This is a genomic window from Pauljensenia sp. C0170B5 (assembly GCF_056590195.1).
On the sequence record NZ_JBWPVR010000005.1, the window covers coordinates 1 to 57,671 of the forward strand.

The window sequence follows — 57,671 nt, forward strand, 5'->3', positions numbered from 1 at the left end:
ACTTGAAATCCGTCATCGTTCCGTCCGTCCAATCTCCGCCAAGCATGCTCAAGCTTCACGATTTTTGCAACAGAGCCGTTTCGTGCTGTAGTGCGGTTTCCATGACGGCCTGTGAGGTTCCGATCCCGCTGTCGCACATGAGTGTGACCTCGTGACCTGCTAGCTGGCGTGTCAATGTGCAAGCCATCTGTGCGGCGCTTCGAGTGCACGCACGGTTTCCCACCAGGGCGACGATCGGGCGTGAAATGAGGTCATCCCACTGTGTCTCATCGTTCATGCGCACGCGTGCACTGATGCGGTCGTGTTCACTGCTTGTCGTGCGGAGGGCCTTGAGTGAGACGCGAAATGTTTGGCTGTTCGTGGTAGTTGTGCGTGTCATGGTTGTGAGCATCGGACTTGTCCCTTTCTGTGTGTGACTTTTGTTTTTGCCTCGCTGGCAGATGAGATGTTGAGGCGAGTACAAGGCGGTTTGGCAACCTTGTGTGGGCGCAGTGGAACGTGGAATAAATAGCGATAGCGGTTTATGCCGCGAAAGTCCGGTGCGTCCAGCCCCTGTGGGGCTTGCCAGGGCGCCGACGAGCGATAATCGAAAGCCAGCGAGGATAAAACACCCATAAAGAACGCATCCCGAAGGGATGACGATTATGAAAGCGGCGAAGCCACACCGACGGTGCACGGGCTGATTGATGTAATCAGCCCTGACAACAGGAACGCCACGCGCGTGTGCACGGCCCGCGTTCTAGGAAGTTCACCAACTTCGTACATGGCGCTGCTACTGGTTACCTTGGCGCGTGAAATTTGCGTGCTTTATAGCTCGTTTTGCTTGAATTCATGCGGAAAAGTCGAGTATAATAGAGGTGTTGTGAGGAGGGATGAAATGGAAAGCTTTGATGTTGAGCTACGCTGGCCAGAGCTTTTTGAGCACCTCAGTGAGCGTGAGCATCACGCTGTGCGCCAATCGCTTGCTGCAGCATGGCATGAAGGATTTGAGCCTACTCGCGATCATGTCAAGAACTTGACTGAGTATGCGCGCGGCGTGATTACGCGCGATGAATACCGTCAGCGCGGTATTGATATTGCGCGCCGTATAGCTGGAGTTTCTTCAGCAGCGCGTTAGTCAAATGGCACGTTTTGACAGCTGGGGATCATATTTCTATCCCGAAACGATTGATCCCGGAACCGGCAACGGTACGCTCCGTAATCTGTATGGGGAGCGCGACGCAGGCGTACTGGCGCAATTGGAGTATGCGGACACGTCCTCACGCGCTGTTGATCTTATCCGCGGCAATGTCTCTATTTCGAAGACGTTTGATGCTGATCATGTGCGCGCTATTCACGCATATCTGTTTCAAGATGTGTATGAGTGGGCCGGCGAGTACCGCTGCGTGAACATGACGAAGGGAAGGAGTAGTTTTGCTGATTGCTATTCAGGTCAAATCGACTGGTACCTTCGCCATGTGCATTCAGGCGTAGCTTCTACCCCGTGGAAGAATATTGATCGTGAGAGCTTTTGTGAGCGTCTTGCCAGCGTATTCGCTGATTTGAATCAGGCCCACCCGTTTCGTGAAGGCAATGGACGTACCGCGAAAGTATTCTTGGAACATGTCGCGCAGCAGTCAAACTACTCTTTAGATTTTGCCTTGGTCTCACCGCATGACTGGAATTACGCCAGCATGCTCAGCGGCCCCGATTTAGGCTCCTTGCAACCAGTTCCTGATTATCTCATACCAGTGTTTGATGCGATCACCGTCAAACGTACAGATATCGATCCTGTACAGGATCGTGGTCAAGAGGTGCAGTCTTTACTGAAAATGAATGGCGGTACGCTCGGGCGCACGAGCCGTTCACGAGTTGCTTCTAATCGGCGTGTGCATGCACGTCGGGCGTCGCGGCCAAAGCATGGTCGAGGCATGTAGACAAGCAATGCAGGTTAAGCGATATGTAGAATAAAGCGCCGCCCTTGAGAGATTTGAGATCCCCTGTGGGCGGCGTCCTTTTGTGTTCCCCGCTGACGCAGGGCATAAAGCCCGTCAGTTTTCGTGACTGTCCACGTTACCTGCTGCGCGCACGGCTTGTTTCGTGCGACGAGATGCCTCGTGGGATTGGGTGGTGTGTGGGGTGGTTGAGTTTGGTGAGTTGTGGTGTTTGTCCGATGCCTGGCAGCGGTCGCTTGGTTGGCTTGTCGATGGCTTCCTGCTTGGCTTCTTGGTGTTCTTGTTGTTGCTTGACGTGTTCGAGGGTTTGTACAGCGTGGTCACTGGGCGTTTGCGGATCGAGGTGTTCGATGATCCAGTTGGAGTTTTCGACGACACGCTCGCCGGTGGCGAGAATGGTATCTTCATCCGCTTTCGACCAGGCTGCTATGTAGCCGGTGGAGTACTCGGCCGTGTCGAGGCCAAAGTACCTACTGACGAGGTAGGCGCACGATTCAGCCTCCACTTCTTTGATTCCCCTGTGCATGTCTGTATTGACCTGATCCATGTGGAGGCGTGCGTGGCTGATTTCGTGAATGAGCGTCTTGAACTGGTGCCCTTTTGGCGCGTCTGTTGCCACTTGGATAGTTTTGTCCCCCATTGCGTCGATGAGAGGGCGTGAGGTGACTCCGTAGGCGCCATGAAGGGCAGCTCTGGTTGTTTCTTCGTATTTGTAGCCGAGGTCTTTGACGATTTGTTGTGCGCGTTGCCAGAGTTCTTCTGAGCGTTCGCCAGTTACTTGCGGGAGGTCTTTGCCTTTAATTGGTTCACCGTCGGTTTGCTGGTAGCCGAACGTTGTGCGCACGGTAAATCCTGTGATCGCTTTCTTCCAGATGATGTCTTTCTTGTCGTATTTGTCTACTTCGGCTTTATTGAGTGGCTTGTCGCTGTTTTTGAGGAAGGGCAGTTTGTATATGACGGGTGCCAGTACCTTGTAACCCTTTTCGCCTTTTTGGACCTGCCTGCCAAGTTTCTTCCAGGCGCTGTAAGAGGCGAAGGATGATTCCATAGTCCCACGCTGTACGGCTTGCGTGTGTAGCCAGATGAGGTTGCGGAATGAGTACCGTGGCATTCGTGCCATGTAGTCAAGCATGTCTTTCCAGGCTTGAGTGTCTTTGAACGTGCTGGCGGCTTCGGCTATTTCTGCGTGGGCCAGGGCGAGTTGAGCTTCGCGTTGGGCTCGTGCCGCGTCGGTCTTGCTAGGGCGCGCCATGATCTACATGCCCGCCTGCTGCTTGCCTGTTTCGAGAGCTTCCACTCTGCTGGTGAGCGCGTTGATTTGGTCTTGCTGTGCTTCGACTTGCTCAATGAGGCTTTCGACGAGCTCGAGGGTGGTGTATTGGGGTTTCATCAATTTTCTCCTCATGAAAGGGCGTGGACTGGATTATTTGTCGTGTTGTGTGGCGGGCTGGGTGATGATGTGGAGCTCTTGCCTGGTGAGGTCTGCTCCGATGTGATCGACCCACACATCGTTTGCCGTTCGCTGACTTCCTTCTTCGTCTGTGTAGGTACGCTGGCGATAGCTGCCGGCGAAGATGACGGCCGCGTTGCCGTTAAGGTCATGGAAGTCGTGTAGCTTGACGGCCGCGTTGCCGTTGAGGCGGAGGTAGTACGCAGTGGTGGCCACGTCTTCCCACGTGCCGGTTTCAGTGTTTTTGGCGCGGTCGTTGACAATGACTGTTACTCGCCCGCTGTAGGTACCGTCGTCGTTCATGATGAGTTTGACGGGGCCGGCTAGGTTTCCGGCTCGGATTATGTAGCTCATTTTTCTCCTTCGTGGTTTCTTTAGATTCGGATGGTTGTCCAGGTCATGCCCAGCCAGTACGCGGTGTCCAGAGACACCTGTTCGACATGCCCTCCCACGTCTGGTGCGTGGATCATGAGCCGTTGTCCTTGAGGATCTTTTCCGGCGTAGATCCCGATGTGGTGGTAGTGGGTGCTTCCGTGGTAGGCGAAGCCGATGAGGTCGCCTGGCTGCATGGCGTCTTGCGCAATGGTGGTGCCCGCTGTGGTGATGATGTCGTGTGCGGTTCGAACGTTCAGTGGCTTGCCGAGGTCGGCGTAGACGCGCACGATCAGTCCTGAGCAGTCCAGGCCGCTGGGGCTGGTGCCTCCCCACACGTAGGGCACGCCGAAGTACTTCTGGGCTGTGGCCACAACAGACGACGAAGAAGGGGACGCCTGAGTGTACTTGCCTGCGAGGCGCTTGATGCGTGCGACGTAATCCTGTGTTTCAGTGAAGGGCGGTACACCCCTGTGCTGCTGCACGGCTCCAGGCCCCGCGTTGTAGGCGGCCAGTGCCAGGTCAATCGTGTTGCCATCTGCTTGCCCGCTGCGCGTGTAGCCTGTGACGGTTTTGACCAGCGCGCACATGAAGGCGCCTTGACTGGCGATGGCATCATCGGGATTGAAGGGGTCTGCTTTACCGTCGTTGTTCGCATCAATGCCGTTGGTTTTCCACGTGCCAGGCATGAATTGTGCGATGCCCTGCGCGCCTGTAGGGCTGACCGCTTTTGGGTCCCATCCTGATTCGGCTTCGATCTGTGCGGCAATTAAGCTGGGAGTGATTTCCTTACAGATGCTTCCCGCCTTCATCACGGCCGCTAGGTACTCAGCTGGCACGCCGCTTAATGCTGCGGCTTGGTCGTCCCCTTCTCCTCCGGCCATCATCAGGGGAACGATCATGAGTGGGATGGTGGCGAGTGTGCCGACAAGCTTTTTCACGCGCGTCGTCCGTGTCGTGGGTCTGGCCGGTGTGCCTTGGGCTGGGCGCTGTTGGTTGTGCCAGTCTTGTTGGCGCTTGGGGCTTTGCGGGGTGTGGTGTGGGGATCTGCGAGGGCGATGATTTGGCGGATGCGGTCGGGCCTGAAGCCGGCGGAGCGGCCCTGGCTGGTTTCAATGATTGGGGCTGATAGGAGGCCTTCGGCTTTGAAGCGCTCTATGAGGTCTGGCCGCTGGCTTAAGTCAATGTGGTCGTAGGAGATTCCTGCCTTGTCGAGGGTGCGGCGAGTGAGCGCGCATCCTGGGCAGTGCGGCGTGGTGTAGATCGTGATGGCGTCCATACTGGTGACGTATGGTGTGTGCGCACAAGGCCACTCGCAGTCGAGGGGGACTAGGAACGTGGCCCGCAGGGTTTCCTGCGGGCCACGTCCGTCATATTAGGAGGTGAGAGTTAGGCTGATTTGCGTCTCTTGGCGAGGGTGAGTGCGCCGCCTCCTGCTAGTAGGAGCGCTGCTGCGCCGCTCAGAGCGGTGGTGGCACCTGTTCTTGCCAGGTCACGCCCCGCGCCGCCGTCGGAGTGATCAGAGGCTTTGAGCTTGATCGTCTGGTCGGTGTCGTTCGCATCTTCGTGGGTGCCTACGAGCTGGCCGGCAGCGTCGTAGACGTATTCGAAGGCAACCAGCTCGGTGTTTGCCATGCCTGTAGTGTCGAGCGTGGCTATTACCTTGCCGCAATCTTGCGGGCTCTGGGGCGAGAACTTCGCCGTTACCTCATAGTCCTTGCCGCCTACCGTGACCATCTTGCCGGTGGTCTTGTTGTGAATCTTGAGCCTCAGGGTGTATTCGGTGCCGGGAACGAGTTTTTCGTTCGCGTCACATACCGTGTCGATCAGTTTGGTGTCCTTGGCGGGCGTGAGCGTCTTTTCACCGTTTTCGCCGGTGAAAGTGGTCTTCAGCTTCGGGCCAGGCTCAAACGTGATGGTTTGGTTCTCATCGGTAATGTCAGCATGGATGGTGATGGACTTGCCATCGTGGAATAGTTCCTCGAAGGCGACGGTGGTCTTGCCAGCAAACAGGGCTGCATCTACCTCGAAGGCGACTTCGACACTGCCGTTAGCGGTTTCAGGTGTGAACTTCGTGGTTGAAGTGATTTCCTTACCCGCACCGTCAAGCATGGGCTTGCCGGTTTCCTTATCCATGAGCGTGCCAACTACTTCGTATTCCTTACCGAGTTCAAGGTTGGTGTAGGTAACCACGTCGGTAAGGGTGCGCGTGCCGTATCCAGGGACCGGGCCGCGCTTGTTTTCGTACATGAGCGTGGTGTGAATACCAGGCTCGGGTGCGATGGCGAACTGTTCGGTCACATCCTCTACAGAAGTGGCTAGCGGGGCTACGCGGTCGTCTCCAGCGAAGGTGGAGATGAATACATAGGTGCCAGCGACCAGCTTGCCGTCCGCACCAGACTTAGCGATCCAGGAAGTATCACCAATGCTGGGGTAGAAGCCGTTCTTGGCTGGAATGGTGACGGTTTCACCGATCTTTTCAGCCTTGTCACGGTTCGCCTCGGTTACCTCAAGGCCAGCGGGGAAGAACAGCACTTCGTGAGAGATTTCTTTCTCGTCTGCCTCAAAGCCTGCGGCGCCTTCAAAGTTGGGGTGATCCTTGGGCATACCAGTTACAAACACGTCATCTACCAAGTAGGTGCCCGCCTTGGTGTCGCGCACACTCAGCTGCGAATCAATCTGAGCTGGGTGCCTTACCGACGTGGTTTCGTCTGCCAGGCCGTAACCGTCAGCAAAGTCGGCCTTAATGTACTTAGACCAATCAGCGTCTTGGTCATCGGCCTTTACTTCCCATACCCACGTGTAGAAGCCGTCCTTCGGTGCTATGCCCGCGTTAGCGGTCATCGTTTCAGGCCCGTCTGCCTTGACGGTGACGGACTTGATTAGCTCTGCGCCTTCTGGCACAGTCTCGCTCTGTTCAGCCGGAGCTAGTGCCGAGACGTAGTAAACGCTTGCACGATAGTTCACGGGCACGTCAGTGCCATCGATGTTGAGCCACTTGCCGTCCCCGTAGTTCGGGTCAGCGTTTGGGGTGAACGTGTCAGTCAGCTCGCTGCCACTGTCAATAACCTTAGCGGTATCCACATTCGATACACCTTGCGGGCGGAAATCAAAAATCACATCCCACGACGGAGAAGTCACAGTCTTTGAGGTTACTTTCGCAACGTCATAGATGACGCTCTGATTCGCGCCACCAGGAGCCGCAAAGCCCAACACGGGAGCAGTTAAATTATCGTATTTGATCGTGTAATTGACCTTGCCGTTACCGGTGGAGTGCCACTTGATGCCATTAATGGGTGTAGAGGCGGTCGTGCCCGTGTAGGTCTTGGTGCCGGTCGCGTCGAACACAGCCGGACCATTGAGCGTGGCAGTGAACGGATGCCCAGCAACGTATTCTCCATTTCCGTTCTTGATACCGAACTTACCAATGGTGCCATACATGAGATCGCTGGTTTCCGGTTCGCCTGCTTCCCAGCCCACGATGCTCTTGGCTTTAGCTTCGGCTACCATTTGGCGGGCGCGTGCCTGCACGCTTTCGGGCGCGAGGCCCAGGAGGGCGTCAACGTTTTGCTGGGACTTTCCCGCTCCCTGCGCGCTGCTCTCAAAATTCACGTGAGCGAGGAATCCTGTCGCGGCCGCGTCCACGTCCGTGTTAGAGAACTCCAGGGATTTTGGAGTCCACTTCTTCATGATGTACGCCATTTGGGCGACATTCACGCTCAAGTCAGCTGGGCGCCGAAGATTAGGCTGACTGGTCAGTTCTCCCGGTGTGACCGCGATCGAGGCCGACGGGTTCACCGCATCTGCTTGAATGCACAGACCCGGAACAGGTTGGCCACTATAGGGAATCCATGTCCCCAGCCAGCCTACGCTTCCTCCGATAGGAACGCCGCGCACCCACGAACCAGCAGCATGAGTAGGTAGTTGTGCGGATACCACTCCGACGAGAGCGAGAACAACGGCGGCAATTGTTGCTCCCACTTTCAATGCTCGATCTCGCCAGTGGTATCCGATGGTCGATGTAGACATGAACTCGCTCCATCTGTTGATTGTCAGTGATCACTGAGTCCCACTTATTGGGATCTCAGCCACTTCGTAGATAGTGCGCGCACAGTATTTGCCCGCCCAGCAAGGTGCTGAGCGGGCAAATTATTAATGTTCACCTAAAAGAGGACTAATCGCATCCCAAGATGCAACCGGAGTCGGTAACGCTCCCGTTTTCGTCTGGCTCTACTTGGTGGTGTGCCCACCCGTCATCGTCATAGCTGTATTCGGGGAAGTTGGGGTTGTAGCAGTATTGGCCTCCGCCGCACACGTCTTCACTGCTTGATCCGCCGTCGCTGTAGCCGCCGTTGCCGCCTGCGTTGCCTCCGTTCCAGTCGTTGGAGCCTTCGTTACTGGTGTATCCGGTGTTGTCGTCGTATGGGCTGGTGTTTCCTGCGTCTTGCCTGGTGTCGGCTTGTGCTCTTGCTTTGGCTTGAGTGTCGGCCCATTTCTTGTGTGCTTCATTGACGCTCGTCGTGGCTTCTTTTAGCACGGTGACTTGAGTGAGGGTCGTGTCGATAGTTGCGAACCTGTCTTGGAGAGTTTGCACTGAGTCGGATACTGTCAGCGTGCTACCAGACTGTGTGGATCCGGGCTGAGATGCGGACTGCACGTCTGATTGAGCTGTGTCCCCTGATTGTGGGGCGTCGGTTTGCGCGGTTTCAAGCGCGTCGTCAAGCTCATTCAGGATGGTGGAGTCCACGCCTTCACGCGGAGCGGTTTTAGCTGCCTGGATCGCGTCGGCCAGCTGCTTGTCTGCTGCGGCCTGGTCAGCGTCTGCCCGTTCGCCCAACTGGTTTTCAATGGTCGTGTTGGCGTCTTCGAGCGTGCCAGTGACAGCCTCGAGGGTATTTGTGTGGGCAGTGAGCTCCCTGGTTGCATTTTCCAGCTGGGCGCGGGTGAGCTCATCGGCGTCATCGACTTGGGGTGCGTCAGGAGCGGCCTGTGTGGCCTGGCGGGTCGCGTTGAATTCGTCGGCTTGGAGGTCGCTGGCGTAAGTGGCGAGCATGGCGCTAAGCGCGTCAGCGTCCGCCTGCGCGTGTTGGAGGTCTGTTTGTGCCTGCGTGTTCTCGTCTTGTGCTTCTTCAAAGGCTGAGCGTGCCTGGGCGGTGGCCGCGTGAGCATGCCAGATGAGGCCCACGGCTGCGAGGACAGCAACTAGGGCGAGACTGAGGACTATCAGGACAGGCTTTCGCTTGTACCATGCGGGTTTGATTTCCGACGTACTCGGGGTGGCGTCACCGCGGTCTTCAACGGCTGGAGTGTTAGTAGTGTTCATTTGGATTCCACGGGTTGTTTCTTTTACAGAGGATAACGGGAAAGTTATATTTGGTCGAGTGTGTGAACGCTTCATCGTGGCCCTACTGGCAGGGTTCCCGGTGGCTGTGGGAGTGCCACATGATTCAGGCGATGATTCACGCTGGTGGTTTCTTTCTTGAGTGCTCGCTCGACCCATTGGCTCCATGTGCGTGGCCCGTCGTAGGGGAGTTCGCTCAGGTATGCACCGCGTGCTGCGTTAGCGATGTGCGCGTCTAACGTGATCGTGATTTTTTGTTTGCTGGCCGGCGCTTGTTCGGGTGTGCGTGGATTGTCGCGCGGTGCAATCACCGTTTGTCCGGTCAGTGCGGATCTGCGCGGTTGTGGTTTACTCATGTGCATGTCATTTCTCCTTGGTTTCGTGATGATGGCAGATGGCGTGGAGGTAGTCGGTGTAGATGGTGGCGAGAGCGGCCGCATCACGGGTGGGCCACTGTTCTAGTGGCTGTGAGGCTTCTACGCTGTCTGCAATGGCTACCCTCTTGGGTATGGGCGGGTCGAAGATGGTGAGTCTGCGTTTTTCGGCTTCATCGCTGAGTTCGTTGAGCCAGTGGCCACCGCTGGTGGTGCGTGCCTCGTGTTGGTTGATGATGATGCCGCCGATGGTGAGGTGTGGATTGTAGTAGCGGCGGATTTCTTCAATCGAGGTGAGCAGGCGTGCCAATCCATTGGCTGACCACAGTTTCGAGTGGGTAACGATCAGGGCGGTATCTGTTGCGGTGAGGCCGTTGATGGTGAGCTGATCGAGGGATGGAGGGCAGTCAATGAGGCATAGGTCGTAGCTGCTTGCGACGGTTTGGAGCGCGGTGGCTAGTCTGCTTTCGCGTCCTGCCCCTGCTACCACCAGTTCGTCTCGCACTACAGGTAAGGCGTCGCCGCTGGTTGGTACGAGGTCTACTCCTGACCATAGGCCAGGCACAGTGACGTCGGCGATGGAGAGCTGGGAGCGTTGGGAGAGGACGTCAGCTACGCCTGCCTGGTCTTCCCCTGTGGGGTGTAGTGCCAGTGAGGACGTGATGTTGCCCTGGGGGTCAAGATCGACGACAAGGACCTTCAGTCCGTCAAGCACTGCGGCACGGGAGAGGTGGTAGGTTGTCGTCGATTTGCCTACGCCGCCTTTTTGGTTGCAAAGAGCGATGGTCAGCATGGTTCACTCCTTTATGAATCTGGGGTAACAGTGGTTACGGAGTTGCCAGCGATACCGGCAATGCTGGTAATGCCAGTAATTCCAGTAATGGTCGGTTTAGAAAAGGTATTCGTTGAATACTGTTGGTAGCAGGTCGAGAGCTTCGCGTTGGAGGCGCACGCTCACGTTCATGTAAAGAGCGGTTGTCGATAGGTTTTCGTGACGCATAAGGGTTTGGACTACGCGCGCGTCGGCACCGGCTTCGAGCAGTGCTGTTGCGAAATAGTGGCGCAATTGATGTGACGTCATCTTTACTCCCACGCGGGCGAAGGCATTCGAAATACTTGAGCCGACGGCCCGTCGTTCCACATGAGTCTTAGGGTCTTTTGGTGAGGGGAACCAGTAGCCGCGTAACGGATAGTTTCTCGCTTCCTGCATGATGATCGGATGTACCGGCACAACAGAGGTCTTATGGTTCTTGCCGACGACTTCCAATAAGCCAGTGGCATGATCGAGGTCTTGACCACGGATCTTTGCTATCTCGTGTACTCGCAGACCGGCGAAGGCTCCGAGCATGATGCGTGTACGCGTGCCGCCTCGAAGCGGCGAGGATAGTGCGGCTTGTAATTGAACGTCGGTGATCGGCCGTGGTTTGTATTTAGGGCGTTTTGGTGGAGCTACCCGGATCATTGGGTTGTCCGCGCGCTGATCAGTGATGACTAGCCAGCGGTAGAACGCGCGTAGGTGGACGTAGTAGGTGTGGCGCGTGATGGCTGAGGGCAGGGTCACCAGCCAGAGCGTGATGTCCTGGTAGGTGGCCGTGAGCGCGTCCAGGTTTGCCTGTTTGGAGAATTGCTCCACGACGCGGATGCGTTCATCGATGGTGCGTGTGGATAATGAGCGGGCGGCCATTTCGACCATCCAGGCTTCAAGTAGCTGATTAGAAAGTATTGGTCTCGTAATCATGCCTAAAGTTTGCGCCAATACCTGCGCCAATCGAGCGCGTACCAGCGCTGTCTTTGACGTACGCCCGCCATTTCCGGAGTGGCCAGTAAGGTCATAATGACTGGTGATTATGGAGTTGCCAGCGATTCTGGTAAATGAAAACTCGAGTATCGTGAGCAGCGCGATATATGCTGATTTGAGGAAAAAGTCTTGTAATGAATAGGTCGTGGGTTCGATTCCCACAGGCGGCTCCGGAAAGCCCGGAATATCAACGAAAACTCGTTGGCGTTCCGGGCTTCTTCGTTGAAACTGGACACGTGACTGGACACGTGGCCACCTGGCGGCGGCCCGAGCGAGGCGCTGGAGGTCAGGCTGTTCGTGAGCGTTCTTTCCCGAGTGAACTGCCGCAGCCCGGCCTCCGCCTTGCTCGGGAGGTTGTCATGTTTCCATCGTTGTTCACCCCGCACACCGCTGTCCGTCCGTCTGTGTGGGTCGGATGTCTCGCATGTTTCACCGCTGGTGTTCTCCGTGGAGTGTGGACTCCAGCCGAGAACGCCGCAGCTATCACCCCGGCTGACCTGCACGAATGGGAAAGTGCTCACGACGAACTGCGGGTGTTCGATCACGAGGGTCTCCCTTCGGGGATCGGGGAAATACCACCCTCGACGGCCCAGCTCTGGGGCGAGGTCTTCAACGAGGTTGGCGAGGAGAAATAGCCCGCGTTCCTGGCTTGGGCTGATAACGGAGGATATATCGCAGATGCGACCGGAATCCCCGACGTCGCTTCATTCGAAGACAGCTATCGCGGCTGTTGGCCGTCCTTCTCTGACTATCTCGCCGATGAGATTGAAGCGATGCAGATCGGTTGGCCTGAGGAGCCTGTCAGATACTTCGACGCGGACGCTTATGAGCGCGACCGGAGGTACGACTTCACTGTCCTCGATGACGGGAACGGTGACGTGTACGTGTTCGCTGAGTGGTGAAACTCAAAAGACCCCTGCCGTCGTGCGATGGTGGGGTCTGTCCGTTCAGGCGAAGGGCTCCAGCCGAGGTTAAATCCCCGCTCGTGTCAACAGCTCGGCGACGCTCACATCGAGCACGCGCGCGAGCCCGTAGATCGTTGCCATCTGGGGGTTTGATGGCCCAGTCTCACCTTTTCGTCCGGACGCGCGTCCAGCTTCCAGCAGCTGCAACTGGTTCTTTGTGATCCCCGCAGAAAACGCGAGTTTCTCCTGAGAGAATCCCCGCTCTAATCGCAATTCCCTGAGGGCGACACCTAATCGTTGCGCCCCGTCAATACTCCAGTACATGCATTTATGGTCTGGAGAAGGCCTGTCTCAGAACACCCTATAGGGCAGGCCTGATATATCATGCCATCAAGAGGTTTGCCTCTTACACGAGCACAATCAAGGAGTCTCTATGAACCGAACACGTCTCTCAATCCTCGCCCTAGTCGCCTCCGGCGCCCTCCTCGCAGGTTGCTCCGGTGGCGCGTCCTCTGATGGAGGCGGCACTGGTGCCGCAGGGGCCAACAACCAGACCTTCACCTTCAGCGGGTCGGCAGGGCCCGCAAAGAGCATCCACGTCGAGTTTCCCCAGGAGCTCCTGGATGCCATGGGCTCGGAGGCTGGCAACATCCTCATCACCGCCGCCGACCTCAAGGCTTACGAGCTGGACTCGACCAAATACTGTGCCGTCGAAGTGACCAACACGCTCGCCGATGGCGCTCTGGAGGCCCTCTCAGCCACGGACAAGGTGGATTACGAGTCGATGACTGCATACGACCTTTTCGTCGGTGGCTACGGCGCCAAGAGCCTTTACGAGCTGTTCTTCAAGTACGCCGAGAACCCGGACGAGATCTTTCTATCCGGTGCCGCTGACGAGCTCCTGACACTTCCCGCCGGACCTGAGCGTGACCAGGTTCTCCAGGACTGGAGGCTCGACGGATTCGACGTTGATGGCTTCAAGGCCGAGGTCCAGCGGATCAAGGATGACCTTGCATCCGAGGCGAGTAACGCTGATCCTGTTGCGACGTTGATGGACCGCTTGCAGGCCGATCCGCTCAGCGACCTGGATGAGGCGGCTCCTGCGCCCGGAAGGTACCTCAGCGACGACGGCACAAAGATCATCGATGTTACCGAGTGTGCCCTCGAACCGTTCACTGACGATGGATACGCGGTGAGCGGCACCAACTTCCCAATCAAGAGCGCCGACGGTGGTTCGGTCGATAACCTTGGGAGCGTCAAGTACGCCGTGATGAAAGACGGAAACGTCACCATCACCAGCTCATCCATCAGCGGCTACCAACAGGACTCCTCAGGCAACTGGCTCTCGAAGTAGTCTGCTCTACAAATTCACTCAAGGCCCCGGTCACCGCTTGGTGATCGGGGCCTTGTTTTTCTAGCCGGCGAAAGTTGAGCACTTCACAGGCTCATCCCGTCCTCATGCTCTGCGGTCATGCTCGGGCTCTCATTCAATTCGACGACACGTCGCGCCAAACGCCGTTGGTCGGCTTGTTGACGGTTGATCTGACGCTCGCGAACCGGAGCAGCGAGAGTTGCCGACTCGTTCATGTACTCGACGAACTTCGGCGTATCGGCGTAGTTCGTGTACGCAGCGCTTCGCTTCTCGATGAGATCGATCAGCGCGCGGTCGTTCGTTCGCTTCTTCAGGTCATTGGCAAGCAGTTGCACGCCGTCGCGGAAGAATCGACGGCCCTGTCCCACGGCGAGCGGGGGAGTCTCCTCGACCGAGCGGAGGTGAAGCGCTGCATCGTTCATCAATGCGCGGGCGCGGGCGAGTTCTTCGCGTGCGGCTTCACGCTCGCGCTTGGCCTCGGAGAGACCCTGCTCGTAGCCCTCGCGTCGTCCTCCCTCCCGTGCTGTTTCCCGTTCCGTCTCGACCTGCTTGCGGGCGAAGCTGACCCGGAACTCTTCGCGTTCAAGGTCCTCACCGTCACGAATCAGTTCGTCACGCTCGGCCTTGAGTTGCTCGCGCTGCCCGTCGAGCTCGCGACGCTCGTCGCGTAGCGCCCCGTAGACCGCCTTAGTCTCGCTCTTGTCATGGCGCAGGGGGTCGACCTCGCGCTCCACGGGCCAGCCGCGCGCGACCATGAACGCCTTCATCTCGTCTTGATAGTGGGCGAGCTTCACCTTGCCCGTGATCATCTTGCCGTTCCCATCGCGCAAGTCACGATGTACGGCATAAGCTCGCGACCACTCTGGACGGAGTTGGTCAGGGTGCTTCGGATCAGGGGCGAAGGTGTCCGCAAGAATCTGGATGTGCGGAGTCGTCTCGGAGAACTGCATGTCGAAACCGAGGATGGCATCCGTGCCACCGGGGATCACATTCGTCCTGAGGAACTTCACGACATCGGCAAAGTACTTGATGGCCTCGTCGCGATCACGCGCGATCCATCGCGACCTGCCCTTGCCGTAGAAGTCTTTCACTTCTGTGCACATCGACTTCGGGAGGTGTGCGACGAACATCGAACTCGTCACCGTGCCGCCGCGAGGCTTGCCCTTCTTGTCCGGCTTGTCCACCTTCAATGGGGACGAAAGTTTGTCGAGCCTCGACTGCCCGTAGTCGATCACCTCATCCATCGACTTCGCACGCCTGAACTTGCCGTCGCCGTTGTTCACATAGGCGAGGTCGAGCACCTCGTCTTCGACGACAATGTTCGTGTTCTGCGCGGCCCAGTACTCGACCGCCTTCGGATCAAGCTCCCTCATCATTTCGTGCACGATTGCACGCCGTTCACCAACGGCCTTCGTGTGCGTCACACGGAAACCAGTGCGTCCAGTTGCGTCGCTCATCATCTGCTCCTCATTCGTTCGCTTCGTTCACTTCTTCGTCGGCGCAGTGGCCGATGCTCTGGGGCCCCTCGCTTCGCTCCCCCAGACCATCTGCCGCTGCATCGGCGGGCCAACGTTCGGGGCCCCTGGTCGCGCTGCTCCCTGCCCCAACCGTTGGCCCGCCGATCACAGCTCTGTATGCGCGGGGCCCTTGCTTCGCACCCCCACATACAGAGCTGTATTAACCCCCTAATACAGTTCCGCTTCGCTCCACTGTCGGGGGCTGCTCCGCAGGGGCGGGGACCCTTCGTTGAACCTGCGCTCGCTCGGTCCAACTCCGGGTCCCCAGGGCCGTCACCAGGTGGCCGCTGGCACACTGGTTTCGGCTTGGTCGTCGCCTCCTTCAGAGCCCCACTGGGGCTCCTCCTCCGGCTCCTCGGGAGTGCTGTTCTCGGTGCTGTTCGCACCGAGAACACGACGCACTTCGTCGGCTGTAGCGGGGTCATCCAGCGTGCGGATGACCGCCTGCATCGCCTCTGGCGTGTCCGCAAAAACGAGGCTGGCGACGGCCTCTCCGAGGGCCGTTTTTGCGGACAACAATTCGCGCTTCCGCGCCTCCTTCAGCGCACGTCTGAGGGCACGGGCTTCGGAGTTTTTATGGTCGAGTTCCTTCTCAATTTCGGCTACTGTCTTGGTCATGGTTTTGTTCCTTTCGTTGGGTTTTTGAGGGCTGGTTTTAGAGCGTCCAAGGGGAACTCGCCGGTGATCCATCCGGCGGCACAACAGCGCGCGGTTCGCCGTCGCGGTATTCGATCCTGACCGAGCCGATCTGGTCGAGTTTTCCAAGGGCTGCGAGCTTTGCCTTCTTCTCCGCGAGCACCTCCGCCTCACGCTCCTTGCGGGCGCGCTCATTCACCTTGCGCTGCTCTTCCGCGGCCTTGTACTCGGCGGCTCTCTTGTTCGTTTCGATGATCTTGAATGCCTGCTGGGCCATTTCCCACGCCTGCGCTCTCTGCTCCTCCTTCTCGCGCGCCTCGATCTCCTCGGGTATGGGATCAGGATCGACGATCGTTTGACCTGCGGTCGCGAACTCAACAAGGACGTCTGCGGCACTGACCTGCTCATCTGATGAGCCGCTTAGCCGGGCGCGCTGCTCCAAGATCGGCGCAACGGTGCGAGCCTCAATCTGGCGAACCACGGACTCCCGTTCGGCGGCGTCAGTGATCGCCTGACAACGGCGGTTCAGGAGTTCGAGGTTGTGGCGTAGCCGCTCATGGCGTTCGTACTGGTCGTACTCGCGGGTGCCGTTAAGAAAGCCGAGGTTCACGTAGATTGAGAACTCTCCCTCCTGAACCGGAATGATGAGCGGGAAGCGGCGGTATGCCTGGTCCTTGTTCTCCGAGGTCTGGACGATCTTGACGCCCATCCTGTTTGTGTATGCGTACTCGCCAGCAAGGCCGTCGAGAAAGGTCCGGTAGTCGTCGGGGCCGGTGACGATGTTGACCCGATTAACCAGCTGCGTGTGTGAGCCTTTGACGTTGACGATGACCTTCTCCGAGGCGTCGCGGTACGGGCCGAGGATGCGGAAGAGCAGACCGCGGTCTCGACGACAAGCGTCGAGCATGGTCGAGGCGCGGAAGTCCGACCAGATGATGACCTCCTCGCCGTCGTAGTCTTCGAACGAAACATTTGATCCGCCCACGGTGAAGTAGGGCTTTTCCGCCGTCGGGTTGAGGGAGCGGGCGAGGGCGTGAGCGAGGAGGTCTTTGCCTACCCCGCCAGGCCCGAACACGTAGAAGTTCACGACCTCCAAGGGCGGGGCCAGGCTGGCCAGATAGTCGGCCCGCAGGCCCTTGAGGTGGCTCATCACTCCCGGCGCTGACCAGAGTTCAAGGTCGTGCTGGCGCACGTGGTCGAGACTCCATTCACCAGCGGCGACCTTGAGAGCAGCCTCCTTGCGGCGACGCTGAAGCGCCTTTCCCAGACCCTTCTCCAGCCGCGCCGCCTTGTGCTCCTCCAGATCAAAGCGCCAGTCCCATCCCTTCGAGGCGTGAACCTCCGAGTCGTCGTACAAATGTTTGCCCGCCTGCCGCTGCTTGGGGTTTTCATGGGTCAGGTACTCAACGAGGTCGAGGAACGCCGACGGCGGCTTGCTCTCCACGCACTGCGGTGGCATCCCGAACGCGCGAGCGACCTGGGCAATCGACGCGAAAGAACTGCGCTGAATCACCACGTGAACATGCGGAGCCTTAGGTGATCCCTGGACGAGAACCGGGTTCTTTGCGACCTCGGCAGCCGTGTACACGTCTTTGTCGTGAAGGATCCAAGCGAAACGCTTCACGCCCTTCTTTGCTAGGGCCTTCTCCACCTGCTCCGTCGTGATGAGCGTTTGGCCCGTGGACGGGTGCTCAAGGTTCTGCGTGACCATAAAGACGCGACCACCGGGCTCATTGGCATAGGCCCACGGACCCCCGTCCTGATACGGGTCGTCGTCGGTGTCGACGAGACCGAGGAGCCGCAGTGCATCAGGTGTGGAGTCGCCGGTGGACGCAGGGGTGGTCACGGGTGTGGTTTGAAAACAGTCGTTCTGGTCGTTTTTGGTCGTTTCACTCCCAAAAACGACTGGAACGACTGCGCGGGACACAAGCCCAGTGTCCCGCGCATTAATGGCGGAATCACTGGTAAAAGTCGGGGTCGAAGAACCCGGAACAACTAAAACGACTGGGTTTTTTGCCTGCTCTGAAATGGCCTCAGACCCCTGTTTTTCGTTCCCCTGCGCCGTCGGGAGACAGTCGTTTTCGAACGTGGGCGTGAGCCCTGCGGGCTCACGCGTCGGGCCCTGCGGGCCCTCCCTCAGAGGGGAAGAAGGCAGAAACGGGTTGAGCGCAGTCATCGCTGACCCCCACGACCGAGTGAGGCTGAGGTCTCGACCTCATGGGCATCGAGCCACTGCTCAATATCACGAACGCGGTACAGGACGCGCGAACCGGCGTCGCCGGTTCGGACGAAACGGGGACCAAGACCCCTCGAACGCCAGTTGGCCAGGGTCTTTGTATTCACACCGAGAGCCTGAGCGGCCTCATCGGCGGAGAGTGCGAGCTTGAGAGTTGCAGCGGACATGAAGGCTCCTCTTGCGAGGAGCGCTTGATCGCCTCTGACGTGCGATCAAAGCCTGTCCCACAGCCTCATTGGGAGGGCTGCTGTAGCCGGGGCGTCTCTCCCGACCGACCTCGCCCAGCTCAACGACCGGGCAACGCTCTGATAGTTCAAGAGTACCCGTGTGATCGTATAAGGTCAATAGAACCAAGAACGTAACTGGACACGTGAGGAGGCGGCATGACGGCAAAGCTCGAACCGGGCCAGCACACCATCGACACCACAAACCCCACCAAGCGGAGCAAGGAGGACGGCGGCGGAGTCATCGGTAAGTTCTCCCTGCGACTGTGGAGCGGCAAGCGAGTCCGGGTCACCGTCGTCGCCCCCACGGCAGGAGAATGGCGCACAAGAGCGCGCGAGAAGGCCGAGGAGAGACTCAGGGCTGAGGGGCGAGTGGGTGCCTGGAAACCCGACTCTCTCATCACTGAGTACATGAACGAAGTCTCCCGTCCGGCCATCAAGGCCGCTAACCTGCGAGAACGCTCCGTCGAGAAGTACGTCTACCTACTCGACATCCTCGAAGACGAGTTCGCCGGGCTCGCGATCCGCGACGCCGTGCGCTTCCGTCGCCTGGAGGCGATCCTCCAAAAGGTCGCACGCGAACGCGGGGCCGAGTCCGCACGCCAGGCCCGCAACGTCATCTCAAAATGGGTGATCCAGCAACTCATCCGAGATGAACTCGTCGAAGCAAACCCTCTCGCGGGCATGGCGATCCAGCTCGGCAACGTCAAGAAGTCCTCGAAGACCAAAGGCGTTGCCCTCACCGAGGCCGAGTACGAGAAGACCGTGGACTATCTGCTCAATGTGGACGTGGAGGACGTGAAAGCCCCCAAGCAGGGCAGGTACACCAAGGCAGACCGGGCAGCAGTCAGGCGCAACACCGTCGAGCTGACCCTCCTCCAAGCCGCAACCGGCCTGAGGATCGGAGAAGCCCTCTCCCTCACCTACGACGAGATCAACGATGACGGACAACAGATCACCGTCACCGTGACCCCCGAACGCTCGAAAACGCACCGGGGCCGCACTGTCCCCGTGCTCGATGATCGAATAGCGGCCAGGCTCAGGGAGCGCGTCGAGCGCTCAGGCGGGCGAGGACTCGTCTTCCCGGCCCCTGCCAACCCCGAAGGCCGCTGGGATCACGCGAACGCGCAGAAGGCCGTGAGACGCCTCTTCGATGAGGTCGCCGACGCCTGCGAGATCGACACCCTGCGAGGCGTCTCCTCGCACATGTGGAGGGCGACTCTCAATACTCGCGCGATGAATGCCGGGGTGCCCGTCGAGGTGCGAGCCGCCTATTTTGGCCACACGGCAATCGTCAACCGCAACAACTACACCGACACCGCCGACACCACCGCGCTCACCGCTGCGCTCCATCGTGGACTGGACACATGACTGGACACGTGAGCGAGGAAACGTGGGGATTCGGTGAGTCTCCGGGAGGGCCTATGAGGATCAGAAGTACCGAAATATAAGAGGAAAACCTGCCTCAATGCTCATGTTCGGGAGGGTGGGGAGAATACTGAATAGGTCGTGGGTTCGATTCCCACAGGTGGCTCTGGTGATGCCCCCGCGAGAGCGGGGGCTTTCGCATATCCGGGGGTGAACGGCGCGGGTATCCATCCTCCAAGTCTGTCCATTGTTGGGAGCAGGTCTACTGAAGTGTCCCGGGTTTTCTTCCGTTTGGGTGGATGGGAATAATCTGGTTTATGCCGAAGAATTTTGGGGTGAGTGCCCGAAATGTGTGTATGGGGTGGGCGTGTCGCGGGGTGTTGAGTGTCCGGCCCAGCCTTTTTTGATGTGTAGTGATCCGTCTTGGTAGTTGGTGTTGTAGTCGATGGTGGTGTCGTAGCGGGCTGGTGTGCCGGGGCTGTCGGCACGCGTGGTGAGGGGTTTGTGGGATGGTGGCTGGTAGTGGCTGGTGAGGTAGCGTACCGGTTGGTGGGGGTGGATTGATTTGTTGTTGAGGAACTATTGGACCGCGGTTCGCATGTGGTCTTGTGACAGGCTTTTGTGAGCGGCGAGCAGTTTTCTGATGCCGGCGTTGATCCCGCCTTCGAGACTGCTTGTGGTTCTTGCTATCCCAAGGGTGGCAACGCTGGGGTCAAGATGAGTGAACAGGGACTTGTTGGCCAGTAGCTTCGCTAGGCGCAGGTAGGCGCGTCGAAGCCGGTAGTGGGTGTACCACCAGTGTTGTCGTCCTGGTTGCCAGCTGGTGTTGTAGGTTCGTTCGCGGGTGAGATACCCGTAAGCGTTCCATCAATTGTTGAGTTGGGTGGCTCATGTGGCGGCTTCGTCGAGAGTGTTGATGGCGGCGAGGTTGCCTCCGAGGCGCAGTAATGCCTTGCCGGCAGGGGTTTTCGGGTGCCCTGTCAGGTCGGTTTTCGTGTTGAGCCGCACGTGGAACAGGCAGCGCTGAACCCCGGTGGCGGGCCAGCATTGCCGGATCGCTTTGAGTGCTCCTGGCCCGCCATCGGTGATGACCACGGTAGGGGCTGGGAACTTGGAAAGAAGCGCCTGCCATGCGGCTACGGATTCACGGTCGCACCATTGCCAGCCAATGACGTGTGACCCGTTTGTTGCGATCAGTAAACACCAGTGGTGGGATAGATAGATCCCGTCGATGATGATCTGATCATAAATCTCACCAGTGATCAACTGGTTGCGGAGGATCGACCTGCTAGCACCAGGAGTCCTTTCTGGCAAACGAGGTTGTCGGCATTGCCAGCTGTTTGACGCACACTCCTGTCAGAAGCCATGACACGAAAAGTGATGCCTGGGCTCGCCTGGTGGTATCTGGGCGGTTGATAACCCTCGACGCTCCGCACGTTCGGCACCGCCACCTGGTTCTTCCAGCACTGGTTTTGCCGTTCTTGACAAGCTTGTGGCCGCATACACCACAACGCGGCCGATTTCTAGCAGCATGGACCATACATGCTTTCAAAGCATGTACACAGCGCTCAAATCCCTGACACACCGAACAAAAACCAACACCACGTACACACAATCCGGGCATTAACCCCATGACGTGCAGCCGTGCGCAATCCCCTAAAAAAGGCGTGCGGATGTGCACATACCCCTAAAAACTCTCGCCAAAATGCACATACCCCTAGATCTAACGGCGCTACATTCCACCCGAATTTCAAACATGCAGGTCACGGCGTAGTGCAGGTACCGGACGAGGCAGCACGCCCTCTTTATCTAGGGGTATGTGCACGAAAAGGCGAAGATTTAGGGGTATGTGCATCGGGAGGCCTTAAATCTAGGGGTATGTGCATCGGGAGGCGCAAATTCGGCACGCCACGCTCGCGGGGAAGTGCCGATTCACAGACCACCGTGTGCAGCGTGACGAGGTTCGAGAAGCTAGCGTTGAACGCCCATGCGTTGGCCGAGAACGTCAATGGCTCGTATGAGAACGAGTTGGTCCATACCCGCGCATGGCGTGATGTGCTCGAGGTTGAGGTCGCGACTTTCGAATGGGTGAACTGGTGGAGCCGCACCCGTCTCCACCAAGGCCTCGACTACCGCAACCCGGTCGAGATCGAGAACGACTACTGGAACATCGCGAGCACATCAAAGAAAATGGAAACCAGGGCAAACGCCTAGGAAGCAAACCCAGGACACGTCAGTTTCGCGCACCCCAAAGCCTTTTATTAAAATGAGGGTCTTTTCCTGATGGCTCTAACCGGCTTTTTAGCAATTAGGGGACATGGATGAGGCAGCAGTGACTCCGCTCATTATCCAGGCAGCACTGTGAATCAAGCCATTGGCGATGATCCAGGCTCCGTTAATGAGCGCTCTATCACGACCTTTCATCACTACACCGAAGCGACCGGAATCAATGCGGAGTGGGTCTTTTCCCTGCAGGTCTGTAGTTAACTCGCAGTCGAGGAAATCCAGGAAGCGACCGGTCGCTGGAGCATAGGCCTTGTAGGCGGCTTCTTTCGCACTGAAAATGATCCTGTCCCACGCTGAATTTTCCAGGGCTGGTGTTCTGCGAAAAATCTGGCACTCCCCGGGGGTGAGAATTCGGTCTCGTAGCCCTTCGGGTAGTGGCAACGCGCTCTCGGCATCAATTCCGATTCCTGTCACGTCCTGTGACGATGCCACGACTGCAGCACGATATTGTCCGGTGTGTGTGAGTGAACCAGTTGTCCCTTCCGGCCACTGCAATCCTCGAATAGCGTGCGCGATCAATGGCGGTCGGGACAGGCCCAGACATCTCAGGGCATCTCGTGCGCACGCTCGCACGCTGATGAATTCCTCGCGCCGTTGACGCGTCGCCCCTCGTAGATACGTGCGCTCTGACGCAAATAGCACTTCCTCGTGCATGCCCCACGCCACTCGCGCGTAGACCTGTACTGGAAAGAGGCCCTCATAGATCTGTCGGCACATTTTTAAAAAATCCTTGTTGCATAATTTTTAGGAATTAGGTTACCCTAACCTAACTATGTAAATAGTGCTTGGTTATACCGAGAGGGGTCGCTCTGTGAACGCGGAAGTAAAGAATGAAAAGAATCTATCGATAACGCAGGCACTCCTCGTCTCTGTCGCAGTTGGAGTCGCTGGGTCGATAGTTATTGTTCCGCTGACGTATCTGCAGATCTTCGCGACCCTTGCCCACACTTACCTTGTTGCCCTGACTCTGGGACTGTGGGTGATTCCTTGCCTTCTGCCCCTCGTACTTGTCAGGCGTCCCGGCTCAGCTCTGCTCGCCTGCGGCGCTATCGGCGTAATCTCAGCGGTTACAACCCCCTTTGGTCTGGCGGCAATTCCAGCTCTGCTTTTTGAAGGTTTAATTGTCGAGATTCCATTCCTGGTGACTCTGTACCGGTCCTGGCGAACCGTTCAGTACTACGTGGCCGGAGGTATCCTCGGTGCCTTCATGGGTTTCATGGTGCCCGCAAGTATCGGAATCAAAACGCCCGGCATCACGCTTCCGATCATCTGCATGCTGATCGCACTGGTTTCTGCGCTGGCAGGAACCTGGCTGTGCTTCCTCATCGGATCCAAGGTGCGTCTGACCGGCGTACTCGGCGAGCACTAGTGACGGTCCGCTGCCGATGCTTTCAGTGGAAAGTCTTGCCGTTATCTCTGATGGCGGGCAAACAATTGTTGGTCCCATCTCTTTCCAGGTCGCGCGCGGCCAGCTCTGCGTGCTCAGTGGGGAACACGGAAGTGGAAAAACTCTGTACGCCAGAGCCATGAGCGGGCTACTGCCGTCGTCATTACACGTAAGCGGTCACGTTCAGTGCGACGAAGTCGTCTACGTTGGAGAAGATGCCGACAGTCAGGTAGCGACACTGTCAGTACTGGACGAAACGGCCAGTTCGCTTGAATATCTCCTGTTACCACCGGTCGAGGTGAAAAAGCGATGCCAATGGGCACTCCGCGCGATGGAGCTGGAAGGACTTGAAGCGAGAAATCCGTGGACGCTTTCCGGCGGAGAGCGTCAGCGCTTGGCGTTAGCCTCGGCGATCGCCCGGAGACCCGACGTGCTGGTTCTTGATAACCCGTGCAGCAACATCGACAAAGCAGGTCGGGACACTGTCTACCACGTCCTGCGACAATTGGCAGATGATGGAATCGCAGTTGTCCTGTGTGAGAACCGGACCCTAAAGCCGCAGTGGGCAGACTCCCTCGTCGCTCTTCCTCGACCGCGACAGCCTCACCGCGCCCCAGAACCTGTTTCATTCGAACACGCACACGGTGCCCTGAAAGGCCCCGCCATCAGTTTGCGCAACATCACATGCGGTCACGATCCTGTCAGACTGGATGCTGTCAGCCTTGACCTTCAACCTGGACACATCTACATGCTGACTGGGCCAAATGGGTGCGGCAAGACAACGCTCATGGCCGTTATCGCCGGAGCTGTCAAACCTGACGGTGGGCAAATAACGGTCAATGGTCGACGTGTTCGCCGGCTTCCAGATGGAATGCTCGATTGGGCGCAGCAAAATCCTGAACGACAGTTTGTCCTGAACACTGTTGAAGAAGAACTGAATAGTGCCTTCGTTAGGAGCGACAGTAAGGGTCCTTTGAGTCCGCAGGATCTTGCTGTTTTGCCGCAACTTTTTGGGCTGACCGATCTTCTTGGCGAATCTCCATACTCGCTCAGTGGGAACCGTAAAAGAGCCTTGGGGATCGTACTGTGTTTGTTGTCAAACCGTCCTCTAGTTGTCCTGGATGAGCCAACGGCGAATTTCAACCAAAGCCAGGTGCTGGGAACAGTCCTGAAGGCCTATGCGCGCAACGGTGGAATAGTTGTTGTCAGCTCACACGACGAGGAACTGCTGCCGCGTGACGTCAGTGTCGATATGAGTCGTACGCACACGCGTGTGAATTCTGAAGTCAAATCCGATGAACACGGTCCTGTCCGTTCCCGTCGCCGCCCAGCAGATGCGACCGTTCCCCTGAACCCGGTCACCGCTATCGGAGTGCTCATCGGACTCATCGTTCTGGGGATTGTGCTTCCTCATGCGGAGGCTGTTGCGGCCCTCAGCGCAGGAGCTCTTCTGGCTGCTGTACCTTTCCACAGAAACTGGCGCACTTTCGTGTTCCACGCTGTCGCGGCAACGTGCGCAGGTCTGGCCTTTTCCCTCATGGCGCTGCGTGGCAGCTGGTATGTGGGAGCAACTCTTGATGTGGCGCGCATTGCTCGACACGGCGCACTGGGATCGCTGATCCTGGCTGCTTCGTTGTGGGCCGGATCGGCGACAACCGTCACCCAACTGGCGGATGCGGTATCGCAGCGGCTCAAAGTGCCGTACACATACTGCAGCATCATGTTGAGCGGCGTGTCGATTGCGCAGTATCTGCACAACACCCAGCCCTTCATAGCAGCCGCAGTACGACTGCGAAACGTCAAAGCGGGCAGCGCATTCAATGCAGCTCTGACGCGAATTCTGCTCCCTGTGCGCTATGCATTTCCACTATTCGTCGAGTCCATTAGGTACTCGAAACGTCTGAACGACACGTTGGAATCGCGTGGCTTTGGTCGATTCTCGAAAAAAACATATCGCCACACTTATTTATGGCGGCTGCGCGACCCAATAACGATTTTATTGATCTTTTTGGCCATTGTCATATCGATCTGGATTTAGAAAAGAGTATTGATTATGCGAAAATTCCTGTCTGTTTTAGAGGATCTGGAAAACGAAAAAAACAAAGGTATAACCTTTATTGTGCGCGGCGAGGAAAGTTTCCTCAGCTACTCTGATCTTTACCACCAGAGCCCGAGAGTCGCAGGGAAACTCGCTGCCCGGGGAGTGCGCCCAGGTCAGCACGTGGTCTTCCAGCTCACCGGTAATCGCGATCTTATTGATTTGTTCTGGGGCTGCATCTGGCTGGGCGCCATACCTGTAGCTGCACCGCCAGCCGTGTCCACCAACGATCAGGAACGTGTAAGCCGCATTGCCGACATGCTGCCGGACGCTGTGATTCTTACCGATGAACGTACTGCGCCGCATATCCACAGTGAACGGTGTCTGCCGGTTCAGACAGTTAACAGCACTGAAACATACGAAGAACTGCCTCTGTCTGAGACAAACGGCGAATCCATTCGGCTGGTGCAGATGTCGTCGGGATCAACAGGAGACCCCAAAGGCATCATCCTGACTGAGGAAACCCTGATGTCTGCAATGCAGGCGACCATTCCTCGACAGCCACAGCGTTTTGAGAACTGCATGCTCACCTGGTTGCCGCTCACGCACAACTTCTCACTGCTCGGCTTCCATGTCTATTCAATTTTCCGTGGTTATTCACAGGTTCTGATGCCGACGTCAGACTTCATCATGAACCCGCTGAACTGGTTCGAAGCCATTTCACGCCATCGAGCAACCGTAACAGTATGCCCGAACTTCGGGTTTGTTCATGTTTTGCGTTACCTCAAGGCGCGCGGGATTCCCGAGGGAGCCTCCTACGATCTGTCCAGCGTGCAGAAAATAATCAGCGCATCTGAACCTGTTGACAGCAGAGCAGCCCATGCCTTCTGCGAGGCTCTGGCGAAATTCGGGCTTCGGTCCAATGCCGTTGTCGTGGCCTACGGTATGTCAGAGGCCTGTCTGCAGATTTCCACCACTCAGATATATGAGCCGTTGACGGCAGTGTGTCTGGATCGAGCCCGTGTGGCGATCGGTGCGCGCTATGTCGATATTGCCCAACCCGACGGAGCGGAATTCGTATCGGTTGGTCAGGCAGTACCTGGGATGGAAGTGTCGATTCGTGATAACGCCGGTGAGCAGCTGTCCCTTGACACAGTGGGTGAAATCTATATTCGTGGAACCTCCTTGACACACGAGTCGATAGGCATGAACGGTGTTGTTGAACATGATCTCACCTCGGATGGATTCCTTGCTACCGGCGATATCGGGTTGATTCACGAGGGCAACCTTTACGTCGTTGCCCGCAAGAAAGACATCATTTTTGTTAACGGGAAAAACTACTATTCACCGGACCTGGAATCCCTGTTGATGACAAAACTGGAGATCGAGACAGTTGTCTTGGGACGAACAGACCCGCAAAGCGGTGAAGAACAGGTGGTTGTGTTTGTTCCCGTGACCGAAAAGAACGTCAGCGATAAGGACATTATCGGCGTGATGGCGACCGATGCCGGAATTCCGGTCAGCAGGATTATGCGTATTGACGCGATTCCGCATACTGCCAACGGCAAAAAGTTGCGTCGAGAGTTGGAGGTCCTCCTGTGACGGACGCACAGACTGTATGCGACATCCTTGAATCAATCGTGGATGTCACGTTTGAACCTCATGATCTGCTGCGGGCTCGTATACCCAATTCGATGATGCTGATGCAAGCTGTGCTCGGCCTTGAAGCGCGTTTGTCAGCCACCATAGATCTGTCCCGACTGGACTATGACGCAACTGTTGGTGACCTGGTTGGAATTATCGAAAAACGGGCGGAATCTGATCAGGCTGCCGATCCCGATCACGAAATCAGCCTGAGTCCGATCCAGATTGCGTATCTGCTGGGATCGGAAGAGGACATTGAACTGGGCGGGCAATCGACATTCATTTATGCTGAAGCCGCCTTTGAGACGAGTGCTCATGAAGTTGCTGCCGCTGTGCGTACAATCGCTCAGCGCCATGATGTCTTTAGCTACCGTCCCGACCTGGAGACAGGTACGCTGAAGCGCACCGACTCCAGCATTTCGATAGAAACTCAAGAGGATGATTCGCCATCAGCCCGGTCGCGCGTGCGAGAGGAGCTGATGGAGCAGGCACGGAAGTCGAATGAAGACGGGCCTTTGGTGGGAGTGCGCATTCTCGGCAACGAAAACGCTTCACTGTGTGCCTACTTCAACATGGTGATCATGGATGCCGGATCACTGTATGTCTTCTTCCGCGAGCTCCGAGACATTCTGACAGGAAAGGATCTTCCTGAAGCAATGCCCTTGAGGCAGGCTACCCGGCTCACTACTGAGCATCTTCAGGCATCTGTGCGGCAGCGTGACCTGGAATACTGGCGCACGAAAGTGCAGGACTTTCCAACGCCTACGTGTCCTGCCCACCGCGTGATGGGAGATCACCCCTGGCACACAGAGCGACTGAATAACCGTCTGGACGCGGACCTGTCACGCAAACTGGAACGCGTCGCTGAAAAGGCAGGTGCGAGCCTTTCAGCTCTGATCCTGGCTGCATGTTCTGCTGTTGTCTCACGATGGAACAATTCGCCGGGATTGATGTGCAACGTGACTGTTTCACGGCGAACTGCACTTGATCCGGGGAAGTCAGTGATGGGCGATTTTACGTCATCCATGCTGATGGGAATTGATGTCGACAATCCTGACACTATCGGTGAACTGGCATCAACGATTAGTCGAGACATGCATGACGGAATCGTGCACGGCAGCGTCAGCGGGGTGGAGGTGATGACTGAATTCCTGCGCACGGAAGAAAACCAGGAACAGGCCACAGCTTCGATTGTCTTTACAAGTTATCTGGGTGGCTCGTCCAATTCTGACCTGAAGATTGACTATCTGTACACTCAAACAGCGCAAGTCAGCCTCGACATGCAGGCAATGCCGGCGGGAAATGGGCAGATTAACCTGTCGTGGGACGTGGTGCCCGAATATTTCCCTTATGCCACAGACATGTTCGAGTGCCTTAAGTCGCTCCTGGCTCGCATCGCAGATGGTCACGATGCGTTGCCCGTGGTTGATCAGGCCACCGTCATTGAGTCCGAAAAATACAATTCGGTTCGGGCCGGCGACTCGGTGCGAACCATGCTCGACCTTGTCAGAGATTCAGTGCGGAAGTACCCGACGCACCAGGCAATCATTGCCGATCCCGGCTATACCTATCAGGAGCTGTGGGAAGCATCGGGTAACGTGGCAGCCTATCTGCGTGAAAAAGGTGCGCGCGAGAAAAGCACAGTCATTATTGAATTCGCTAAAGACTCTGCCGACGTTGTCGCCATGGTCGCGGCGTTGCGTCTCGGTGCCGCTTATGTTCCAGTTGCAGCACATCTGCCTGCATACCGTCGCGATGCGATCCGCCGCCTTATCCCAGGGTCCGTTACGATCACGACCGACGAGGCTCTGCGTGAAAGCCGCGTGAAGCGTGAATTCGTCTCAGATGCATCGCCATCGCGTGAAGATCTGGCATATATCATCTTCACGTCAGGATCAACCGGCGTTCCCAAAGGCGTGGAGATTTCCCACGGCGGTGCAGTAGGGACCATCAGTGACATCAACGATCGCTATGGAGTCGATTCACACTCGCGAATCATTGGTTTGTCGTCCCTGGGGTTTGACCTGTCCGTCTACGACATCTTCGGTTCACTTGCTGCCGGCGCCACACTTGTCATGGTTCACGATGAACGAGACGCCGACCGGATTATCGATGTTCTGCGCACTCAGGACATCACTGTGTGGAATTCCGCGCCGGCCCTCATGGAACTGGCACTGCTGCGCTGCGAGCAAACAGACAGATTCGACTCTGTCAGGACAATCATGCTCAGCGGTGACCGCATTCCGGCATCGATGCCGGCGCGTGCGCACGCCGTGTTTCCCAACGCTCAGATCTACAGTCTCGGGGGCGCAACGGAGGCCAGCATATGGTCGATTCAGTTCCCACTCGACGAGGACAGCCTCGATAACCGAATCCCGTATGGTTACCCATTGGCGGGCCAGGGAATTCACATCCTGGGATACGACCTGACGATGTGCCCACGAGGTGTGCCCGGTGACATCTGGATATCAGGGCAGGGAGTCGCTCTGGGATACGCCCGCCAACCTGAGCTCACGGCAGAGGCATTTCGTGACATACCCGGACTGGGACGGTGCTACAGGACCGGTGACATCGGGCTGTTCAATCACGAAGGATTCGTTGAGTTCCTTGGCCGTAAGGATCGACAGGTAAAGGTATCTGGACACCGGATTGAACTGGGAGAAATCGAATCAGTACTGAGCAGGTCCGGGCTGGTCATCACGTCGTGTGCGGCAATCATGGAAGGGGCGCACACCCCATCGTTGGTATGCGCCTACGTGCCGCGTGATGGTGTCCAGGGCACACAGATCCGCGACGAGCTTGCCCAGCAGCTGCCGGACTACATGATCCCGCGTGCGTTAATTCCCGTTGATTCCATACCGATGACAGTGAACGGGAAGCTCGACCAGAAAGCCTTGAAGGCTTTATTCGAAGGCACAATCAACGATAATTCGCCATCGTGTGATAGCGGGGAGAGTGTTGCCGGCACCCCCAGTGATTCAAGCCAGCTGAACATGCAAGAACTCTTCGAAGAAGTCTTGCACACCCGCGTCGAGGACCCGTCCGCCTCTTTCTTCGCTCTGGGTGGAGACTCTCTGAGATTCCAGATGCTGCTGAAATTGATTGGAGAACGAACCGGCAGACGTTTGAGGTTCCGCGATCTAATTCGCAATCCCTGTGTCCTCCAGGCGGCGCAACTGGTTGAATCGGCCCAGGCGTCTGAGCAGTCGCACAACGCTATGACTGCAATCGAACATGATCCATATGCGCCATTCCCCTTGACTGAGATGCAGATGGCCTATTACGTGGGGCGTCAGCAGGGATTCGATCTTGGCGGTGTAGGTGAGCACTTCTATATTGAATCTGTCACCCATGCTGACATGCAGCGCCTGGAAAACGCTCTCAATGCGGTGATTCAACGACATGAAATGCTGAGAGCCGTCTTTACCGATGATGGCCGTCAGCGTGTCTTGCCGGAAGTTCCCCGCTACACCGTTGACGTCAAGGATCTGCGCTGTGCCTCAGACAGCGAAATCTCTGAAGCCACAATGCGCGAACGCGAGGCGCTTAGCCACGAATGCTTTGATTTGGGTACATGGCCGCTGTTCCGACTGCAGGCACACGCGTTGCCGGATGGGACTCATCGGCTCTTCTTCAGCATCGACATGATTATTGGCGATGGGGCGAGCCAGCGTATCTTCATCAAGGATCTTGCCCGAGCGTATCGAGGCGAAGAGTTGCCTCCTGTGGCGGGATCGTATCGAGATCACGTGATCGCAATTAAGCGCATACAGGATCAAAACCGCGCCAATGCGTACAGCTCGGAAATCAAGCGCATGATGGAGGAATTCCCCCTCGGCAATGTCCTGCCGGCGAACACGAGCGTTGTCGCCAGGCCACATATGCGCAGAATGTCGTGGGACGTTTTCGAAGATCTGGTGGAAAAGATCAGGTCTTACGCCGCACAGCAGGGAGTATCCCTGTCCACAGTCCTGCTCTATGCATATGCCTCCAGCCTTGCTTTGTCTTCGAGGGAGGGCAAGATCGGCATCAATGTCACGACGTACAACAGGAATTACGACCTGCCTGGAATCGAAGAAATGTTCGGAGATTTCACGGGTATCGCCCTGATAGATTTCGATGAATCGGAGGGCCAGGACGCATTGCCACGGATCCAGCAACTCCTTCTTGAACAGATAGACGATTCCCGCTCAGGTGTACAGATGCTGGCAGAAATGGGGCGTCTCCAAGGGTTCGCAGGACAGGCCCTGGCGCCATTTGTGTTTACGTCCCTGCTTTTTGATGCGAAGAAAGCCGAAAACTCCGTGCTCGGGCACATTGAGTATGCGATTTCGCAAACTCCGCAGGTTCTGATCGACCACCAGGTTCTACCAACAGCACGCGGTTTGAACATCTCCTGGGACTTCGTTGAGCAGATCCTCGATCCAGCCCTGATGGAACAGATTTTTGCGTACTTTAAATCCTCCCTCCGTCAGTACGCTGAGTCAGGGAGCCTGAGTTCCACCGTGCCAGTCGAGGTATTGCGAACCATTCGGCATTCGTGGGCATCCACGCGAGGCGCAGATATCGACACGCGCACTCCAACGGTTCAGGCAAGCAACGATTCCACCGAACTTTCTGGAAGCATTCAGCAGATTCGCCGATGGCTTCATGAGGACTACGCGTTGGACTCGCAGACTGATCTTGATGAATCACTCTTCAACGTCGGCATCGACTCTCTTGGTTTTGTTCAGCTGGTTCAGAAGGTGCAGCGCTATGCGGGCGGCAAGATTCCACTCGCCCAGGCGCTGGCCAGTCCCACGATCCGCACACTCGCTCAGCTTTCGACCCGCGTGGTTCAACAGGATGAACGGTCTTCCTCGCTCAGCCTGCTCAGGCAGGGCGACCAGGAACTGGTCATCGTGATGGTGCACGGCGGGTTCGGAACCGTCGACATATATCGAGACCTGGCGCTGGGAATGAAGGCGGGGCCTCAGATCTGGGGATTGAAGTTTGACTACTTTGCCCGGCAATGGCCCCAGCACATCAGTGTTGAAGAAATCGCGCAGCACTACCGTGCCGAGATTGACCGACAGTTCGCCCCGTCGACGCGTTTTGTCGTCGTGGGGTGGAGTGCCGGCGGCACGTTGGGGCACGCTCTGGCGTCCCTCCTGGCGTCACGGTGCGAAGGGCTGGTGTTGTTGGACAGCCTGGCTCCGGGCGCCCATGCCCCCGTTGGAGAATTCACCCTGCAGGCCGATGAGACAGTGCTGAAACGAGCCGGTGTGGTGTATGAGAAGAAAGCAGCAGGCCTGCTGGAGCTGTGGAGCAGCGTCGAGAACGATCCGCAGGCGGTGTGTAAGATCGCCCAGACATTCTCCGACTCCCTGCTCGAAGACCTCGGTGTCTGCGCCGGCCAGGTACGTGTTCGCGACCTGTCCACCTTGCGCACCCTCATTGCTGCTCGAAACGAGTACGCGCCATCTTATTGCGCCATTCCAACCCTTATCGTCGTTCCCGACGACGGTGAAGCTTATAACTACGCGGACTGGGCGAAGTTTGCGGACTGTCGCCAGACAGAGAAAGTAGTGGGAAACCATTATTCCTTTGTCATCGGCCCAACGAGCGCTCCGACAGTTCAGGCAGTTGAAGAATTCATTACTCACACCTGTACACGCCAATCAGTGAAGGAAGCAGGCCAGGCATGAAAATTCTGGTGATGGGAGGAACCGGTGTCACCGGAACTCGCGTGAGAAAGCTGCTCGCTGACAGCGACGCCGTCGTTGACTACAGCTCGCGGCACGAAAGTGACGACCCGCATCAAGTGACGCTCAACCTGTCGGGGTCGACATCGAGAATCATCGATGTGCTCAGCACATATGACTGGGTGATCGCATGTGTCGGTCCCTTCGAAAAGATCCTCGACAAAGTAGCTCTGCTATGTATGAAAGCAGGCACCAACTACATTGATGTCAATGACTCCATCGATGCCAGGGAAGCGATCCTGGCGCTTCCTGCACGGGATGCCGGAGTGGTAATGGTAACGGGCGCGGGCCTGTGTCCTGGCCTGTCGACCGCTCTGATGATGAGCATTCCGACAGACGACATCACGCAGATTCGTGCAGAACTCACCATCGGGAAAGGGCAGCCATCCGGTGCGGCTGCCGTGCAGTCAATGATGTCGACAATGCATGGCGGCTATCGGATGATGCAGAACAGGCAAATAGTGACAATCCCGCATCAGGTACCTGCAGAACGATTTGTCGGGTACGAGTGTCCCGATATCGGTGCTGTGGGCAAAGTATTTCCCCAGGTGCAGGACTACAGCTACTTTGTTGCCTTTGAAGCACTGTCCGGGCAGATGGTGACAGCTTTGCAGCAGAAGAGGATTTTCTCTTTGCCGGTGATTTCCACCTGGCTTGCCAGGAAAGCATCACGCAGCGTGTCGAGGAAAGCCCTCGAGGCAAATCAGCCTCATCCTGCGTCCCTGTCGATCGCGATGCAGGGAAAGTCTGAACTTACCACTGTGTCGTTGTCAGGGTTGACTTCGTATGAATTCACTGCGGTGGCGGCGGCCAGCGCAGCGCGATTCCTCGTGTCGGACAAGATCAAACCAGGAGCCTACGAGGTTGCTGATCTGCCGAAACTTGCTGACTACCTGTTGGCGCAATCCCAGGAATATGGTGCGCGAATTTCCCGCACCCAGCGAGGCTTGTAAGACCAGTTCGCCAATCTTGAATGGAGAAACCGTGAAGTCGTTTTCGCAGTGGAGCATGGATCGCCCCAGAAAGCTCCGGCGGTATGAAGAGACAATCCACCCGCGTTTTCTGAAGAAGTATGCCGGTGAATCTCTGACATTTGACGAGATCTACCGTGAACTGTTGTCGCATACACCTCAGGGGTGGCAATTGCGTGCAGGTGATGTATTGCTTGATATCGGCTGTGGAACGGGCTGGTTTGCGCGAAAACTGTCGATGGAGCCGCATTGCGCTGGCACCACTATTCATGGTGTCGATATTTCGCACAACGCCCTGAACATTGCCCGCGCTAGGCAGCCAAAGCAGACCAGCGCTGCGCGAGTCACCTACACGCAGGCAGATCTGATGGATGGCTTACCTATGAAAGCCGCCCGTGGAATCTGGTTTTGCGGAGCATGGCATCAGATGGGAGATGTCAGGAAAGCTCTTCACCATGTCGCATCCGCGCTCGCAGACGACGGTCTTCTTCGTATTCAGACCTATTGCGAAGAAACGCCCAACAAACAGCCAATTGACACGGCACTTATGCGTCTTCTCGGCCACTACGTCTTCCGTCCGGGCGAGATTGCAAACATCGCGCATGCATGTGGCTGCGAAATTATCCGCGAAGTGCGCAAGGGAATGGTGACGCTATGCACCATGCGTCACGCGCACTAAAGGATCCGGGTCGTGTGGCCAGCCCCGTTCATCGAGATCCAGGCTCTTTGGTCACTGTGAGAGGAATGTGAAACATCGATGAATGTGCTGAGGGCTTGTGTGAAACCCCATCAGGGCAAGTATTTTCTTTCCGTACTCTTGGCAATAGTGGCGGTGCTGTGCGGATTCCTTCCGTACGTCGCTGCTTCTGCACTCATTGCCAGATTGCTCGCAGGACACTCGCAGGCAGGCTTTTACGTATTGTGGTGCGTGATCGCTGTTCTGGGCCACATCGCGAAAGCGCTTCTTTCAGGTGCATCCACACTTATTTCTCATCGCGCAACATTCGCTGTGCTTTCCGAAATGCGCCGGTCGCTTGCGGTCAAGCTCGATCGTGTCCCCATGGGATATCTGATCAATACTCCTTCGGGCGAGCTAAAGACGGCATTCGTTGAGCGAACCGAACAGCTTGAGGTGCCTCTGTCCCATGTCATTCCGGAGCTGACGGCAAACGTGATGGTTCCACTTGGAATAGTGGTGTACCTGTTCGCCCTCGACTGGCGAATGGCACTCGCTTCCTTGGTCACAATTCCAATCGGCATCTTCGCGTACATGATCGGCATGCGGAGCTACGCGGAAAAATACGGCCGCGTTGTGCAGGCGAAGAAACATATGGGCGCCGCCATTGTTGAATATGTAGGTGGGATCGAAGTGATCAAGGCCTTCAGCCGGACCGACTCCTCCTACCGGAAATTCACTGAAGCTGTTCAGGCTAATTCCGGTCTGATGCTGGATTGGATGCGCGCAACACTGCCATGGACTGCCATCATGATGAATGTGTGGCCGGCGGTTCTGGTCGGGGTGCTGCCGATAGGGTGCCTCCTCACAATCAACGGGACCTTGCCGGCTGCGACTTTCGTGACGGTCATCATCCTGTCGCTGGGAATCATCGAACCCCTTTTTACAGCCATTTTATTCACCAGTGATATTTCGAAGATCTCGACAGTTGCGAACGAGCTGAATTCGGTGCTTGAGCAGCCTGAGATGCAACGACCGTCCACCCCGGTCAAACTCGACGGATCGGAAATTGTCATGAAAAACGTTGAGTTTTCCTATGAAGACGAGCTGGTTCTAAAGGGGGTAAATCTCACGGTGGCTCCAGGAAAGGTGACTGCGCTGGTGGGGCCGTCCGGTTCAGGAAAGTCAACAATTGCCCGGCTGATTGCCTCGCAATGGGATGCGACAGGCGGAACAATCACAATCGGCCGGCAGAACATCCGCGACATACCGCTCAGCCAGATTTCTCAGACCATTGCCTATGTTGCTCAGGACAATTATCTCTTCAACGACACGGTTATGAACAATATCCGAGTCGGCAGGCCAGATGCCTCTGATGATGAGGTGATTGCCACTGCGAAGGCAAGCGGTTGCCATGAGTTCATCATGGGACTCGACCACGGCTACGACACGCGCGTCGGATTCTCCGGTGGGCATCTATCAGGCGGGGAGCGCCAACGCATTGCAATAGCCCGAGCGATGATGAAAGATGCACCGATCATCATTCTTGATGAGGCAACTGCCTACACGGATCCGGAAAATGAGGCGGTTATTCAAGGTGCCGTCAGCCGTCTGGCTCGAGGCAAGACCATGATCGTCATTGCGCACAGACTCTCTACGGTCATCGACGCCGACGCCATAGCGGTTGTGGATGACGGTCGCATTATTTCCTGCGATACTCACGACAATCTTCTGGCTCACTGTCCGCTCTATCACCACATGTGGGACGCGCATGAATCGGCACGCGATATGGCAACGGAGGTTGCGACGAAATGATCTCGATATTCGCAAAGTTCTTCCGTTTTTCGGGCACGCACCGACGCTCCTGGTACTGGGCAATTGCGTTGGAATGTCTACGGTCGCTGGCCACTTCCATTCAGATCGTTCCACTGTTCATGGTGTTGTTTGCACTTGTCAATGGCACAATGACAGCGCGCATCATGTGGATCAGCCTGGGACTTCTGATAGTTTCGGTCGTTCTGGCATCGGCCCTTCACTACGCCGGATACAGCCTCGAGATGCAAGCGTGCTACCTGATGCTCGATGACAAACGCATCAACATTGGCCAGCGGATGCGTTTCATGCCGATGGGCTTTTTCAACAAGCGCAGCCTGGGTAACTTGACCGCAGTTTGCACCTCGACGATGGAAGATCTGGAATCTCTGGCTGGCAACATCGTCGTGCGCGTGCTGACCGGCGTGCTTCATGCCACGATCCTCAGCTGCGGATTCATCATCATCGACTGGAGGATCGGTCTGCTGTATCTGTGCGGCGTGGCCGCCATGCTGGTAGTCAATTCCCGAATGATCGTCCTGTCGCGCAAATATTCACCTGCCCGCCTCGATGCTCAGACGAGGCTGGCAGATGCAGTGATGGAGTACATCCAGGGCGTGGGAGTCGTGAAATCATTCGGGATGTCCGATCGCCATAACACATCGATGGACACAGCTATCGGTGAGGCCGAACGTCAGAACTATCGGCTGGAAAAGGTCAGTATTCCGCCGACCATGATTCAACAGATAGTGCTCAGAACCTTCTCCGTTGCCGCGATTGCTGCATCCATATATTTCTATGTCGCAGATTCGATGAAGCTGTTTGTCTGTCTGCTCGTCATCGTTGGCGCGTTTTTTGTGTACAGCAAAATCGAGGTTGCAGGCGCTTTGTCCTTCATGTTGCCGTCGATCGACCTGGCAATGGACCGAGTCAATGAAGTGGAAAACACACCGCTGATGACTGAGGCAGGCTCCATTACGCATGCTGACACCAGTGATTTGGTCCTGAAGGACGTGACATTTTCATATGGCGAAGACGAAGAAAATGCAGTCATACACGGCGTGAACCTGACAATTCCACAGGGAACCAGTTGCGCCATCGTCGGCCCGTCAGGCTCTGGGAAAACAACGCTCATGAAGCTGATAGCCCGCTTCTGGGATGTGCAGGGCGGTAGCGTGACGCTGGGTGGGCACGACGTCCGGGAATGGTCCTATGACAGGTTAATGGATCACTTCGCGATGGTGTTCCAGAACGTCTATCTGTTCAGTGACACGGTCGAAAACAACATCACATTCGGCTGTCCGACAGCTACTCATGAGGACGTGGTGCGCGCTGCCCGACAGGCCTGCTGCCATGACTTCATCGAAGCCTTGCCTGATGGATACAGCACTGTGCTGGGAGAAGCGGGCGCGACACTGTCCGGCGGTGAGCGCCAGCGCCTGTCGATCGCTCGTGCCCTGCTGAAGGACGCGCCGATTATTCTGCTGGATGAGGCGACAGCCAACGTTGATCCAGAAAATGAAGCTGAGCTGCAAAGCGCGATCGAAACTCTCACTCGGAACAAGACAGTTGTGATGATTGCTCATCGCCTGAAGACTGTGAGAAATGCAGACCAGATTGTCGTTCTTGACCATGGGTGCGTTGTACAGCAGGGACAGCACGATGAACTGAGCAGACAAGACGGAATCTACCGTGACTTCGTGAATACCAGAGAACGAGCGATCAGCTGGAAGATTGCCACCGCATCCGACTAGGCCAGGGGACAGTTTCCATTCGGTATGAAGGCTGTTTTCAGAACGTGACAATTCGATTGTAGAAGGCGATTGATTGCCTCAGGTGCCTGCGGCGGGCAATGAGAGCGAAGCCGGCAGACCCGCCGCACCGAGGATGACAGAGTGAACCAGGTGTCAGGATCGGTGTGCCAGGCCCTGAGCCGGCGCGCGGCGCTTGGACGTGACTGTGGTCCCAGAAAGACTCTGTTGAAATCGCTATAGTTAGGATACCCAAAAGATAAAGTTGGGGTAGCCGAAATAAAGTTGGAGAGGGGTCCGATGAGGATGTGTGACGTTCAAGGAGCACTCCGCGCTGGCGGCGTGACAAATCCCTATGTGGTTGGTTTTGTGCGCGAATGGGCAGAAATCACGCAACCAGATGCCATTGAGGTGATCAGTGCCAGTGACGACGAGCGACTGATACAGGAGGCGCTGGAAGCCGGTGAGATCTTTCCGGCAGGAAAAGAAACGTACTATTCGCGCTCATACTACAAAGACACTGCGCGTTCTGAGGAACGAACGGTGGTTGCCACGCATAGGGAAAGCGACCAGGGTGTTTTCAATAACTGGCACAATGCTGATGAGGTGGATGAGCGTCAGCGGTCGCATATGCACGGTGCCCTGCATGGAAAAACCATGTACGTTGTGCCGTATCTGATGGCTCCTCCTGGCTCCGCGCTCGAAGTGTGGGCACGAGGCGTTGAGCTGAGCGACAACCGGATTGTTGTCCTGCAGATGATTCGCATGGCACGCGTCGGGGTCGAGTACGTCAACACTGACAATCAGCCTCGTGAGTTTGTGCGCGCCATCCATGTCACGGGAGATATAGAGAATCTGGGACAGGGAACTGCGGATGACCAGCGCTTGTTTGCCACCCTTGCGGATGAGCGCACCATTGAACACTTTGGTTCTGCCTATGGCGGTAACGCATTGCTGGGCAAGATCGCCCACGGCCTGCGTCAGGCTTCATACGACGGCTGGGTGTCGGGGAAGTTCCTTGCCGAGCAGTTCATGCTCATCGGAATTCACGATAAGGTGACTGATCGGACACGCTACGTGTGCGGCGGCTTCCCGTCAGCTTCAGGCAAGACAAATCTGGCAATGATGTTGGCGCCAGACGCCCTCGGCGATCGTTACGAAGTGTTCTTCTACGGGGATGACATTGTCTGGCTGCGGGTCGATCCCGACGACGGGCGCGTATACGGTATGAATCCAGAATACGGAGCATTCGGCGTTGCCAAAGACACGAACTGGAAGTCGAATCCGACCGCTATGGAGTCGATCCGTCCTGGGAGCCGTGCGCTGTTCACCAACGTTGCATACAACCCGGACAGGCAGGAAGTATGGTGGGAAGGTAAAACCCCTGACTACCCGGAGGACGTGACAGGATGGTACGACTGGACAGGTAAGCTGATCAGCGATCGTCCCAAGGAAGAGCAGCGCTCATCGCAAAAGGGCTGCGAATGGTCACACCCGAATGCTCGATTCACCACTTCGCTGCGCAACGTCCCGAACGTTGCTCCCGACTATGAAGATCCGAAGGGTGTGCCGATTGACGCAATCATTTTTGGCGGCAGGGTAGCCAACCGCGAGCCCCTCATTCGGGCAATTACAGATCTTGCTGAAGGCGTTTACGATGGTCTTACCCTGGGCGCTCAGGCAACGTTCGCGGCAGAAGGCAAAGAAGGTGTTCTTCGATACGACCCGATGTCGATGCGTCCGTTCATGTCCTATCCCGAGAGTGATTATGCAGCTCACTGGCTCAAGATCCTCGGTAAGGCGACCCACCAACCGGTTTTCGCTCACGTCAACTGGTTTGCCCGCGATGATGAGGATGGGCATTTCCTGTGGCCGGGGTATCGTGACAACCTCCGGGCATTGCTGTGGTTGCTTGACCTCAAGGATGGTCGAGTGACAGGGCGCTCAACACCCGTTGGAATCGTTCCAGAGGTCGACGAATTGAACCTCGATGGTTTTGAAGGATCGCGCGCAGACCTGGAGAAGATCCTGACTATCGACCGTGAACTATGGGTCAAAGAACTGGATAACCGCGAAGAGTATCTGAACCAGTTCCACGATCTTCCCGACGAAATATGGGAGGCGCACCGTCGAATCTGTCAGAATATCTGACAGGGCAAGGATACAAGAGCATCAGTGCCCGCTGGCGATCTGGGGTCCGGCGGGCACTGATCATAAGTTGGCCCGCATTTTCCTCCCTGGTGTTTGTCCGTGTGCTCATTGTCGTTCGTACCAGCTGTCACTGTCTGCAGATTGGCAGATGGTCTTCGCGTATGCCAGATGTCCTATAACCCGACTTCCGTTCGCCTCAACAGAAGAAACCTCGACCGCTGCGCTAGAGCAGCTCCATTTGCTGAGCGGATATAAGGTCAACGAGAGGAGACTCTGGGCGAACCCCATGTCATAGTGAGCGTGGCGAGAGCCAGAGTGAGCGCGGTGAGGCCGCAGACCACCAGAACGCTGGCGACTGGCCATGAGTCCCCGGAAAAGGAAGCGTGGACAAGCCGTGCCATGTGGTACGAGGGAGATGCGGTCAACCACTTGCGGACACCGGGTGCCAATGAATCAACGGGGAAGAACGCGCCCGATGTCATCATGAGCAGAATCATCAGCATATTCCCCAGACCTGTGGCTGCGCCGGGGCTAGGGAGCAATGCCGCCAGTGCGTAACCGAAAGCAAGCATCGCGACCTGGCACATGATGACTGCTGCGAGCAGTGCGACCGTGTTGCTCGGTGTTTTCGCCTTGAAAATCAGCACGGCGGTGATGAATGCGGTGACTGGCCCGACCATGCCGAGCACGAAATTGACAGTCATGTCGGATGCCAGGTAGGTGACGGCAGATAGAGGGGTCATGCGAAGTCGCGTGAGTAAGCCGGAGGACCGCATGAATGTGTGATTGTGAGGGATGACAGTTGTCCCGATAATGAGCGTTGACATCACCATCACACCAGGCAGCATGTAGTCGATGGGCCCTTGTCCGCCGAACTCAGGGATGCTCTGGTTGCCGAAAATAAGGCCCAGCACCAGCAAGAGTCCGGGAGAGAAGATGAGAAGAAAGAACACTGCCGCGGGTTCGCGCAGCTGCGATGTGAAGAGGGCGCGAGTGAGCGCCCGGTATCCGCGCATCATCGCCCGTCCTCCTTTTCAGTGGCGTGTGTCAGCAGCAGGAAGACGTCTTCGAGCGTGGGCTGTTTGAACGTCATGTCGGTGACGCTGATTCCTTCATTGACTAGATCTCTTGCAACCTGTGCGACCACATCCTCCTCGCCCGTAACTTCCCACGTGGTCTGCGAGTCGGATTGGCCTGCGTGAGGGGTGGCTCCATATCTGTGGAGCGTCGCGAGTGTTCCTTCGTTTAAGGGGATGTGGGTGGACAGTGTCAAGGTCTGGTGCGGCGCGTATCGGTTGATAAGTTCATTCGGACTTCCTTCAGCAAGAATGTGTCCCTTATCCATGATGGCGATCCGATCGCAGATCTGTGCGGCTTCCTCCATCGAATGAGTAGTCAACACGATGATTTTGCCTGCCTCGCGCAGGGTGCGAAGAATGTTCCATATGGAGTGCTTCGTATGAGGGTCGAGGGCGGACGTGAGTTCGTCGAACAGCAGCAGTTCCGGCTGGTGGATGAGGGCGAGCGCGATGAGCACGCGCTGACGCTGCCCGCCGGAAAGCTTCTCCACACGTGCATCGGCTTTGTCATCGAGCAGGAGGTCGCTGATGAGCTGCGCTGAGTTGAGGCGGTGAGAGTAGAAGGCGGCGAAGAGGTCGAGGGTTTCGCGCACCGTCAGGCGAGGCGGTAGTGCCGCCTCCTGATGCTGACTCCTTAGGTGCTGAACCAGCTGCGCATGACTATCGGCAGGGTCGTAGCCTAGGACTTCCACATGGCCCGAATCAGGAGTGTCGAGGCCTTGAATCTGATTGAGCAGGGTGGTTTTTCCTGATCCATTTGGTCCAAGTAAGCCAAAAATCTGGTGTTTCTCAACGGTCAGGCAGATGTTGTCAAGAGCGATGACGTCGGCAAAGGTGCGCCGGACGTCTGTGCACACAATGGCGGGCATGGATTCTCGCTTAGGAAACATGTGGTGGTGTCTGGGGAAGAAGCTTGTTGATCTGATCGGCCGGCAGAATCGCAATGCCGCGTTCGGGGTCAGCAAGGAGAAGGACATCATCGCCCGGCTTGTATCCGAACATGTCGCGAGCTGGAATGTCGAGGGCTGTCGTGCGCCTGTTTCGAAATGTGGCCAGGGTCCGTGGCGAGTGGATGGGCTGTGAAGTCGGTAGATACCCCAAGGGAGTCCTTTTGCTCTGACGTTAAGCCAGGCTGGGTCAGACGCAAGCAATTTACCGCTATGCAGGAATTCACACACGAGAAAGGTGGAAAAGTGAGATGATCGAATAGTTTGAGGAATTTTCGCTGGGATCGGAATGACGACATGCGTAGTGTTTTAAGGCTTGTGACCAGTCTCCTTACTGTTTCCCTCGCTGTTGTACTGACACCCAGTGGGATTGCGAGGGCAGAGGAGCCCCCCTCATGGGACACAATCGTTTCCCAGGCAGCCCAGGCGACGCCAGGTGCTGAGACCACAGTCGCGATTGACAGTGATGTCAGTGCGACAGCAGACAAACCGCTCGTTGTTCCGGAGGGTGCGAGACTGACTCTCACGGGCAGTGGAACTGTCACGGGAGTGGGCGCCGACACAGTGACTGTGGCCGAAGGCGGGAGCCTCACGCTTGCCGGCCCCTCCTTCACGAACTCACGAATCGTTGTGAACGGTGGAACGCTGGACTTCACTGACGGATCCGTCCACGACACATCGCTCACCGGACCTGTCATCTTCGTCAAAGACGGCGAATTCAACATGACTGGGAGCGCTGACTTTTCGAGGAACAATGTCACTGATACCTCCGGCACCCTGCCTGAAGGGGTGAATGAGGGCCTCTACGCACCGATTACGATCTACGGCGGTGACGGTGTCAGCATTGCCGGCGGAACTCTTCAGGAGAACCACGGCTACCAGCGTGGTGGTGCGATAGGCATTTGGGGAGCTGAAGGTGCTCCTGTACCCGTTTCCTTGACCGGTGGGGAAATATCCGGCAATGATGCGGTTCATCCCAAATATAAAGGATTCGGTGGAGGCGTGTATGCGAGTTTTGCCAACGTCACGCTTGATGGAACGACAATCGCAAAAAATACCACCGAAATTGGCGGAGGAATCGCGATTGATAATGGAGATAGCTTCAACTTCACGAGCGGAACTGTCCAGGAAAACACCAACGGTGATTACGCCGGTCAGGGCGGCGGCATGTACATCCATGATGTCAAAGATGTGGAAATCTCTGGCGGCACGGTCGAAGGCAATACTGCTAAAGGTCTCGGAGGAGGGATCGCGCTCGGTGGTGGCAAAGATGTGGAAATCTCCGGCGGCACGGTCGAAGGCAATACTGCTAGTGGTCACGGAGGAGGAATCGCTCTCGGTGGTGGCGAAGCCACGATCAGCGGAGGAGAATTTGCGCACAACGTGGCCCTGAAAGCTGGAGGCGGACTCGCGTTCTACGGTGAAGCTAAGGTAACGATGAAAGCCGGCTACGTACACGACAACGTTGCGAAGGGCTTTTGGGGCGGTGGCGGTATCTACAACGATTCCGATTCGATTCTTACCATTGAGAACTCTCTGATCCGCGGCAATGCAACCAAAGACGCATTCCTTATCGGGGCAGGAAATCACCTTCCCAGCACGCAGGGTGGCGGTGTGTGGAACTGCGCAACGGGCACAACCACCTTGAACATCACCAAGGGCGTCGCGATTTTCGATAATTCTGCCCCAGATGTTGGGCGTAATAAGGAATACAAAGGTGCAGGAGACGATTTTGCAAGCGTCGCTGAGCATACTTTTGGCGCGGCTGAGCCGGAGAAAGGCCACCCTGTCTTCATAGGCGAGCGCATGCTTGGTGGTGCAGAGAGAATGTGGTACCAGGATGGCTCGATTTTCGGTAAGCGCTTGAACTGGCCGCAAGAGCAGCAAGAACCGCGATACGTGCAAGGCGGCGACAACAAGCGGGTGGAGAATAACAAACTCTACACAGTGAATAAGGCCTTTAAGTCGGTTCCGAGTGATCAGGCAAAGCGACTGGCTGAACGTCTTGCCACTGTCAGAATCGAAAATAACCTCGCCACTGACATGGGATTTAGCGGTGGAGGCATTGCCAACAACGGACAATTGTTCTTTGGTGAAGATGCCTGGAAACTCAAGATCAAGAAATCTTGGAGCAACGATGACCCGGGTGTGCGCCCAGACAGAATTACGCTGGACGTCCTCGTTGATGATGTAGAGGTCGTCAAAGGTATCGAGCTGTCGGAGGCAAATAACTGGGAAACAACTATCGATAACTTCCCCAATCCTCAGACCTTAGTCGATGCCGCAACAGGTGAACGCATCCCGCTTAAGTTCAAGGAAAGCGGCGCGGACGGTTACACCATGAAGGTCTCAGAAACTTCGGATGACAAGCAGAAGACCTACAGTGTTGCGCTGACGAACCGGATCCTCACCTCTGTGGGTGTGTCGAAGTCGTGGCTTGATGGTGAGGATGCGTTGGGTGAACGTCCTGGCAGTGTTGTGGTTGAGTTGTTGACTGGTGGGGAGCCGACTGGCACGACGTTGACTTTGTCGGCGGATAATTCGTGGTCCGGTGTGTTTAAGGATTTGCCGAAGTTTGACCATGGCGTCTTGGTTGAGTATTCGGTGCGTGAGGTTGAGGTTCCTGGGTATCGGTCGGTAGTGGCTGGTAACGCCGTGGACGGCTTCACGATCACAAACAGAGCCCTCACAGCTGTTCCCGTGACGAAGAAATGGGTGAACCACGACGGCGCAGCGCTCAGTGACGATATCCCACAGTCCATTGACGTTGAACTTGTGGCTGACGGTGAGCCAACTGGACAGAAACTCACTCTCTCAGCAGACAACTCCTGGTCAGGCACATTTGCCGACCTTGAAATGTTCAATGCAGACGGCTCCGCGCCCATCGTCTATACAGTCAAGGAAACACCAGTTGACGGCTTCAGTGCCCGCATCACAGGAACTGCGACTGACGGATTCACCATCACGAACTCGAAGAATCCGCCTCCGCCGGGTACACCACCGTCACCGCCGACCATCGTGAACACGGGGGCGACGGCTGGAGGTGCTGTAGGAGCGAGCATTTTGATGATCACCCTGGGCGCTGGCCTGCTCTGGTACCGCCGCCGAGGAATCCACTGAACTCAGGAGGTGCATCAGTTCTGAGCTGTTGAATCTCCGTGTCAGACGGGCGCGCGCTGGAAGACTCTGTGCTTCAGCGTGCGCCCGTTCCTCGTTGGCAAGACGGTTTTGGCCAGCCGCCCTCGTCGGTAAAACTGACCAGACGCGGCCTCCCTCGTCGCAGTACGGGCTGATTGCACGCGAGATGCGCTCTATCATGTATGTGCAGGCAGTGAGGCCTGAGGCTGTCACTGATAGGAAAGGGACGACAGGAAGAGACGCAATGACTGAGAAGACCGCGGAAGAACACTACGTACTTGCCATCGATCAGGGCACGACGTCCTCACGAGCCATTATCTTCAACCACGATGGGCAGATCGTGGCCGTCAGTCAGAAGGAACACGAGCAGATCTTCCCGAAGCCCGGATGGGTTGAACACGATCCACTCGAAATATGGAGCAACATTCGCATCTGCGTCGCGGACGTCCTGCAAAAAGCCGAAATCAACAGGCACGCGATCGCAGCCGTCGGCATCACGAACCAGCGCGAAACCGTTGTCGTGTGGGATAAGAACACCGGCGAACCCGTCTACAACGCGATCGTGTGGCAAGACGCGCGCACATCGCAAATCATTCGTGAGCTTGCAGGTGACGAAGGGAAGTCAAAGTACCGCGACATCTGCGGTCTCGACCTGTCGACCTACTACGCAGGCCCTGAGATCAAATGGATCCTCGACAACGTCGAGGGAGTCCGCGAACGCGCCGAAGCTGGTGACCTCCTGTTCGGCACCACCGACACCTGGACACTGTGGAACCTGACCGGCGGCGTCAACGGAGGTGCTCACAAGACTGACGTCACCAACGCGTCGCGCACCATGCTGATGGATATTCGCACACTCCAGTGGCGAGAAGACGTGTGCGAGGACTTCGGCATCCCTATGTCGATGCTTCCTGAAATCTGCTCCTCTTCTGAAATCTACGGATACGGTCGCAAGAACGGGCTGCTGATTGACACTCCGATCGCTGGAATCCTTGGTGACCAGCAGGCCGCCACCTTTGGGCAAGCGTGCTTCGACAAAGGCATGGCAAAGAACACGTACGGTACGGGCTGTTTCGTCATCATGAACACCGGTGAGGAGCCGGTCTTTTCAGAAAACGGTCTGCTCACCACCGTGTGCTACAAGATCGGTGACAACAAGCCGGTCTACGCCCTGGAAGGCTCGATTGCCGTAACAGGCTCACTGGTTCAATGGATGCGCGACAATCTGGGAATCATCAAGGACTCCAGAGACATTGAAGACCTGGCGAAAACAGTTGATGACAATGGTGGCGTGTACTTCGTACCCGCATTTTCCGGCCTGTTCGCACCGTACTGGAAGGACGATGCACGTGGCGCGATCGTGGGGCTGACGCGATACAACAACAAGGGACACCTGGCCCGTGCAGTTGAAGAAGCCACCGCTTTCCAGTCCCGCGAAGTCTTTGACGCGATGGAAGCGGACTCGGGTGTTGCGTTGAAGGAGCTGCGCGTCGACGGTGGCATGACGAATGACAATTTGCTTATGCAGTTCCAGGCCGATCAGCTGGGTGTGCCGATCGTTCGCCCGAAAGTCCTGGAGACAACAGCGCTAGGCGCCGCATACGCAGCAGGCATTGCCGTGGGCTACTGGGAGGGCGAGCAGGACGTCATCGACAACTGGTCGGAAGGAAAGCGCTGGGAACCAGGCGATGATCGCGACGAGTACGACCGCAACTACCGCCTGTGGAAGAAAGCCGTCACACGCACCTTCAATTGGGTAGATGAGGACGTCGAAAACGCCTGACCGCCATTCGCGCCTCACTTAATTGACGAGGGAGGCCGGCCGGAGCCCCATCTCAGGTGCAAACACGGGGAGAATTCGGTGAGAATCTGCTGACCCCTTCAGTGCTTGACTTCATACGGCGTGACCGTACTGCCCAGCGTCATGCAGGTGCGCCCGCACGCCACGTCATGCACCTGGCCTTTGATGCGATCCGGCAGGCGCGGCGCGCCCGCTACGTCGTGACGCAGGCGTTCACGCGCGTCACGGCAATTAACCCGATTGTGTCCGCGGGTATGCTCCCGCGGTACGCCGATATTTCGCCCGACACGCTCTCGATCGACCCACAGACCTTGACGTTCCCGCCCTCGACGGGGGCGATCGTCCTCCAGCACACCTTCGGTATCGTGGACGATGGCGCATCCAAGGTGATCGTGGATCAGGCGCACGCAGCGGACGCCTTTGTTGTTGAAGACAGCGCACATTGCGTCGGACGCATGGCCACCGATCCGCAGACGCGGCGTCCCCTCGCGGATATTTCGATTCACTCTTTCGGCGCGGAAAAGGTTTTGCCCACGAAATTCGGTGCCGCACTGTGGCTCAATCCCGACACGGTTGATGTGCCTGTGCGCCAGCTCCTCGTCCGTGCACTGACGAACCTGCCTCAGCCTCGAGTTACTCTCGACACGGCAATTCGGACCTATCGCCTGCAAGATCGCGCCTACTCTCACCTGCCATCAGGGCTCTCAGGCAGGTTGCGAAGTGCGGCTCAGGCCGCACACCTTTTCTACCCGCCAGTTGCTGACACGCAATGGCAGGGCGGATCCAACGGAAGACCGTACGCACCCTCACGCTGGGTGCTCGACCACATGAGCGAAGCACTCGCGGGTGTGGATGCCATTGAACGTGAACTGGCCGAGCGAACCGGCCACTACCTGCGTGCATTGTCAGCAATCCACACCGCCGCAACGGTCCCGGCTTCTGTCACCGCATCGATGCCGCTGATCCGCTTCCCTGTGATCCTCCAGCGCGATGGGTCCGGTCAGCCTATCGACCCAGAAGACATGTTCAGTGCGCTGCAGTCACAGGGCTTCTATCCGGGCAGGTGGTATCGGCCTCTCCTCTTCCCCGGTGTGCGCAGCCCGCGTACATACGAACTTGATTCTCACAGTGATGACCTTTCACGCACACGCCAGATCGAGCGTTCGATCATTAACTTGCGGACCCAGGAATCACGCGACCATGCTGAGCGACTGGCCGATGCGGCCGTACGCTGGCTCGCCGCTCATGAAGCGATTTGAGCGTCTTCCAGCTCAAGGAGCCACGCCTTGCGGTCAGTTCCCGCAGCGTATCCCGTCAACGAACCATCTGCCGCCACGACACGGTGACACGGGACGATGAGGGAGATGGGATTGCGCCCGACAGCCTGCCCGACAGCCTGAGGTGCCGGCCGGCCAGCCTGACAGGTCAGTTGACCAGCCTGACGTGCCAGCCCGCTGGCTCGCTGATCAGCAACAGCATCGGCCAGGTCACCGTACGTGGTCGTCTGCCCGTAGGGAATTGCGAGGAGCTCGCGCCACACACTGACCTGGAAATCAGTGCCGACCAGGCGCAGCGCAGGCACCTCGTCGGGAATGTGGCCGGCAAAGTAGGTGTCCAGCCAGCGCGTTGTGCAGGTCAGGTTGTTCTGCGTCTTGATTGACGAGGGTGGCTCCAGCTCACTGATGTCATCGGTGTGCGTCATGCCGGCGATGGTGGAGCCGAAATGCTTCGCCCCCTCACACCACAGTCCGACGAGGTCACCACCTATGAAAGCCAGTGTCCAGGTGCCGATGGGTGAACGGTAGCGTGAGAGAAAAGCCGGGGCTGTGGGGGTCATGGTCGTCAGCCTACTGTGGGGCGCGTGAGTTCGCATTGAACATAGTTTTTCCCGTACAGTACACATCGTGACGAAATCTTTAGCTGTGTCAGAAAACGCTCGAGCCGAACGACCCGCAGTGATCCTGGCCAACCTCGGAACGCCGCAGGCACCCACAGCCCGGGCTGTGCGCCCCTTCTTGCGTGAATTCCTCTCCGACCGGCGCATCATTGAAATGCCTCCAGCAATCTGGCGACCGATCCTCGAAGGCATCATCTTGCGGGTGCGCCCTGCACGGTCTGCAAAACTCTACGAGTCGATCTGGCACACCGAGTCGAACTCCTCACCACTGATGTACTGGTCGCTGCGTCAGCGCGACGAACTGGCTGCGCGCCTCGACCATGTTGCCGACGTGCACCTGGCCATGCGCTACGGCGAACCATCGATCCGCAGCGTGCTTGATCAGCTGCGTGATCAGGGAGTGCAGCGCGTCCTCATCATTCCCGCCTACCCGCAGTACGCCTCCTCATCTACCGCGCCTGTCATCGATGAAGTTGCCCGCGACATGCTGAACGCTCGCAATCAACTGGAGATCCGCACCATTCGCTCCTTCCATGACGCCCCGGTGTATATCGAGGCGCTCGCGGCCGCCCTCGTTAATCACTGGGATGCGCGCGGCCGGCCCGATTTTGAAGGTGGCGACAAACTCGTCCTGTCCTTCCACTCGATACCCGAGGCGATGCACCGCGACGGAGACGTGTACCGCGACGAGTGTGAAACGACGGCTGAACTGCTGCGATCGCGCCTCAACTTGGATCCACAGTGGGTACTCACCCGCTACCAGTCCGTCTTTGGGCCGGCCAAGTGGATTGGGCCCGCCACCATCGACACGATGGGGGAACTTGGCGCAGTGGGCACCACCAGAGTGGACGTGATCTGCCCCGGGTTTGTCGCAGACTGCATCGAAACGCTTGATGAGATCGCACGCCTGAACCGTGATGCCTTCATCGAAGCTGGCGGTTCGCAGTTCCACTACGTGCCATGGGGCAACGATCTGCCCGGATGTATCGACACGTTCGAGGAGGTCGCCCGCACCGGCTTGGCCGGCTGGGTGTAAGCCTCGTCGGCTACCCGTTTGAGTGTGAACCTCGTCGACTATGCGGTCGGGTGTGACGCCTCGCTCAGGCGCGTGAATGCGCAGGTGATGGCCCACGACAATCCGAGTGCAATGAGTGCCGGAACCAGGATAGTTGCCCCTTGATGCGTAAACTCCAGCACAAGGGCGAGTGCGGTGAGCGGCGCACGCATCGATGAGCCCAGGAATGACATCGCTCCGATCAGCGCGCAGGCAGTGATTGAAATGTCGGGGAACATCGTCGACCACGCCAGTCCACCGACGGCGCCGAATCCGGCTCCCAGTGCGATACCCGGTGTCAGCGTGCCACCCCATGCCCCTGATGCGATTGTGCCCAGCGTTGTGATGGCCTTGGCACACGTGATGATCAGGACAGGGACGAGGGCGGCCAGGGAATGCGCGTCGAATCCCGCCTGAGCAGTGGCCTGACCATTACCCATGACCTGCGGAATCCACACGGCGATGAGCCCGACGAGTGTGAAGATTACAGGCAAGGTGACTAGAAGCAGCGGGGTTGTCGGGCGCAGGTCTTCAGCGCGTTTCACCAGGCGACTGAAACCCCAGCCTGCTGTACCTAAGATCGGGCCGGCGATGAGTGCCCACAGCAGCAGTGATGGTGTTGAAGTGGGTGCGGTGACCGTGTAGAACGGTTCGGGCCGGATGGGGCCTTGGGCGACCAGGACAGACAGGCCCGAGATCAGGCATGCACACCACAATGCCCGCGGGGTCAGAGAAACGATCAGAACTTCCAGGGCGAAAATTGCTCCTGAAATGGGAATTGAATACACAGCGGCCAGCCCTGCGCCTGCGCCGCATGCGACGATCAGGCGGCGATCCTGCGCGCTCAGTCCCAACCGGTCACAGCACCATCCTGACAGGGCTGCGGATACTTCACGCGGTGCCACTTCCCGGCCGATGGACGCACCGAGCGCCACAATGACAACCTGTGTGGTCGCGTGCGTGAATGTGGTCAAGAGCGGCATTTTCGCCCCGTTGACACCCTGGGTGACGGTGACGATCCCTCGTCTGGTGTGGTGCAGCAGTGCCCAGGAAATCCCGCCGATCGCACCTGCCAGAGCAAGAAATATGACGCGTCTGGACGAATCGGTTGACAGGACAGCCTCGATGAAGGTTGCGCTCTCACCGTAGGCGAGTCTTTCGATCAGGTGAAGCAGATGCGAAAAGAACCATCCGGTAATGCCGGCAATTGCGGCCGTGAAAATGACGGCCACGATGAGGCGAACGAGCGGAGTGCGGTGAGAGCTTTCACCGTCTGACGGTACGTGCACCTATCTACCGTACGTTGGCTGCGCTTCGGTGCGCCAGCAGGGACGCGGTGAGGCGGGCGGGGCACAGGCGCGTACTGTCAGGACTGATTAGTAACCTTCGCGTGGCGGGAATGGAGGTATTGAGCAATCCGGGTCAGAATTGCTGCGCACAAAGCTCCTAAGACAATTCCGCATGCCATCGATATCAGTGGTGAAGTCGAAATACGTGCACCGATTGTTCCGCTCAGGCCGTAGATGCAAGACCAGATAAGGCAGGCGGGTGCATCGAGTAACGCAATATGGCGGAAAGGTATGCGCATTTTCCCCGCGCTGAAAAAAATCGCAATTCGCACAATGGGGACGAATCGACCCGTCGACAGGAGAATTCTCCATTGGCGCTCTGTTACTGCACTTAACCTCATATTGAGTTTCGGTAGACGACGGGACTTTTCAGGAAAGAGTCGACCGATCGTCGCCATTGTAAGGTCGCCTACAAGTGCCGCGCAGGCACAGCACACAATGAGGAATGTCAGGAACACAGGTTCACGGTATGCCGGAGTTGCCGACAGGGCGCTGATAACCGAACCAGAGGGAAGGACGGGGAAGAACCCGTCACCCCAGCATGCCAGGACGCACAGAACGAGGGAAAGCGGCTGATCGGAAAATGAAACGATGGCGGCTTCGATGCCGCTGATAAAGGACCAAAAGGAGCTCATTGCGACAGGCCTGAAAAGCTCAGGGAATGCGACAACGTCGAACAGTCTGGCGCAGGCCGGTGCTTCAATGAATTCACATGGTGATCATCGCACGGAATGGAAGTTAAACGCCATAGGGGAATCCCCTGAACAGTCCCTGAACCTGGTAGCAGGTTCTGCCCGATTTTGGTGTTCACCATGAACTTGTCAGCGATCTGAGAAAGTGCCTAATGTGAGGAAGCGGCTGATACGAGAAAACGGCTGATACGAGAGAACGGTTGATGTGAGAAAACGGTTCACGCCACATTGCCAGATGAATTCAAATAAATGAAAACCGATTGAAGTGCTACTCTTTTTATTGTCGGAATTGGATTCTGCAGAAGGAATACTTTCAATGAAAAAGACAAAGGTTTTCTTGGTCGACGACATCGATGGCTCTGAAGCTGAACGGACGATTAGTTTTGCCTTCAACGGCATTTCCTACCAAATCGATCTGAATGCTGAACACGCGAACAAGATCGAAGACGATTTCGCGCAGTGGATTCGCCATGCGCGCCGGACCGGTGGCCGGGCTGTCACTCGCCGCAGCGGTGCAACCGCCGGTGCGTCCGATTCAGCGAAGATTCGCCAGTGGGCGCAGGATGAGGGTCTTGAGGTGTCACAGCGCGGACGTATCCCCGCCAGCATTGTCGAGCAGTACCGTCAGGCGCATCAGTAAGAGCTGCCGATGAGGTGAAGGACAACCGCTCAGGCGGCGACCGGCCGTTGTTGAGTGGCTCGTATTGCCGACGCTGTGAAGTGATGTCGAAGGGTCCCGTGACAGCGGGCACGATCTTTGTGAGAATAGGACTATGACATACAAACTGGTATTGCTCCGCCATGGCGAGAGCGAATGGAATGCAAAGAACCTTTTCACCGGCTGGGTTGACGTACCCCTGTCAGAAAAGGGTCGCTCAGAGGCAACGCACGGAGGAGAGCTTCTCAAGGAAGCCGGCATCCTGCCTGACCTGCTGTTCACCTCGATGCTGCGTCGCGCCATCCAGACCGCCAACCTGGCCCTGGATGCCGCGGACCGTCACTGGATTCCCGTGGAGCGTTCATGGCGCCTTAACGAGCGTCACTATGGCGCTCTGCAAGGCAAGAACAAGAAGGAAATCCGCGACGAGTTCGGCGAGGAACAGTTCATGCAGTGGCGCCGTTCCTACGATGTGCCGCCGCCGGAGATCGAAAAGGGCTCGGAATTCTCGCAGGACGCCGACCCGCGCTATGCAGGCGAGCCGATTCCGTTGACCGAATGCCTCAAGGACGTGCTGGCCCGTTTGCTGCCGTACTGGAATGACACCATCGTTCCCGCGATTCGCTCCGGCAAGACCGTGATGGTTGCAGCCCACGGCAACTCACTGCGCGCCATCGTCAAGCACCTCGATGATATCTCCGACGACGACATCGCCGGCCTGAATATCCCGACCGGCATTCCGCTGGTCTACGAGCTTGACGAGGAAACCCTCAAACCCGTCAAGAAGGGCGGCACATACCTTGATCCCGATGCTGAGGCCAAGATCGCGGCCGTAGCAAACCAGGGCAAGTAAGTTTCATTCACGAGGGTTCCCACCCTCAAGGCTGGTGCCCCACCTCCCAAGGAGGTGGGGCACCAGCCTTTATGCGCATGTTGAAGGCGTCAGCGGGGTAATACGGTGTGTGAGCTCCGCGTTCGCCGGATATAGATTCGGCAGTTCCGCTTAGGCGGTTTGTGCGCCTTCCACGATGTACATCACCTGGTCTGCAACGGAAACAGCGTGATCACCGAAGCGCTCCAGGAAGCGGGCCGCGAGCGTCACGTCGATCACCTGAGCGCGAGTCAGATCATTGTCGTCATCGGTTGCCATGCGGCGAGCCTCGATCTGCAGGTCATCGAGAATGTCGTCATCGCGATGCATACGACGGGCCAGGTTCAGATCCTGGGTCTGGACAACCTTCTCCATCGAGTGTGCCATCTGCACGGCCGCGTCCGTCATCTTGGTGATGAGCGGTCGAGCCTGTGGGCAAATCCCCGGCTCCTGGTGGGGGTTGCGTGCGATCAAAGCCAGGTGGGCCGCAAGGTCGCCCTGACGCTCCATCGTCTGAGTCAGTCTCAGGCCCGCAACAATCAGGCGAAGATCGGATGCAACGGGGCCCTGTAGCAGCAGAAGGCTCACACAGGTTTCGTCGATGTGACGGGACAGTTGGTCGAGGCGGTCATCAGCGTCGCCTGTCTGCTCCGCCTTGATCATGTCACCTTCGCGCAGGGCCTGCGTTGCGCGTTCAATCGCGACGGTGACACCGGAGCTCATCCTCTCCAAATCGAGTCCAAGCTGCGTCAGTTCCTGTCGATATACAGTGCGCACAATGTCTCCTTCACGAAAAATCCACTGTAACTGTTTAAGTCCACCAAAGATAAGTGCCAAGTGTGTGCATATCGGGTTAATTTTTGGTTAACTCCTGCTTGCTTTTCGGGTATTGTTGCAGGAAATCTGCAGATGGCCCGTCACGAGTGGTGACGAAGAGGCAAACAGATCGATACAGTTATGTCTGTGTTGGACGCTATCACTCTCATCGTTGTCGCGCTGCTGGGTGTCCTCGTCGGCGCTGTCGGCGTAGGAGCCTTCCGGCTGTCTCAGCGTCAACAGGACGTCGAAAATGGAGTGGATCCGCAGTACACCCAGCCGCCTGTCGATCTGCTCGCCATGACTTCCGCTCTGCCCGGCATCGTGATCGTCGTTGACGCGGACAACAAGATTGTCCGCGCTGATGCCAAAGCGTATGCCAAAGGCCTGGCGCGTCACCAGGAACTGACGCACCCTGCCCTCATTGAAGTTGCCGCACGCGTGCGGGCCGAGGGAGTCCCGCTGACCACTGAGATGACGCTGCCACGCTCCGACCTTCCTGAAGCAGCGGAACTGTTCTTCCGAGTACGGGTGGCCCCGCTGCCCGGTGACCTCCTCTTGATCGTGGCAGAGGATCTGACGATCCAACGACGCAACGAGGCTGCGCGCCGCGATTTTACTGCGAACGTGTCGCACGAGCTGAAAACACCTGTCGGAGCTGTGCGACTTCTGGCCGAAACGATCGCTGAAAACTCTGACGATTCTGAAGCAGTTGCCTACTTCGCGAGCCGACTGTCGAAAGAATCGGAACGACTGTCCACACTGGTGCAGGACATTATCGACCTGTCGCGCCTGCAATCACCTGATGCTCTGGATTCGCCCGACCTCGTCAGCGTCAAGCAAGTGATCAGCGAAGCGCTCCATCAGGAAGAATTCCCCGCCGAGCAGGCACGCATCGAGTTACGCGGACCGGATCCTGCGCTCGAGGCCTACGTGTGGGGAGATAAGGACATGCTGGTGATGGCGGTCCGAAACCTCGTCGATAACGCTGTGCGGTACTCGCATCCGGATTCATGGGTGCGTGTCGACGCGGTACGCAACCAGGAACGAATCTGCATTCGCGTCATCGACACCGGTATCGGCATCTCATCTGAGCATCAGCAACGCATCTTTGAACGCTTCTTTAGAGTCGACACGGCACGCTCACGTGAAACAGGGGGGACAGGACTGGGATTGTCAATCGTCAAACATGTTGCCAGTGATCACGGCGGAACAGTGACCGTTGCATCCCTCCCGGGTCGCGGATCAACGTTCACGCTAGTGTTACCTGAAGCAGAGATCGGTGAAAATGGAGACGAGCGTAAAGACAAGGACGCAAGATAATCATGACGGCAATTTTGATAATCGAAGATGAAGCCTCCTACCGTGAGCCACTCGCCTACAACCTGCGTCGGGACGGCTTTGACGTGGGCGAAGCATCCGACGGAAATGCTGGACTCGAAAAAGCGATCGATCCGAAATGGGATCTGATCTTGCTTGACCTGATGTTGCCGGGAATGTCGGGCACCGAAGTGTGCAGGAAACTCAGAAAAGTATCCAACGTTCCTGTCATCATGGTGACCGCGAAAGACGAAGTGGTCGAACGCATCGTCGGCCTGGAGATGGGTGCCGACGACTACATCACGAAGCCGTATTCCTACCGTGAATTGCTGGCCCGCATCCGTGCAGTATTGCGGCGCCAGGCTGGAACACTGGAGGATGAAGAAGAAGTCCTCGAAGTGGGAACAATCCGCCTGTGGGTAGACCGGCACGAAGTCACGGTGGACGACACATCCGTGTCGATGCCGCTGCGTGAATTTGAACTGCTGGAATTCCTCGCCCGCAACCCCGATCGAGTCCTGACGCGCTCGCAGCTGATGGATCGTGTGTGGGGAGTCGGAACGATCGGTGATTCAAAGACCCTGGACGTGCATGTCAAACGTCTGCGCGCTCGGATCGAGCCGGATCCATCCCACCCCGTCCGCCTGGTGACCGTTCGCGGACTGGGCTACAAACTGGTGTCGAATCCGCGCGACGAAAGCAAGTAAAAACGGCGCGCAGGTGTGTGCCGGCATCCCCGTGCGAAGGGGCGTGGAGCGAGCGAAGCGCTAGCATAACACCCCCACTGACTGTGTGTGCACGATTACTGGTAGAATGGCGGTATTGTTTAATACCAGCAGGAGTTTCTTTTATGACGTTCACCATCGGTCAAACGGTCGTCTACCCCCATCACGGAGCAGCCACGATCGAGGAGATCGCCACCCGAAAGATACGCGGTGAGGAAAAAACTTACTTAACACTGCGCGTCACGCAAGGTGACCTCAAGATTCAAGTGCCAGCTGACAACGTCGACCTCGTTGGCGTTCGAGATGTCGTCGATGAAGACGGGCTGGAAGAAGTCGTCTCCGTTTTGCGAGCACCCTATGTCGAAGAGCCGACGAACTGGTCACGACGCTTCAAGGCCAATCAGGAAAAAATCGCAACCGGCGACATCGTCAAAGTCTCCGAAGTTGTTCGTGATCTGACTCGCCGCGACGCCAGCAAGAAGCTTTCCACGGGCGAAAAGCGCATGCTGACGAAAGCCCGCCAGATCCTGACTTCTGAGCTTGCTCTGGCCCGCGACATCGACAAGTCAGCAGCATCGGATCGCCTCGACTCGATCCTGGCTGAATCGGCCGAAACGGATGACAGTGCCGACGACGCCGGCACCGACACTCGCGAATCAGGCGACGACAAGTAGTGCCGTCAGCACCGCGCCCCTCCCGGCAGTGGCGCGGCGCCTGAATTGCGACCATCCTGACATGAGCCAGCTGCGATCCCAGTCAACGACGCCATTGCAGGCGCCTGGATCCCACCACGCTGGCATCGTGTCAGCTGAACCTGCGCTCACTGAATCTGTGTCAACTGAATCTGCTCGAGCAGAACCTGCACCTGTCAAGAGGCGCCTGTCTGTCCTGGCCGCAGCTGGCTCGGGCACCCGACTGGGACGGCACATGCCCAAAGCCCTCGTCGAAGTTGGCGGTGTACCGATGGTACTGCGCGCCCTTCGCGGCCTTGACGCTGCGGGAATCACGCACATTGCGGTCACCGCTCCGACAGACGCCCTCGTCGATTTTGAACAACTCATCGGGAGTGCGCTGCCCGACCTATCTGCCACCGTGCGAGTCGTCGCGGGAGGAGCGTCGCGTCAGGCGTCTGTGGCCGCAGGTTTGCGATCCCTTGAACAGTTCCGTCCTGACGCGCGCACACCTGTCCTGATCCACGACGCGGCGCGCTGCCTGACACCGCCGGCGCTCATCGGCCGCGTAGCCCGAGCCATTGAAAACGGTGCCAATGCCGTCATCCCAACCTTGCCAGTAACTGACACGATCAAACCGCTTGCCACCGGCACGCACATCGACGA

General features: G+C 57.2%; 52 protein-coding genes and 1 pseudogene (1 of these 53 running past the window's edge). 26 read left to right on the plus strand and 27 right to left on the minus strand.

The window, feature by feature from the left end; all coding sequences use genetic code 11:
* Window positions 1-55: 55 nt before the first annotated feature.
* Entirely contained in the window at window positions 56-379 is a 324-nt protein-coding gene (locus AC1EJZ_RS07270; RefSeq protein ID WP_480294420.1) for a hypothetical protein, read from the minus strand.
* Between the two features lie 498 nt (window positions 380-877).
* Between AC1EJZ_RS07270 and AC1EJZ_RS07275 the strand changes: the two genes are divergently transcribed.
* Window positions 878-1,117: an antitoxin VbhA family protein gene (locus tag AC1EJZ_RS07275; RefSeq protein WP_058237714.1), complete on the plus strand. Its 240-nt coding sequence runs from the start codon at window positions 878-880 to the stop codon at window positions 1,115-1,117.
* 4 nt (window positions 1,118-1,121) lie between these two features.
* On the plus strand, window positions 1,122-1,916 hold the full coding sequence (locus AC1EJZ_RS07280) for a Fic/DOC family protein (protein ID WP_074026235.1): 795 nt from the start codon (window positions 1,122-1,124) through the stop codon (window positions 1,914-1,916).
* A 136-nt stretch (window positions 1,917-2,052) separates the two neighbouring features.
* On the opposite strand, the gene AC1EJZ_RS07285 is transcribed toward AC1EJZ_RS07280, so the two are convergent.
* The 10 genes from AC1EJZ_RS07285 to AC1EJZ_RS07330 form a co-directional block, all read right to left on the minus strand.
* Window positions 2,053-3,186: an ArdC-like ssDNA-binding domain-containing protein gene (locus AC1EJZ_RS07285; RefSeq protein WP_480294421.1), complete on the minus strand. Its 1,134-nt coding sequence runs from the start codon at window positions 3,184-3,186 to the stop codon at window positions 2,053-2,055.
* Window positions 3,187-3,189: 3 nt separating this feature from the next.
* Window positions 3,190-3,324: a hypothetical protein gene (locus AC1EJZ_RS07290; protein WP_480294422.1), complete on the minus strand. Its 135-nt coding sequence runs from the start codon at window positions 3,322-3,324 to the stop codon at window positions 3,190-3,192.
* 33 nt (window positions 3,325-3,357) lie between these two features.
* Window positions 3,358-3,738 (minus strand): single-stranded DNA-binding protein, encoded by a 381-nt coding sequence (locus AC1EJZ_RS07295; protein WP_058237716.1) that lies wholly within the window; start codon window positions 3,736-3,738, stop codon window positions 3,358-3,360.
* A 20-nt stretch (window positions 3,739-3,758) separates the two neighbouring features.
* On the minus strand, window positions 3,759-4,697 hold the full coding sequence (locus AC1EJZ_RS07300) for a C40 family peptidase (RefSeq protein ID WP_480294424.1): 939 nt from the start codon (window positions 4,695-4,697) through the stop codon (window positions 3,759-3,761).
* Entirely contained in the window at window positions 4,694-5,035 is a 342-nt protein-coding gene (locus AC1EJZ_RS07305) for a glutaredoxin domain-containing protein (RefSeq protein WP_480294425.1), read from the minus strand. Before AC1EJZ_RS07305 ends, AC1EJZ_RS07300 begins: the two co-directional genes overlap by 4 nt.
* Window positions 5,036-5,145: 110 nt before the next feature.
* Complete coding sequence (locus tag AC1EJZ_RS07310) at window positions 5,146-7,785, minus strand: VaFE repeat-containing surface-anchored protein (protein ID WP_480294426.1); 2,640 nt, start codon at window positions 7,783-7,785, stop codon at window positions 5,146-5,148.
* A 145-nt stretch (window positions 7,786-7,930) separates the two neighbouring features.
* The gene (locus tag AC1EJZ_RS07315; protein WP_480294427.1) at window positions 7,931-9,079 is read right to left on the minus strand and encodes a hypothetical protein; all 1,149 of its coding nucleotides are present in this window, start codon (window positions 9,077-9,079) and stop codon (window positions 7,931-7,933) included.
* A gap of 71 nt (window positions 9,080-9,150) precedes the next feature.
* Complete coding sequence (locus AC1EJZ_RS07320) at window positions 9,151-9,453, minus strand: hypothetical protein (protein WP_480290132.1); 303 nt, start codon at window positions 9,451-9,453, stop codon at window positions 9,151-9,153.
* Between the two features lie 7 nt (window positions 9,454-9,460).
* Complete coding sequence (locus AC1EJZ_RS07325; RefSeq protein ID WP_480290133.1) at window positions 9,461-10,264, minus strand: ParA family protein; 804 nt, start codon at window positions 10,262-10,264, stop codon at window positions 9,461-9,463.
* A gap of 96 nt (window positions 10,265-10,360) precedes the next feature.
* Complete coding sequence (locus AC1EJZ_RS07330) at window positions 10,361-11,431, minus strand: tyrosine-type recombinase/integrase (protein WP_480290135.1); 1,071 nt, start codon at window positions 11,429-11,431, stop codon at window positions 10,361-10,363.
* 197 nt (window positions 11,432-11,628) lie between these two features.
* Between AC1EJZ_RS07330 and AC1EJZ_RS07335 the strand changes: the two genes are divergently transcribed.
* Both AC1EJZ_RS07335 and AC1EJZ_RS07340 read left to right on the plus strand, forming a co-directional pair.
* Window positions 11,629-11,904 (plus strand): antirestriction protein ArdA, encoded by a 276-nt coding sequence (locus AC1EJZ_RS07335; protein ID WP_480294429.1) that lies wholly within the window; start codon window positions 11,629-11,631, stop codon window positions 11,902-11,904.
* Window positions 11,905-12,042: 138 nt separating this feature from the next.
* Complete coding sequence (locus AC1EJZ_RS07340; RefSeq protein WP_480294431.1) at window positions 12,043-12,171, plus strand: hypothetical protein; 129 nt, start codon at window positions 12,043-12,045, stop codon at window positions 12,169-12,171.
* A 69-nt stretch (window positions 12,172-12,240) separates the two neighbouring features.
* Here the strand turns inward: AC1EJZ_RS07340 and AC1EJZ_RS07345 are convergent, their stop codons facing one another.
* Window positions 12,241-12,498 (minus strand): helix-turn-helix domain-containing protein, encoded by a 258-nt coding sequence (locus tag AC1EJZ_RS07345; protein WP_480294433.1) that lies wholly within the window; start codon window positions 12,496-12,498, stop codon window positions 12,241-12,243.
* Window positions 12,499-12,607: 109 nt separating this feature from the next.
* On the opposite strand from AC1EJZ_RS07345, the gene AC1EJZ_RS07350 reads away from it, so the two are divergent.
* Entirely contained in the window at window positions 12,608-13,528 is a 921-nt protein-coding gene (locus tag AC1EJZ_RS07350; protein ID WP_480294434.1) for a hypothetical protein, read from the plus strand.
* A gap of 83 nt (window positions 13,529-13,611) precedes the next feature.
* Here AC1EJZ_RS07350 and AC1EJZ_RS07355 read toward each other — a convergent pair whose 3' ends face one another.
* The 4 genes from AC1EJZ_RS07355 to AC1EJZ_RS07370 all read right to left on the minus strand — a co-directional run bounded on the left by AC1EJZ_RS07355 (window position 13,612) and on the right by AC1EJZ_RS07370 (window position 18,102).
* Window positions 13,612-15,003 (minus strand): flagellar assembly protein FliH, encoded by a 1,392-nt coding sequence (locus AC1EJZ_RS07355; protein WP_480294435.1) that lies wholly within the window; start codon window positions 15,001-15,003, stop codon window positions 13,612-13,614.
* Between the two features lie 333 nt (window positions 15,004-15,336).
* A complete protein-coding gene (locus AC1EJZ_RS07360) occupies window positions 15,337-15,681 on the minus strand; it encodes a hypothetical protein (RefSeq protein WP_480294436.1) in 345 nt (114 codons plus the stop codon).
* A gap of 37 nt (window positions 15,682-15,718) precedes the next feature.
* Complete coding sequence (locus AC1EJZ_RS07365; RefSeq protein WP_480294437.1) at window positions 15,719-17,545, minus strand: hypothetical protein; 1,827 nt, start codon at window positions 17,543-17,545, stop codon at window positions 15,719-15,721.
* 326 nt (window positions 17,546-17,871) lie between these two features.
* The gene (locus AC1EJZ_RS07370) at window positions 17,872-18,102 is read right to left on the minus strand and encodes a helix-turn-helix transcriptional regulator (RefSeq protein ID WP_480294438.1); all 231 of its coding nucleotides are present in this window, start codon (window positions 18,100-18,102) and stop codon (window positions 17,872-17,874) included.
* A 216-nt stretch (window positions 18,103-18,318) separates the two neighbouring features.
* Here AC1EJZ_RS07370 and AC1EJZ_RS07375 point away from each other — a divergent pair, with 216 nt between their 5' ends.
* Window positions 18,319-19,530 (plus strand): tyrosine-type recombinase/integrase, encoded by a 1,212-nt coding sequence (locus AC1EJZ_RS07375; protein WP_480294439.1) that lies wholly within the window; start codon window positions 18,319-18,321, stop codon window positions 19,528-19,530.
* Between the two features lie 885 nt (window positions 19,531-20,415).
* On the opposite strand, the gene AC1EJZ_RS07380 is transcribed toward AC1EJZ_RS07375, so the two are convergent.
* Both AC1EJZ_RS07380 and AC1EJZ_RS07385 read right to left on the minus strand, forming a co-directional pair.
* Window positions 20,416-20,793: a transposase gene (locus AC1EJZ_RS07380; protein WP_480294440.1), complete on the minus strand. Its 378-nt coding sequence runs from the start codon at window positions 20,791-20,793 to the stop codon at window positions 20,416-20,418.
* Between the two features lie 22 nt (window positions 20,794-20,815).
* Entirely contained in the window at window positions 20,816-21,160 is a 345-nt protein-coding gene (locus AC1EJZ_RS07385; protein ID WP_480294496.1) for an IS1/IS1595 family N-terminal zinc-binding domain-containing protein, read from the minus strand.
* 320 nt (window positions 21,161-21,480) lie between these two features.
* Here AC1EJZ_RS07385 and AC1EJZ_RS07390 point away from each other — a divergent pair, with 320 nt between their 5' ends.
* Window positions 21,481-21,741 carry an integrase core domain-containing protein gene (locus AC1EJZ_RS07390; protein ID WP_257590358.1) on the plus strand — a complete coding sequence of 87 codons (261 nt, stop codon included), beginning with the start codon at window positions 21,481-21,483 and terminating at the stop codon, window positions 21,739-21,741.
* 87 nt (window positions 21,742-21,828) lie between these two features.
* Here AC1EJZ_RS07390 and AC1EJZ_RS07395 read toward each other — a convergent pair whose 3' ends face one another.
* Entirely contained in the window at window positions 21,829-22,245 is a 417-nt protein-coding gene (locus AC1EJZ_RS07395) for a 4'-phosphopantetheinyl transferase superfamily protein (protein ID WP_257525629.1), read from the minus strand.
* 6 nt (window positions 22,246-22,251) lie between these two features.
* Window positions 22,252-22,530: pseudogene (locus tag AC1EJZ_RS07400) on the minus strand (hypothetical protein); the annotation flags it as partial.
* 94 nt (window positions 22,531-22,624) lie between these two features.
* On the opposite strand from AC1EJZ_RS07400, the gene AC1EJZ_RS07405 reads away from it, so the two are divergent.
* The 9 genes from AC1EJZ_RS07405 to AC1EJZ_RS07445 all read left to right on the plus strand — a co-directional run bounded on the left by AC1EJZ_RS07405 (window position 22,625) and on the right by AC1EJZ_RS07445 (window position 39,987).
* A complete protein-coding gene (locus AC1EJZ_RS07405; protein ID WP_157843532.1) occupies window positions 22,625-23,182 on the plus strand; it encodes an ECF transporter S component in 558 nt (185 codons plus the stop codon).
* A 16-nt stretch (window positions 23,183-23,198) separates the two neighbouring features.
* Window positions 23,199-25,238, plus strand: a complete 2,040-nt coding sequence (locus AC1EJZ_RS07410) for an ATP-binding cassette domain-containing protein (protein ID WP_285015983.1) — start codon at window positions 23,199-23,201, stop codon at window positions 25,236-25,238.
* A gap of 15 nt (window positions 25,239-25,253) precedes the next feature.
* Window positions 25,254-26,840 carry an AMP-binding protein gene (locus tag AC1EJZ_RS07415; protein ID WP_074026238.1) on the plus strand — a complete coding sequence of 529 codons (1,587 nt, stop codon included), beginning with the start codon at window positions 25,254-25,256 and terminating at the stop codon, window positions 26,838-26,840.
* The gene (locus AC1EJZ_RS07420) at window positions 26,837-32,569 is read left to right on the plus strand and encodes a non-ribosomal peptide synthetase (protein ID WP_058237729.1); all 5,733 of its coding nucleotides are present in this window, start codon (window positions 26,837-26,839) and stop codon (window positions 32,567-32,569) included. The genes AC1EJZ_RS07415 and AC1EJZ_RS07420 overlap by 4 nt, the downstream gene beginning before the upstream one ends.
* Window positions 32,566-33,579 carry a saccharopine dehydrogenase family protein gene (locus AC1EJZ_RS07425; RefSeq protein ID WP_058237730.1) on the plus strand — a complete coding sequence of 338 codons (1,014 nt, stop codon included), beginning with the start codon at window positions 32,566-32,568 and terminating at the stop codon, window positions 33,577-33,579. The genes AC1EJZ_RS07420 and AC1EJZ_RS07425 overlap by 4 nt, the downstream gene beginning before the upstream one ends.
* 31 nt (window positions 33,580-33,610) lie before the next feature.
* Window positions 33,611-34,276, plus strand: a complete 666-nt coding sequence (locus AC1EJZ_RS07430; RefSeq protein WP_058237731.1) for a class I SAM-dependent methyltransferase — start codon at window positions 33,611-33,613, stop codon at window positions 34,274-34,276.
* Window positions 34,277-34,375: 99 nt separating this feature from the next.
* Window positions 34,376-36,088, plus strand: coding sequence for an ABC transporter ATP-binding protein (locus AC1EJZ_RS07435; RefSeq protein WP_257525634.1), 1,713 nt, complete (start codon window positions 34,376-34,378; stop codon window positions 36,086-36,088).
* Window positions 36,085-37,839: an ABC transporter ATP-binding protein gene (locus tag AC1EJZ_RS07440; RefSeq protein WP_058237733.1), complete on the plus strand. Its 1,755-nt coding sequence runs from the start codon at window positions 36,085-36,087 to the stop codon at window positions 37,837-37,839. The genes AC1EJZ_RS07435 and AC1EJZ_RS07440 overlap by 4 nt, the downstream gene beginning before the upstream one ends.
* Before the next feature lie 297 nt (window positions 37,840-38,136).
* Window positions 38,137-39,987: a phosphoenolpyruvate carboxykinase (GTP) gene (locus AC1EJZ_RS07445; RefSeq protein WP_371935779.1), complete on the plus strand. Its 1,851-nt coding sequence runs from the start codon at window positions 38,137-38,139 to the stop codon at window positions 39,985-39,987.
* Between the two features lie 257 nt (window positions 39,988-40,244).
* Here AC1EJZ_RS07445 and AC1EJZ_RS07450 read toward each other — a convergent pair whose 3' ends face one another.
* From AC1EJZ_RS07450 to AC1EJZ_RS07460, 3 genes are read right to left on the minus strand one after another with little or no spacing between them, the layout of a single operon-like run.
* Complete coding sequence (locus AC1EJZ_RS07450; protein ID WP_257525638.1) at window positions 40,245-41,006, minus strand: ABC transporter permease; 762 nt, start codon at window positions 41,004-41,006, stop codon at window positions 40,245-40,247.
* The gene (locus AC1EJZ_RS07455; RefSeq protein WP_257525640.1) at window positions 41,003-41,956 is read right to left on the minus strand and encodes an ABC transporter ATP-binding protein; all 954 of its coding nucleotides are present in this window, start codon (window positions 41,954-41,956) and stop codon (window positions 41,003-41,005) included. Before AC1EJZ_RS07455 ends, AC1EJZ_RS07450 begins: the two co-directional genes overlap by 4 nt.
* Window positions 41,946-42,167 (minus strand): hypothetical protein, encoded by a 222-nt coding sequence (locus AC1EJZ_RS07460; RefSeq protein WP_257525642.1) that lies wholly within the window; start codon window positions 42,165-42,167, stop codon window positions 41,946-41,948. The genes AC1EJZ_RS07455 and AC1EJZ_RS07460 overlap by 11 nt, the downstream gene beginning before the upstream one ends.
* Window positions 42,168-42,310: 143 nt before the next feature.
* On the opposite strand from AC1EJZ_RS07460, the gene AC1EJZ_RS07465 reads away from it, so the two are divergent.
* From AC1EJZ_RS07465 to AC1EJZ_RS07475, 3 genes are all read left to right on the plus strand, one after another.
* Window positions 42,311-45,133 carry a Cna B-type domain-containing protein gene (locus tag AC1EJZ_RS07465; RefSeq protein WP_082628652.1) on the plus strand — a complete coding sequence of 941 codons (2,823 nt, stop codon included), beginning with the start codon at window positions 42,311-42,313 and terminating at the stop codon, window positions 45,131-45,133.
* Window positions 45,134-45,395: 262 nt separating this feature from the next.
* Complete coding sequence (glpK, locus tag AC1EJZ_RS07470; RefSeq protein ID WP_058237737.1) at window positions 45,396-46,934, plus strand: glycerol kinase GlpK; 1,539 nt, start codon at window positions 45,396-45,398, stop codon at window positions 46,932-46,934.
* A gap of 56 nt (window positions 46,935-46,990) precedes the next feature.
* The gene (locus tag AC1EJZ_RS07475) at window positions 46,991-48,211 is read left to right on the plus strand and encodes a DegT/DnrJ/EryC1/StrS family aminotransferase (RefSeq protein WP_058237738.1); all 1,221 of its coding nucleotides are present in this window, start codon (window positions 46,991-46,993) and stop codon (window positions 48,209-48,211) included.
* Here AC1EJZ_RS07475 and AC1EJZ_RS07480 read toward each other — a convergent pair.
* Window positions 48,196-48,789, minus strand: a complete 594-nt coding sequence (locus AC1EJZ_RS07480) for a methylated-DNA--[protein]-cysteine S-methyltransferase (RefSeq protein WP_058237739.1) — start codon at window positions 48,787-48,789, stop codon at window positions 48,196-48,198. The two genes, AC1EJZ_RS07475 and AC1EJZ_RS07480, sit on opposite strands and share 16 nt — an antisense overlap.
* A 64-nt stretch (window positions 48,790-48,853) precedes the next feature.
* On the opposite strand from AC1EJZ_RS07480, the gene hemH reads away from it, so the two are divergent.
* Window positions 48,854-49,885, plus strand: coding sequence for a ferrochelatase (hemH, locus tag AC1EJZ_RS07485; protein ID WP_058237740.1), 1,032 nt, complete (start codon window positions 48,854-48,856; stop codon window positions 49,883-49,885).
* 38 nt (window positions 49,886-49,923) lie between these two features.
* Here hemH and AC1EJZ_RS07490 read toward each other — a convergent pair whose 3' ends face one another.
* On the minus strand, window positions 49,924-51,192 hold the full coding sequence (locus AC1EJZ_RS07490; RefSeq protein WP_082628653.1) for a chloride channel protein: 1,269 nt from the start codon (window positions 51,190-51,192) through the stop codon (window positions 49,924-49,926).
* Window positions 51,193-51,269: 77 nt separating this feature from the next.
* On the minus strand, window positions 51,270-51,887 hold the full coding sequence (locus AC1EJZ_RS07495) for a DedA family protein (RefSeq protein ID WP_074026239.1): 618 nt from the start codon (window positions 51,885-51,887) through the stop codon (window positions 51,270-51,272).
* A gap of 373 nt (window positions 51,888-52,260) precedes the next feature.
* On the opposite strand from AC1EJZ_RS07495, the gene AC1EJZ_RS07500 reads away from it, so the two are divergent.
* The gene (locus AC1EJZ_RS07500; protein ID WP_058237741.1) at window positions 52,261-52,584 is read left to right on the plus strand and encodes a histone-like nucleoid-structuring protein Lsr2; all 324 of its coding nucleotides are present in this window, start codon (window positions 52,261-52,263) and stop codon (window positions 52,582-52,584) included.
* Between the two features lie 133 nt (window positions 52,585-52,717).
* Complete coding sequence (locus AC1EJZ_RS07505) at window positions 52,718-53,455, plus strand: phosphoglyceromutase (RefSeq protein WP_058237742.1); 738 nt, start codon at window positions 52,718-52,720, stop codon at window positions 53,453-53,455.
* A gap of 150 nt (window positions 53,456-53,605) precedes the next feature.
* On the opposite strand, the gene phoU is transcribed toward AC1EJZ_RS07505, so the two are convergent.
* Window positions 53,606-54,250, minus strand: a complete 645-nt coding sequence (gene phoU, locus AC1EJZ_RS07510) for a phosphate signaling complex protein PhoU (protein WP_058237743.1) — start codon at window positions 54,248-54,250, stop codon at window positions 53,606-53,608.
* 186 nt (window positions 54,251-54,436) lie between these two features.
* Here phoU and AC1EJZ_RS07515 point away from each other — a divergent pair, with 186 nt between their 5' ends.
* The 4 genes from AC1EJZ_RS07515 to AC1EJZ_RS07530 all read left to right on the plus strand — a co-directional run.
* The gene (locus AC1EJZ_RS07515) at window positions 54,437-55,612 is read left to right on the plus strand and encodes a sensor histidine kinase (RefSeq protein ID WP_162272387.1); all 1,176 of its coding nucleotides are present in this window, start codon (window positions 54,437-54,439) and stop codon (window positions 55,610-55,612) included.
* A gap of 2 nt (window positions 55,613-55,614) precedes the next feature.
* On the plus strand, window positions 55,615-56,316 hold the full coding sequence (locus tag AC1EJZ_RS07520; protein WP_058237745.1) for a response regulator transcription factor: 702 nt from the start codon (window positions 55,615-55,617) through the stop codon (window positions 56,314-56,316).
* 143 nt (window positions 56,317-56,459) lie between these two features.
* A complete protein-coding gene (locus AC1EJZ_RS07525) occupies window positions 56,460-57,008 on the plus strand; it encodes a CarD family transcriptional regulator (RefSeq protein ID WP_058237746.1) in 549 nt (182 codons plus the stop codon).
* 61 nt (window positions 57,009-57,069) lie between these two features.
* Window positions 57,070-57,671 carry the 5' portion of an IspD/TarI family cytidylyltransferase gene (locus AC1EJZ_RS07530; RefSeq protein WP_082628654.1) on the plus strand. It continues 292 nt past the right edge of the window, so 602 of the gene's 894 nt are visible here — the first part of the coding sequence; its start codon is at window positions 57,070-57,072; its stop codon lies off the right edge, out of view.

Bases quoted from the DNA above. Each gene is read 5' to 3' on its own strand.
- AC1EJZ_RS07270 (WP_480294420.1), bottom strand. From the start codon at position 379: ATGACACGCACAACTACCACGAACAGCCAAACATTTCGCGTCTCACTC.
- AC1EJZ_RS07275 (WP_058237714.1), top strand. From the start codon at position 878: ATGGAAAGCTTTGATGTTGAGCTACGCTGGCCAGAGCTTTTTGAGCAC.
- AC1EJZ_RS07280 (WP_074026235.1), top strand. From the start codon at position 1,122: ATGGCACGTTTTGACAGCTGGGGATCATATTTCTATCCCGAAACGATT.
- AC1EJZ_RS07285 (WP_480294421.1), bottom strand. From the start codon at position 3,186: ATGGCGCGCCCTAGCAAGACCGACGCGGCACGAGCCCAACGCGAAGCT.
- AC1EJZ_RS07290 (WP_480294422.1), bottom strand. From the start codon at position 3,324: ATGAAACCCCAATACACCACCCTCGAGCTCGTCGAAAGCCTCATTGAG.
- AC1EJZ_RS07295 (WP_058237716.1), bottom strand. From the start codon at position 3,738: ATGAGCTACATAATCCGAGCCGGAAACCTAGCCGGCCCCGTCAAACTC.
- AC1EJZ_RS07305 (WP_480294425.1), bottom strand. From the start codon at position 5,035: ATGGACGCCATCACGATCTACACCACGCCGCACTGCCCAGGATGCGCG.
- AC1EJZ_RS07310 (WP_480294426.1), bottom strand. From the start codon at position 7,785: ATGTCTACATCGACCATCGGATACCACTGGCGAGATCGAGCATTGAAA.
- AC1EJZ_RS07315 (WP_480294427.1), bottom strand. From the start codon at position 9,079: ATGAACACTACTAACACTCCAGCCGTTGAAGACCGCGGTGACGCCACC.
- AC1EJZ_RS07320 (WP_480290132.1), bottom strand. From the start codon at position 9,453: ATGAGTAAACCACAACCGCGCAGATCCGCACTGACCGGACAAACGGTG.
- AC1EJZ_RS07325 (WP_480290133.1), bottom strand. From the start codon at position 10,264: ATGCTGACCATCGCTCTTTGCAACCAAAAAGGCGGCGTAGGCAAATCG.
- AC1EJZ_RS07335 (WP_480294429.1), top strand. From the start codon at position 11,629: ATGTTTCCATCGTTGTTCACCCCGCACACCGCTGTCCGTCCGTCTGTG.
- AC1EJZ_RS07340 (WP_480294431.1), top strand. From the start codon at position 12,043: ATGCAGATCGGTTGGCCTGAGGAGCCTGTCAGATACTTCGACGCGGAC.
- AC1EJZ_RS07345 (WP_480294433.1), bottom strand. From the start codon at position 12,498: ATGTACTGGAGTATTGACGGGGCGCAACGATTAGGTGTCGCCCTCAGG.
- AC1EJZ_RS07350 (WP_480294434.1), top strand. From the start codon at position 12,608: ATGAACCGAACACGTCTCTCAATCCTCGCCCTAGTCGCCTCCGGCGCC.
- AC1EJZ_RS07355 (WP_480294435.1), bottom strand. From the start codon at position 15,003: ATGAGCGACGCAACTGGACGCACTGGTTTCCGTGTGACGCACACGAAG.
- AC1EJZ_RS07360 (WP_480294436.1), bottom strand. From the start codon at position 15,681: ATGACCAAGACAGTAGCCGAAATTGAGAAGGAACTCGACCATAAAAAC.
- AC1EJZ_RS07370 (WP_480294438.1), bottom strand. From the start codon at position 18,102: ATGTCCGCTGCAACTCTCAAGCTCGCACTCTCCGCCGATGAGGCCGCT.
- AC1EJZ_RS07375 (WP_480294439.1), top strand. From the start codon at position 18,319: ATGACGGCAAAGCTCGAACCGGGCCAGCACACCATCGACACCACAAAC.
- AC1EJZ_RS07385 (WP_480294496.1), bottom strand. From the start codon at position 21,160: ATGGGGTTAATGCCCGGATTGTGTGTACGTGGTGTTGGTTTTTGTTCG.
- AC1EJZ_RS07410 (WP_285015983.1), top strand. From the start codon at position 23,199: ATGCTTTCAGTGGAAAGTCTTGCCGTTATCTCTGATGGCGGGCAAACA.
- AC1EJZ_RS07415 (WP_074026238.1), top strand. From the start codon at position 25,254: ATGCGAAAATTCCTGTCTGTTTTAGAGGATCTGGAAAACGAAAAAAAC.
- AC1EJZ_RS07425 (WP_058237730.1), top strand. From the start codon at position 32,566: ATGAAAATTCTGGTGATGGGAGGAACCGGTGTCACCGGAACTCGCGTG.
- AC1EJZ_RS07440 (WP_058237733.1), top strand. From the start codon at position 36,085: ATGATCTCGATATTCGCAAAGTTCTTCCGTTTTTCGGGCACGCACCGA.
- AC1EJZ_RS07445 (WP_371935779.1), top strand. From the start codon at position 38,137: ATGAGGATGTGTGACGTTCAAGGAGCACTCCGCGCTGGCGGCGTGACA.
- AC1EJZ_RS07450 (WP_257525638.1), bottom strand. From the start codon at position 41,006: ATGATGCGCGGATACCGGGCGCTCACTCGCGCCCTCTTCACATCGCAG.
- AC1EJZ_RS07455 (WP_257525640.1), bottom strand. From the start codon at position 41,956: ATGTTTCCTAAGCGAGAATCCATGCCCGCCATTGTGTGCACAGACGTC.
- AC1EJZ_RS07465 (WP_082628652.1), top strand. From the start codon at position 42,311: ATGCGTAGTGTTTTAAGGCTTGTGACCAGTCTCCTTACTGTTTCCCTC.
- glpK (WP_058237737.1), top strand. From the start codon at position 45,396: ATGACTGAGAAGACCGCGGAAGAACACTACGTACTTGCCATCGATCAG.
- AC1EJZ_RS07480 (WP_058237739.1), bottom strand. From the start codon at position 48,789: ATGACCCCCACAGCCCCGGCTTTTCTCTCACGCTACCGTTCACCCATC.
- AC1EJZ_RS07495 (WP_074026239.1), bottom strand. From the start codon at position 51,887: ATGAGCTCCTTTTGGTCCTTTATCAGCGGCATCGAAGCCGCCATCGTT.
- AC1EJZ_RS07500 (WP_058237741.1), top strand. From the start codon at position 52,261: ATGAAAAAGACAAAGGTTTTCTTGGTCGACGACATCGATGGCTCTGAA.
- AC1EJZ_RS07505 (WP_058237742.1), top strand. From the start codon at position 52,718: ATGACATACAAACTGGTATTGCTCCGCCATGGCGAGAGCGAATGGAAT.
- AC1EJZ_RS07520 (WP_058237745.1), top strand. From the start codon at position 55,615: ATGACGGCAATTTTGATAATCGAAGATGAAGCCTCCTACCGTGAGCCA.
- AC1EJZ_RS07525 (WP_058237746.1), top strand. From the start codon at position 56,460: ATGACGTTCACCATCGGTCAAACGGTCGTCTACCCCCATCACGGAGCA.